Here is a 57,425-nt window from a genome sequence, read left to right as displayed (position 1 = left end):
CCGGAGGCGATCATGACCCACAAGCTCATCCTTGGGTTCGACGTGTCGAAGGACTGGATCGACGTCGGTCGCCACGGCGCGGCGGCGGTGACGCGGCTTGCGAACGAAGCGGACGCGATCGCCGCCTTCCTGAAGGCCTGAAGGCCGAGGGCCCGATCGGGCTCGCGGCGTTCGAGCCCACCGGCGGCTACGAGCGGGCCCTGCGCCGGGCGCTGGTGGAGGCCGGGGTTCCGTTTGCGCGCGTCCATCCGAACGAGGTGGCGGCGTTCCGGGCCCGGCGCGGCGTGAAGGCCAAGACCGACCGGATCGACGCCCGGCTGATCGCCGACTTCGCCGCGCTCGAGCTCGACGGACGCGGGCTGAAGCCGCTCGTCGAGGGCGACGGGGTCTTGCGCGAACTCGTCGCCCGCCGCCGCCAGCTGGTCGACGCGCTCCACGCCGAACGCTGCCGTGCGGCGCTGGCCGAGAGCCGCCCGGTGCGCGACAGCCTCGCGGCGGTCATGGCGGCGCTCGAGGCCGCGCTCGCCGGGCTCGAGACCGAGATCGCGGCCCGCATCGCGGCCGATCCCGACCTCGCCGCCATGGCGCGCCGTCTCGCCAGCCTCAAGGGCGTCGGCCCCGTCACGATCATGACGCTGATCGGCGCGCTGCCGGAGCTCGGCCGCCTCACCGGCAAGGAGATCGCGAGCCTGGTCGGGCTCGCGCCCCGGACCCGCGACAGCGGCAGGACCGGGGCCGGGCCGCCACAGGCCACGGCCGCCCGGACGTGCGCCGCGTGCTGTTCAACGCCGCACGCTGCGCCATCCGCCACAATCTCACGATAAAGGCGTTCTACGACCGCCTCGTCACACAGAACCGCAGGCCCGGAAAGGTCGCCCTCACCGCCGTCATGCGCAAAATGCTCGTCACCCTCAACGCCATCGCGCGAGACCGACAAAACTGGAAACACGCACCTCACGCTTGATCGCAAACACGGAAGATGCCCGAGACAAGCTCGGGCATGACGGCAGTGCGAACTTCCAAACAGGCGCTCAACGCTCCCGGCGCAGCAGGGCCACGAAGAACAGGCCGCCCACGACGCCGGTGACGACGCCGATCGGCATGTCATCGGGCGCGATCACCGTGCGCGCCGCCATGTCGGCCAGCACCAGCGCCAGCGCGCCGAGGAGCGCGCTCGCCGGCAGGACCAGCCGGTTGTCTCCGCCGAGCAGCATGCGCGCGGCGTGGGGCGTCATCAGCCCCACGAAGCCGATCATCCCCGAAACCGACACCAGCACCCCGGTGACGAAGGCGCCGACCACCATATGCGCGAGCCGCGCGCGCTCCACCGGAACGCCCAGCGTGGCGGCGGTCTCGTCGCCCATGGACAGCGCGTTCAGGTCCCGCGCCTTCATCAGGAACCACGTTCCGCCGAGCGCCAGCGCCAGCGCCGGAACCGGGATGGTCGACCAGTCGGAGGCGCCGAAGCCGCCCAGCGTCCAGAACACCACATTCGCCGCCGAGCGCTGATCGGCGAACAGGATCAGCATGTTGGCGCAGGCCGTCACCACGAAGGCCACCGCGACGCCGGTGAGGATCAGCCGGTCGGCGGTCCCAGGCCCCGTGACGCGCGCCACCGCCAGCACCGCGAGCGTGGCGCCCAGCGCGCCCAAGAAAGCGAACAGCGGCGTGGTGGCGGGGCCGAAGGCGTCGCCCACATGCAGGATCGCGAGGTTGGCGCCGAAGGCTGCGCCGGCGGCGACGCCGAGCAGATGGGGATCGGCGAGCGGGTTGCGGGTCGCGGACTGCATCGCCGCCCCCACCATGCCGAGCCCCGCGCCGACGATGGCGGCGAGCACCGTGCGCGGCGCGCGCAGCTCCCACACGATCGCCGCGCGGCCCGGCGCCACGCCGGACGCGGCGCCAAGCCCGAGCTTCTCCATCGCCACCGCCCAGATCTCCTGCGCCGGAAGGCGCGCCGGGCCGATCAGCAGCGAGAGCGCCATGGCGGCGACGAGCAGCAGCATCGTCGCGGCGCCGAGCCCGACGAAACGCGCCCGGGGCGACGCGGCCATGGGGCGGCGGTCAGCGGTCGCCATGCAGGAACTCCGCGATCTTCTCCAGCGCGATCAGGTTGCGGGGTCCGGGCGTCAGCTCGTCGTAGCTGAGCGCCAGCACCTTTCCGGCCTTCAGCGCCCGGAGGTCCTTCAGGCCCGGCCGCGACTGCGCGTAGCGCAGCTTGCGCGCGGCCCCGCCGGCGCCGTGATCCAGAATGACGATGGCGTCCGGGTCGCGCTCGATCACGCTTTCCCAGCTCATGCGCGTCCAGTTGCCGGGAACGTCGTCGGCGATGTTGCGCCCGCCCGCCGCCTCGATCAGCGCGGTGGGCATGGCGTAGGCGCCGCCGGTGCCGGCCACCCGGCCCTCGCTGTCGTAGAGGAACACCTTCGGCCGCATGGGCGCGCCGGCCACCCTGGCCCGCACCGCCGCCTCCCGCGCGCGATAGCCGGCGACCAGCGCCTCGGCGCGGCCCTCCACGCCGAAGATGCGGCCGAGATTGAGCAGATCGCGGTAGAGGAAGTCGAGCGTCGGCTTCTCCCGCCGGCCGATGCGGATGCAGCTTTCGGTGAGCTCGTAGACCGGAATGCCGAGCCGGCCGAGCGTGTCCGGCGTCACCTCGCCGCCGGCGCGCATGCCATAGCTCCAGCCGGCGAAATAGAAGTCGACCCCCGCCTCCAGCAACGTCTCGCGGGTGGGATACTGTCGCTGGAGCTGGCGCAGGGCGGCCGCCTTGGGAAACAGGTCCACAGCCGCCGACACCCGCGCCTGCGAGCCGATGTAGCCCACCATGCGGTCGGTGAGATCGAGCGCCAGCATCATCTCGGTGAGGTTGGAATCGTAGGACACAGCCCGCTGCGGCGGCCGGTCGTAGGTGGCGAGCCGGTCGCAGCTCCGCACCGTGACCGGATGGGCGGAGGCGGGCGCGGCGCAGAGCGCGAGCAGCAGCGCGGCAAGAAGACGTCTCCGCGTCCGTCCAGGACCCCGCTTACCCGTCATGCCCGAGCGTGTCTCGGGCATCCACGACTTGAACGCTGAAGCCATCGCGCTGGAATAAATCGTGGATGCCCGCCTTCGGCGGGCATGACGGCGGCCGGAGGGACGCGCCTCGACACGGACGGGACAGGCTCTCACGCCCCCTCCTCCGGCAGCCGGTAGGCGAAGCGCAGCGTGCCGCGCCAGGGCGTCACCTCCGCCTCGACGCCGAAGCTCCGACGGATCAGCGCCGGCGCCAGCGTCTCCCGCGCGGGGCCGAAGGCGACGGGGCGGCCGCCTTCCAGCGCCAGCACGTGGTCGGCCATGTCGGCGGCGAAATCCAGATCGTGCAGGGTGGCGACGATGGTGAGGTCGAGCCCCTTCAGCAGCTCGATCGCCTCCAGCCGGTGGCGGATGTCGAGGTGGTTGGTGGGCTCGTCCAGCACCAGCAGGCCCGGCTGCTGCGCCAGCGCGCGGGCGATGAGGGCGCGCTGCTTTTCGCCGCCGGAGAGCGTGGCGAAGCGGCGGGCGGCGAAGGCTGAAATCTCCATGCGCGCCATGGCGTCCTCCACCACCGCCGCGCCGCCGGGATCGCCGAAGGCGCCCGCGTGCGGCGTGCGCCCCGCCTCCACCATCTCCCGCACGGTGAAGGCGAAGTCCGGCGGCGTCTCCTGAAGCACGGCGGCCACCCGCCGCGCGGCCTGGCGCGCGGGCAGCGCCCAGAGATCGTCGCCGTCGAGACGCAGCCTCCCCGCGGTCGGCCGGTTCACCCGGTAGAGGCAGCGCAGCAGCGTGGACTTTCCGGCGCCGTTGGGGCCGACCACCGCGAGCCGCGCGCCGGGCGCGAGCGCGAAGCTCACGCCCGAGAGCACCGGCGGGCGCCCCGGAGGGCCCCACGCCAGATCCTCGACCTCCAGACGGACGGGCGCGGCCACGGGCGTCAGAACTTCAGGTGCAGAGCGAGCTCCGCGGTGCGCGGCGCGCCGAAGTACCACTGGGAGTCGCCGCCCGTGTAGGCGTAGGTCTTGTCGAACAGGTTCTTCACCCGGAGGTCGAGCGTGGCGTAGGCCGTCGGCTTCCACTGCAGCCCGGCGTTGACCAGCGCATAGGCCGGCCGTTTGTGGTCATTGCTGGCCGAGGTGTAGGTCTTGCCGACGTATTGCAGGCCGGCCTGCGCCTTCCAGTCCTCCGCGAAGCGCCAGGTCGCCCAGACATTGGCGAGCGTTTCCGGCACGGCGTTCGGCGTGTTGCCCTTGTAGTCCACGTTGCCCGAACCGAAGAATTCGTCGTAGCGCGCATCCAGAATCGTGGCGTTGGCGTCGACCCGCCAACCGTGCCCGAGCTCCACGCCGACGGAGGCCTCCACGCCGCGGGAAGACTGCTTGCCGATCTGCTCGGAGGGTGAGCCGGGCTTGTTCGGGTTGGGCGCGAGCAGGTCCTTCTTCTCGATGTAGAAGGCCGAGAGCGTCCACTCGAAGCGGTCGTCCCACAGGCTCTGCTTCACGCCGGCCTCGACCTGCCGACCCTTGGAGAGCTTGTAGCCGGACGATCCCGGCGGCAGCGACAGGATCGACGTGACGGGATCGGCGGCCTCCGAATACTGCGCGTAGACCGCGAGGTTCTTCACCGGCTCGTAGACCGCGCCCACGCGCCACGACAACGAATCCAGGACCGTTTTCGAGCGCGGCAACGCGCCGTTGACCAACCGATATCCACGGAAATCCACTTCCGGATGGTCGTAGCGCAGGCCTGCGACCAGCGAGATCTGGTCGGTGAGCTTCAGGCGGTCGTCGATGAAGAAGGAATACTGCGTGGTGATCGCCTTGTAGTCCTTGCCGTAGGAGCTCGCGCTGCCGTACTCGCCCGGATCGAAGCCCTTCGGCGGCAGCGACGGGTTGAGGTCCGGGGCACGGTAGCCGCCATTGTTCAGACGCCGGAAATCGAAGCGGTTGACGTCGAAGCCGACCACCGCCTCGTTCGCCATGCCGAACAGCTCGGTGCGGATGGTGGCGTCGGCGCGCGCACCGATCTGCTCCTGCTCCTGCTTGATGGCGATGAAGCTTGAACGGTCGACCCGTTCGGTCCCCTCATTCCATTTGTAGCCCTCAGCGTTGCGCCACAAGCGGTTGGCCGTGACGTAATAGCCCACCGCCCGCAGCGTCACGGTCTCGTTCGGCGTCCATTCCGCCTTGAGCTGGGTGATGTTGTCGTTGAAGCGGATCACGCCGTCGCGGACGTTGTAGTTCTCGCCGATCCAGTCCTTCTCCACATTGCCGGAGCCCTTCAGCGGCGTGCCGAAGTAGCGGCTCGGCTGGTTGTGGCCGCCGTCATGGGTCAGGGTGACGGAGAGCTCGTCGGTCGGGCGCCAGTTCAGCGCGCCGGAGAAGGCGAGGTTCTTGTAGTCGCCCCGGTCCATCCAGCCGTCGCCGCGGCTGGCGGCCACGTCGAAGCTGTAGGCGAATTTCTCGTTGATCGGCCCGGCGCTGCCGGCGGCGAGGCCCACCTGCCCGTCCGTGCCCACCACGGCGCGCGCCTCGTTGCGGCGCTCCTCGTAAAGCGGCTTCTTCGGGATGATGTTGATGGCGCCGCCGATGGCGCCCTCGCCGTAGAGCACCGAGGCCGGGCCGCGCAGCACCTCGATCCGGTCCACCGTCCAGGTGTCGAACGGGAAGGTGACGGTGCCGTTGCCCGGATAGAGCCGCACGCCGTCATAGAGCGTCGTGACCGAGCTCACGCCGGTGAAGCCGCGCGACGAATAGGCCCCGAAGCCGTTGCCGGGCGTGCCGATGAAGCTGAAGCCGGCCGCGTTCTGCGTCACCGCCTCGGCGATGGAGGCCTGACCGCGGTCGCGAACCACGTCGCCGGAGACCACGTCCACGCTCGCGGGCGTCTCCAGCGGCGTCAGGCCGAGCCGGCTGCCGGCGCCGGTCTTCACGGACAGGTTCGGGCCGGACGACGGCTTGCCGCCCTTGCCGCTGACGGTGATCTCGTCAAGCTCCACCGGGCTTTCGGGCGACTGGGCGCGCGAAGGAGAGGCCAGCGCCGCGGCGCAGCAGGCGCCGAGCAGCGCGACGCGGAGAGACCGGGGCGTGGAGCGCCGGAGGCGAGAGGCGGAGACGGAACCGGACATCGAGACCCCGAGCGGGACGTGTTGCGCCGTCACCGCGAACAGGAAGTCTCCCCGATCGAACCAGACATGCGTCCGCCCGATGGTTCGCCCACCATCGGTGCACCCCGCCCGACGCGTTCGCGTGTGACCACACGGCTGACGGCAGGTCTCCTGGCTCGCGGGTCAATGCGCCGTTCGCCGCCTTCCCGGACCTAGAGAGGTCCAGTGGCCGATGACGAAGCGCTCGCCGCTCACAGTTGCGGGGGCAGCCACGGCTTCGGGCCGAAGCCCGCACCGCGTTCCCTTTTGATCCCCGAAGGGAACCGTCCCCGCCCGATTACGGCGCTGCGGCGCCGAAGGCAAGGCGGTTTCGGGTCACACCTTTGCGCCATTCGTCATGGGCGAGGCGGTCGTCGGTCGATGAGCCCGGTCCTCGCGGCCGGGCTCCCTCGCGTCGTCAGTACTTCACGACCAGCGGGGCCTCGGCCTTGGCCGGCGTCCACAGCGGGAAGCTGAGGTTGGTCCAGAGGATCGTGTCCTTGAAGCCGCGATTCTTGGAATAGACGTCGCGGGTCAGCTTCACGTTCAGGTTCGCGCCGCCGAAGTCGTAGCCGATCAGGCCGCCGATCGCGAACTGGGACTGCTTGCCGTACCAGGAGATCGGCTTGCTGACGTCGGCCTCGAAATGGGCCACCGGCCCGATCTCGAACTTGCCGAACTTCTTGGTCGCGGTCAGATCGGCGATCACGTAGTTCGGCGCGAGGTCGAGCTTCTTGTCGCCCACCGGCGTGCCGAACATGAAGTTGCCGGTGAGGTTCCAGCCGTCTCCGAGATAGCTTGCGCCGACGCGGTGCTCGATGGTGCCGTAGTCGAGCGAGAGCTTTTCGTCCTGCGGGATGTAGCCGCCGAGGCGGTAGCCCACATAGAGGTCGTCGCCGAGGTCCCAGCTCAGCTGGGCGGCGAAGTAGGTGTTGAACAGGCCGAAATCGCTGCCCGCGCCCTCGATGGAGACGTCGGCGATGGTCGGCGCAGCGATGAGGCCGATGTCGGCCCCCAGAAACTTGGCCCCCGTCTGCCAGAAGAAGAAGAAGGTGTTGTAGTTCGAGCGGATGTCGACGCCGCCCACCTCCCGGAAGCCGGAATAGGTCTGGTTGAGGTAGTAGAGTCCCTCCGGCGCCACGGCCCAGACCGGGATGCCGGTGGTGTAGCCCGGCGCCGTGGTGCCGGCGGCGCCGGCCGGCGTTGCGGCGAAGGCCAGCCCGATTGCGGCGCCGGCGGCGACGCCCTTCATGGTCATGCTGATGGTCATCGCGTCATTCTCCCCGAATGCGCCCGCCATGGCGGGCCGTTGGGCGCGCGAGCTTCCTTCCGCCGGAACGAGGTTCCGGCGGCCGCACCGCTCTTGCGCTGGATGACGGCGCCGGATCGCTTCCGGCGCCGGATGCGTCAGGCCGCGGCCTCGGGCGGCGCGGCGAAGGCCAGCCGGCCCTTCTCCATGTGAAGGACCCGGTCGGCCAGATCGGTCATGAACTTGAGGTTCTGCTCCACCAGCAGGATCGAGAGCCCGAGCTCCCGCCTGAGCGTCAGCAGCGTCTCCACGATCTCGTCGCGGATCGAGGGCTGGATGCCCTCGGTCGGCTCGTCCAGCAGGATCAGCGACGGCTTCGCGCAGAGGCAGCGCGCCAGCGCCAGGATCTGCTGCTCGCCGCCCGACAGCACCCCGCCCGCCCGGTCCACGATCGGCTGCAGCCGGGGAAAGCGGGCGATCATCTCGTCGACGATCACAAGCGGCGCGCCGGACGCGCGGGCGGCGAAGGCCATGTTCTCCCGCACGGTGAGGCCCGGAAAGATCTGGCGCCCTTGCGGCACGTAGCCGAGCCCGCGCCTTGCGCGGCGGTGGGGCGGCTCCTGGGCGATGTCGGCGCCGGCGAACAGGATCGCGCCCGCGCTCGGGAGGATGGCGCCGCTCAGCGCCTTGAGCAGAGTGCTTTTCCCCATGCCGTTGTGGCCGAGGATTCCGAGGATCTCCCCCTGCGCGATGTCGAACCCCACGTCGCGCAGCACGCCGATGGCGCCGTAGCCGGCGGCGAGGTTGGAAACGGCGAGGATGCTCATGCCGCGTCCTTTCCGAGATAGACGTCGCGCACGCGGGCGTCGGCCATCACCTCCGCCGCCGGGCCTTCCGCCAGCACCTGGCCCCGGTTGAACACGGTGACGGTGCGGGCGATGCGGCGGATGAAGGCCATGTCGTGCTCCACCACGATCACCGAGCTGGACCGGGCCAGCTCCACGATCAGATCGCCAAGCCGGTCGACCTCGACGCCGGTCATGCCGGCTGCGGGCTCGTCCAGCAGGATCAGGTCCGGCGCCTGCGCCACCACCATGGCGAGCTCCACCAGCTGGCGCTGGCCGTGGGCGAGCAGCCCCACCGTCGCGCCGGCGAGATGGGGGATGCGCATGCGCTCCAGCGCCTCGTCCGCACGGCGGCGGGCGAGCTGGGGCGGCAGAAGCGCGTCGGTGGCGATCCGCACGCTCTCCATCACCGTCAGCCCGTCGAACACGCTCGGCGTCTGGGTCTTCACGCCGACCCCGAGCCTCGCGATGCGCGACGCCGGCAGGCCGACGATGCTGCGGCCGCGCAAGGCGACCGCGCCGGAGGTGGGGCGGAGCTGGCCGGACAGCATCTTGAAGAAGGTGCTCTTGCCGGCGCCGTTGGGGCCGATGAGGCAGCGCAGCTCGCCCTCCCCCACCGTCATGCTGACGCCGCCCACCGCCGTCACGTCGCCGAAGCGCATGACGAGGTCGCGGGCTTCGAGCAGCGGAGCCGCGGCGGTCATGGCCGGTCCTCCGCCGCGCGCGGCTCGCCGAGCTTGGGCGCGCCCATGCGCTCCCTCGCCACGGCGAACAGGCGCTCGCCGAGCCCGAGCGCGGTGGGCAGCAGGCCCTTGCGCAGCGCCACCACGCAGAACGTCAGCACGACGCCCATCACGAGGTTCGGGTCGGTCCAGCCGCCGCCGTCGAGCGAGCCGAGCCAGGTGGAGAGCGACAGCATGGCGAAGCAGCCGATCACCGGTCCCGCCAGCGTGCCGAGCCCGCCGACGATGACCCAGATGATGACCTGCCCGTTGGTCTGCAGGTTGAACATGGTGGGACTCACGAACACCGAGTTCGCGAAGGCTACGCCGCCCACGCCCGCGATCGCGCCGCCGAGCGTGAAGATCCCGAGCTTGTAGAACCGTGTGTCGTAGCCGAGCAGTTCGGCGCGGACCGGGTTCTCCCGGATCGCCACCACGGCGCGGCCGAAGCGGGTCGCGATCACGAGGCGGCAGATCAGATAGCAGACGACCAGCGCGCCCACCGACAGCGCATAGATCTGCTCCGGCATGAGCGTTTCGTCCGGCTTGCCGAGCGCCGTCATGATGGGCGTCGAGGGGATGCCGTTGAAGCCGCCCAGCGGGGCCGCGCCGATGGTCCATTCCTCGCCCGCCGTCTGGTTGATGAAGCGGTAGAGGATCAGCGAGACGGTCAGCGTGATGACGCCCAGATAGACGTCCGACACCCGGCCCCAGAACATGAAGTAGCCGAGCAGGGCCGCGAAGGCCGCGGCGCTCGCAACCGCGATCAGGGCCGCCAGCGCCGTGTCGCCGAGGTTGAGCCCGGCGACCGCGTAGACATAGCCGGCGAGGCCGAAGAAGGCCGCCTGCCCGAAGGACAGCACGCCGCCGTAGCCCCAGATCAGCGCCAGCGACAGCGCCAGAATGGCGTAGCTGGCGTAGATCGAGCCGTTGATCATGGTGGTGAGATCGCCGCCCTGGGGCACGACCACGAGCGCGTAGAAGGCGGCGGCGGCGATCGCCGCGAAGCCGAGCGCGGAGCGGAGCGAGACGGTCACAGCGACCTCCGGAAGAAGCGGCCGGTGACGCCCTGGGGCAGCAGGCGCAGCAGCAGGACGGCGCAGGCGAGCAGCGCGACCTCCCCCAGCACCGGGCCGGTGAGGAAGGAGAAGGCGGCGTTGACCGCGCCGAGCAGGCCGGCGGCGCTGAGCGTGCCGGCGAGGATGGCGGCCCCGCCCGAGATGACGGTGATGAAGGTCTTGGCGATGTAGGCGGCGCCGATGGTGGGCGCGACCCCCGCGATCGGCGCGATCAGCGCCCCGGCGAGGCCGGAGATCGCGGCCCCGGTGACGAAGGTCGCGGCGTAGACCCTGGCCGGATCGACGCCGAGCGCCGCCGCCATGTCGCGGTTCTGCATCGCCGCGCGGGCGATCAGCCCGACGGGAGTGCGGGCGAGAACCCACCAGCCGGCCGCGAACAGCAACGCGGAGACCCCGGCCACCAGCAGCTCGTAGCGCCCGATGGCGTAGGCGCCGATCTCGAGGCTTCCGAGCGGCGGCGAGACGCCGGCCACCGTGTTGCCGAAGATCACGGTGATGAGCCCGACCAGCGCCAGGCTGACGCCCCAGGTGGCGAGCATGGTGTCGATCATCCGGCCATAAAGCCTGCGGATGACCAGCCGCTCGATCACGGCGCCGACCAGCCCCACCACCAGCGGCGCGACCACGAAGATCGACAGCCACAGGTTCAGCCCGGCCTGGTGCGAGACCAGCGCGGCGTAGCCGCCCAGCATCAGGAACTCGCCATGGGCCATGTTGATGATGCGCATCATGCCGAAGATCACGGCGAGCCCGGCGCTGATGAGCGCGAGGTTCGCGATCGTGACCACGACCTGAAGCAGCACGATGATCGCGTAATCCATGCCGGTCTCCTGACCTGCGAACTGACAAAGGGGCGGGCGCGCGAGGGGACGGCGCGCCCGCCCGGCCGTCGCCGACGTCAGACTTTGACGTCGATGACGAACTGCTTGGTCTCGTTCGGGTTCTTGGTCAGGTCGCAGACCGCCGCCGTGTCCGCCGGCGTCTGCTGCGGGAAGCTCTCCAGCACGTGGTAGGCCCCGCCCTTCACCTCGGCGATGTAGACGTCGAGCGTGTCGTGATGGGTCGCGGCGTCGATGGTGGTCTTGCCCGCCGGTCCGGTGAAGGACAGCCCGGTTTCGAGCGCCGCGATCACCTTGTCGCGCTCGACGGAGCCCGCCTTCTTCGCCGCTTCCGCCCAGAGGTTCACGGCGTGGTAGGTCATGGCCGCGCCCTCGGTCACCGCGTCCGCCTTGGCGCCGAACCGGGCCTTGTAGCGCGTGATGAAGTCGAGGTTCTCCGGCGTCTGGATGCCGTCGAAATAGGCGTAAGAGACGATGATGCCGTCGTGTTCCTCCGGCGAGGTCAGCGCCTGCTCGTTGCCGATGCCGAAGGTGGTGGAGGCCATGGGGATCTTGTCCTTCATGCCGGACGCGACCCACTGGCGGTAGAACGAGTTGTGGGCGGCGCCCACCAGCACCGACATGATCATGTCGGGCTTCGCCGCCTGGATCTTGCGGATGGTCGGGCCGAAGTCGTTCACGTCGAGCGGGAAGAAGTCCGCCTGCGCCACGTCGCCGCCGTTCTCGGTGGCGAACTTCTTGATCCACTTGGCGGTGATCTGGCCGTAATTGTAGTCCGCCGCCAGAACATAGATCGTCTTGGCGTTAAAGCGCTTCATCGCGAAGGGCGTGAACTTCTGAAGCGTCTGGGCCGGCGTCGAGCCCATGCAGAACACGTTGCGGTCGCAGACGCCGCCTTCGTAGAGCAGGCTGTAGAAATAGGGGACGCGGTAGCGGCGCAGCGCGGGCCGCATGGCCTCGCGCGACGCCGAGATGACGCCGCCGAACGCCACGGCCGCCTTCTGCTTGGTGGCGGCCTCGGTGGCGTACTGGGTGTAGAGCTGCATGTTCGACTGCGGGTCGTAGTTCTTGAGCGCGATCTCGCGCCCCAGCACCCCGCCCCTGGCGTTGAGCTCCTCCACCGCCAGCGTCAGGCAGTTGATCATCGGCCGGCCGTAGATGTCGATGCCGCCGGAGGCGTCGTGGATGCCGGCGATCTGGATGGCGTCCGCGGCGCTTGCGCCCCGAATGTAGGCGGGCGCGAGCCCCAGCGCCGCGCCGGCGGCGGCGGTCTTGAGAAGCGTGCGGCGGTTGAAGGCGGTCATGTCGATCCCCGAAACGTCGTCGGATGGGTGGCGTCCTTCGCCGGGTGCGGCCGGCGGCCGTATCGATGCGCCTTGCGTTTCCTCAAGAGGACGATGGCCCGGCGGTCTTGGGCGCCGCCGTCGCCTGTGGCGCGGGCGCGCGGCCGGGAAGAGCCCTCCCCGGCCGCCGCCCGGCCTGCGCTCAGGCGACCTTGAGCGAGACGCTCGCCTCGGAGCCCGGCTTCAGCCGCCTGCTCCAGTAGGGCGCGGCGCGGCGCTTCAGCATCGCGCGGAACTGCGCGGTGGTTTTGGGCAGCAGCGCCCCCGAGCCCCAGTTCACGATCACGCCGTACTGGCGGATGAGGTCGAGCATGGAGAGCTCGCCCGCCCGGTACTTCGCGGCGATCGCCTCGGGGTCCTCGTCGAGCCATTTGGCGCGGTTGGCGCGGATGTAGGCGCGCTTGGCCAAGGTGGCTTCGCGGTCGACCTCGTATTCGGCGAGGTCGGCGTCGATCTCCTTCACCACCACGCCGTAATCGAGGGCGGCGCGGGCGATGGAGACGTAGCCGTCCGCCACGTCCTCGCAGACGAGCTGCGGGTCGCGCTCCAGCGGATCGCCGAGGCCGCCGCCGCCGGCGGAGGGGCGGGTCACATGGTCGCCGGCCGCAAGCGGCTCGTTGGAGAACATGGAGCCCAGGTAGCGCTCGTTCTCCAGCCCCTCGTTCACCCACACGCCGTGCGGGATCGACGGCAGGCCGCCCCACAGACCCCAGGTGATGGAGCGCTCGCGGTCGCAGCAGTAGGAGACGACGGTGCGGTCGACCTCGGTGAGGATCACGCCCTTGTCGACGCCCATGCCGCCGCGGGACTCGCCGGGGCCGCCGGAATCCACCCGAAGCTCGTGGGCGGTGGTGAGCACCGGCGCCAGCCGCTCCTGCCCCTCGAAGGGCTGGGTGCCGAGCTGGACGCCGAACACCGGGCCGGTGGCGCCCCAGCCGTCGCGGCCGTTGCGGGCGCCCCAGCCGCCGACCATCCAGTCGTACCACATGAAGTGCTTCTGGCCGGTCCCGCCCTCGCGGTTGTCGCGGCCGCCGATCAGCAGGTAGTCGAGGTTGAAGGTGCAGGCCATGGCCCGCTCCGGCATCACTTCGGCCCACAATTCGAAGATCGAGTTCATGATCTTCTCGAACGGACCGGAGCAGAAGCCGGCGACCGGCGTCGGCCACGCGGCGTTGACCACCGAGCCTTCCGGTCCGAGATCGACGGTCACGACGCGGTAGAAGCCGGAGTTCAGCGGGATTTCCGGGAACTGCATCTTGGTGCCGGCGACGATGGCGGCGAAGGAGCCGCCGAAACAGGCGTTCAGGAAGCAGCGGATGCTGGTCGGATGGGATTTCGACAGGTCGTAATGGACCGTGTCGCCCTTGATGGTCATGCGCACCCGGATCGGGATCAGGCCCTCGCCCACGCCCGGATCGAGGTCGATGTAGTCCTCGGTCTCCCACACGCCGTCCGGCAGCGCCGCGACGCGCTGGCGGGTCAGCACCTCGACGTAATCCTGCACCGCGGTGAAGGAGGTCTTGATGACGTCGAGGCCGTATTTCTCGATCAGGCGGCAGACCTCGGTCTCGGCCACCTTGGTGGCTTCGGCCTGGGCCTCCATGTCGCCGATGATGTCGGCGGGGGCGCGGGTGTTGGAGGCGATGAGGTTGCAGACGTCCTTGAGCTGCTCGCCCTTGCTCCAGACGCGCACCGGGGTGATGCGCAGGCCCTCGGCCATGTGGTCGAGCGCGTTGACGTTGAACGAGCCCGGCGTCGCGCCGCCCACGTCCGCCCAGTGGCCGTTGGCCTGGGCGAAGCCGAGCAGCTCGCCCTTGTAGAACATCGGCCGCACGATGCGGGTGTCGTTGAAGTGGGTGCCGCCCTGGTAGACGTCGTTCACCACGAACACGTCGCCGGGATGGATGTCGCCCTTGAAGGCGTTGATCACCGCCTTCGCCGTGTAATGCAGCGTGCCCACATGGGCGGCGATGTCGCCCGAGCCCTGCATGATGGTGTCGCCGTTCACGTCGCAGAGCGCGGACGAGAAGTCCCGGGACCAGATCACGAAGGAATAGCAGGTGCGGAAGATCTGCTCCGCCATCTGGTCGACGATGTTGACGTAGGCGTTCTTGAGGACCTCGAAGGTGACCGGATCGAGGCCGTTGTCCATGGTCTTGGAGGACATGGGGTGCTCCTGTTGCTGGGGCGCGGACCGGTCAGGCCAGCGGGATGCGCATGACGAGGGTGAGCGAGCGGTCGACCTCGGCCGTGACGCCGGGCGGCACGATCACGGTGGAGTCGAGCTGGTCGATGACGGCGGGGCCTTCGACCGTCATGCCGGCCTTGAGCGCGTCGCGGAGGTAGACGGGCGTGTCGACCGCGGCAGGCAGTTCGTCGAACCGCACCATGCGGGAGCCGGAGGCGGCCGGCTTCTCGTCCACCGGATCGAAATCGGCGAACTTCGCCTTCGGCGTCACGCCGGTCGCGGTGACCGAGACGCGGTAGATCTCCACCGGCGCGCCCGGACGCGAGTAGTTGTGCTCGCGGCCATGCTCCTCGTGGAAGTGGGCGATCGCCTCCTCGAGCGACGTCACCGGCGAGGCGATGTTGATGGCGAGCGCGCGCCACTGGCCGTGGTAGCGCATGTCGATCTTGCGCTGGAACACCATGTTCTCGGGGGCCACGCCCTCGGACTTCAGGCGTTCGGCGCCTTCCACCTCCAGCTCCCGGAAGGTGGTCTCCAGGTCCATGACGTTCACGTCGTCGGCCTTGGAGAGGTACATGCGCGTGATGTCGTGCTGGATGTCCACCAGCAGGCAGCCGAGGGCGGAGGTGACGCCGGGGTTCGGCGGCACCAGCACCACCGGGATCGCCAGATCCTTGGCGAGCGCCGCGCCGTGGAGCGGGCCGGCGCCGCCGAAGGCGACCAGCGCGAAGTCGCGGGGGTCGTAGCCGCGCCGGATGGAGAGCAGGCGCACCGCGTCCGACATGTTGGCGTTGGCGACCTTGATGATCGCGATCGCCGCGTCCTCCACCGACATGCCGAGCGGCTCGGCGACGCCCTTGCGGATGGCTTCGGTGGCGAGCGCCTTGTCGAGCCCGACCTTGCCGCCGGCGAGCCGGTCCGACAGGCGCCCCAGCACCACGTTGGCGTCGCAGTTGGTGGGGTTCTCGCCGCCGCGGCCGTAGCAGGCCGGTCCGGGCGTGGAGCCGGCCGACTGCGGGCCGTTGCGCAGCGAGTTCGCGGCGTCGAGCCAGGCGAGCGAGCCGCCGCCGGCGCCGATGGTCAGCACCTCGATCGAGGGGAAGCAGATCGGGTAGCCGTATTCGACGAACCACTCCTTGGTGACGTTGATCTCGCCGTTGTCGCAGAGCGACACGTCGGTGGAGGTGCCGCCCATGTCGAGGCCGATGGAGTTCCTGAACCCGGCCTGCTCGGCGACGAAGCGGCTGGCGATGGCGCCCGCGGCGATGCCGGAGGCCGAGAGCCGCGCGGCGTAGCGCTCCGCCATCTTGGCGGTCATGACGCCGCCGCCAGAATGCAGCAGCATCACGTCTTCCTTGTAGCCGCCTTCCTTCATGCGGCTTTCCAAACGGCTGGCGTAATTGCCCACCACCGGCGCCAGCACCGCGTTCGCGACCGTGGTCGAGAAACGCTCATGCTCGAAGATCTCCGGCATGATGTCGCTGGAGATGGAGATCACCGCCTCGGGCACGGCCTCGGCGAGGATGTCGCGCATGCGCTGCTCGTTCGCTGGGTTGATGAAGGCGTTGGCGAAGCAGATGGCGATGGTCTTCACGCCGCGCTTCTTGATGACGCGGGCGAGCTCCAGAGCCTCCGCCTCGTCGAGCGGCGTCACGACCTTGCCGGAATAGTCCGTGCGCTCGGAGACCACGAGACGGTCGCGGCGCCGGATGTAGGGCTTCGCCATCTCCTTGTAGGTGTCCCAGAGGTCGTCGCGGTTGCCGCGACGGATCTCGATGGTGTCGCGGAAGCCCTTGGTGGTGACCATCACCGCCGGGGGAAAGCGGCGGGTGATCAGCGCGTTGGTGGCGAGCGTGGTGCCGTGCTTGAACAGCAGCAGGTCGTTCAGGTTCACCCCGCCCGCCTCGATGCCGGCCAGCACGCCGTCGATCGGGTCGGGGGTGGTGGGCACCTTGGCCACGTGCATGCGGCCCGTGGCCTCGCTCAGCACGCAGATGTCGGTGAACGTGCCGCCCACATCGCAGGCGACGCGGACCTTGCGATCCTCCGTCCCGGTTCCTTGAGTCATTTTCGGCTCCTTGGGTCTGGCCTGAGCCGCCGCGCGGCATGCAGGCCGGAAAAACAAAAAGCCGCCGCCAGCGGTGAAGCTGGCGACGGCTCTCTTAGCCATGACCCGGTGGCGGCGACCTTTGGCGCTCCCGGATCGATATGGAGACGGATCAGACGCGCACGGCGGAAACCGCCGGGGTCAGAGTCCGATGAATTCGTCAGCGTCTATGATGGTCGCGCACACGACATCCATAGACACGCGCGCCGACATTGCGCGCATACGGATCGTATCGTAAGCCTCCTGCTCAGAAAAACCCTTGCGCGATATCAATATCGCCTTGGCTTTTTCCATGCGCCTGAAGCCTTCTAACTTTGACTCAAGCTTCCTCGCCCTGTCAATAAGGTTTTTTTCTTTTGCGGAAATTGTCCGCGAAAGAACCAGGCTGGTGAGCAGACCGAAGGCGCGGATGGGCTTGGTGACGATCGACACCGCGCCGGCGCGGGCCACCGCCTCGATCACCGCCGGGCTCTCGAACTCGACGATGGCGATCAGCGAGGCCTGGGAGCCGCTCTCCGCCAGCGCCTTCAGCAGCACATGGGTGAAGCCGTCCTGCCGGAACAGCATGAACACCACGTCCGCGTCCTGGCGCAGCTTCTCGGGCGGCGGCCACACCGCCTCGACCTCGCAGCCGATGCGGCGGATCTGCGCCACCAGTTCGTCCCGCTCCCGGTCCTTCGGGTGGTAGATCACGACGCGGAGGGTCCGGATGTCGCGGAGCGCCTTCAGCATGGGCTCACAGTCCCGACGCGAGCGGCAGGACCTCGGGCGGCGTGGCGCCGTCCCAGTCCTCGAGGGTGTGGTTGATGAGATAGGGGTCCGGCTTCACCGGGGCGGCGGCCTCGGCGATGATCTGGAACTGGCCGTCCGCCTGCACCCTGCCGATGCGCGGCCAGAGGTAGAGATGGCTGTTCTCGGGATCGAGCCGGATCTCGCCTTGCGGCGCGCGGAACGTCATGTCCGCCAGTTCCCGCCGCACCGCCTCGGGCGCCGCCGAGCCCGCCCGCGCCACGGCGGCCAGCGTCAGATGGGTGACGGCGTAGGCGGTCTCCGCCATGGCGTTCAGGCGCTCGCGCACCCCGAACCGCGCCTGATAGGCCCGGACGAAGCGCCGGTTCTCCGGCGTGTCCACCGACTGGAAATAGGTGGCGGCGGTGAGATGCCCCTCCGCGAGCCGCGGCGGCATGGCCGCCACCTCCGCCTCCGTGATGGTGAGGCTGGCGAAGGTGGTGTCGGCGGTCAGCCCCGCCTCGGCGCAGAGCTCGTAGAAAGCGGAGGCCGCGCGGCCGACCACGGTGCAGAACACCACATCCGGCTTCTTGCGCCGGATGTCCTGCACGATCTGGTCCAGCTCCCGGCGCGTCACGTCCAGCGGCACGTAGCGCTCGGCCAGCGCGTGGCCCTTGCGCTCGGCGATGAGCGTCAGCAGCACCCGGTGGGATTCGATCGGGAAGGTGTAGCGCGTGCCCACCAGATAGAAGCGCTTGCCCGGCTCGTTCATGAGATGGCGGGCCAGCATCAGGATGTGCTGGTTCGGCACCGCGCCGCCGTAGATCACGTTGGGCGAATATTCGAAGCCCTCGTAGCAGGCGGCGTAAGCCAGCAGCGCGCCGCGGCGCTCCGCCACCGGCACCACCGCCTGCCGGGTGTTGGTCATGTAGCAGCCGATCAGCAGGTCGGCGCGCTCCTCGTCGAGCAGGGCCTCGGCGAGGCTCGCGAAGCGGGCCGGGTCGGACTGGGCGTCGTGGGAGACCAGCACGACCTCCCGCCCGTCGACGCCGCCGCTCGCGTTGATCTCCTCGATCGCGAGCCGGGTCGCGTTGAGCTGGGTGCGCTCCACGAAGGCGGTGGCGCCGGTTTCGGAATAGAGCGCGCCCACCACGAGGGGCCGGCGCGTCGCAGCACGTAAGGTCATCGCTCGCCACAAACAAAAAGGGAGCCTCGCAGGACCGTGGACCGGTCCGGCGAGAGCTCCCTTGCTCCTGACGCAAAGGTTAGGGACGAACGCCCGCGCCCGTCAAGCGCCTTTGTCGCGCCGCAGCATATGGTATGGCGGAGGGGCTGTGCGGCGGGCCGAGCGCGAGCGCGCCCCTCACCCGGAGGGCTGACGCCCTCCGACCTCTCCCCGCCGGGGAGAGGTGACGCGCGCGGCGCCGTCGCCTCTCATCCAGCATCCGTTGGGCGTCAGGGCCGGTCCAAACGCGTCAACCGCGCGCCGATCGCACACCGTCATGCCCGAGCTTGACTCGGCATCCACGACTTCAGGCCGCTCGCGGGTACAGGAAGTCGTGGATACCCGCCTTCGGCGGGCATGACGAAGAGGGCGAAAGCGCGGGCATGACGGCGAGGTAGGCCTCCCGCCCCGCACGTCGCCCCGCCCGGCGGCCGGCTCAGAGGCCCTTGAGGCGGCGCGCCACCGTCGGCGCGAAGTAGGTCAGCACGCCGTCGGCGCCGGCGCGCTTGAACGCCAGCAGGCTTTCCAGCATGGCGGCCTCGCCGTCGATCCAGCCGTTCTGGGCGGCGGCCTGGATCATCGCGTATTCGCCGGACACCTGATAGGCGAAGGTCGGCAGGCGGAAGCGCTCCTTCAGCCGCCACACCACGTCGAGATAGGGCAGGCCCGGCTTCACCATCAGCATGTCGGCGCCCTCGATCACGTCGAGCTCCGCCTCGCGCAGCGCCTCGTCGCCGTTGGCGGGATCCATCTGATAGGTGCGCTTGTCGCCCACCAGCGTCTTTTTGGTGCCGATGGCGTCGCGGAACGGGCCGTAGAAAGCGGAGGCGTATTTGGCGGCGTAGGACATGATCTGCACGTCGGAGCGGCCGGCGGCGTCCAGCGCCTGGCGGATCGCCCCCACCCGTCCGTCCATCATGTCGGAGGGCGCGATCACGTCGGCGCCCGCCTCGGCCTGGGTCAGCGCCTGCCGCGCCAGCACGGCGACGGTAGCGTCGTTCAGCACCCGCTCGCCGTCCAGCAGCCCGTCATGGCCGTGGCTGGTGTAGGGGTCGAGCGCCACGTCGGTGACGAGACCGATGGTCGGGACCGCGCGCTTGATGGCCCGCAGCGCCCGGCAGGTGAGGTTCTCGGGGTTGAGCGCCTCGGAGCCGAGCGGATCGCGCAGGCCCGGCTCGGTGTAGGGGAACAGCGCCAGCGCCGGGATGCCGAGCGCCGCCGCCTCCTCCGCCGCCCGCACCGCCTCGTCCACCGACAGGCGCTCCACCCCCGGCATGGCCGCCACCGGCTCGCGCCGGTTCTCGCCCTCGATCAGGAAGATCGGCCAGATCAGATCGTCGACCGTGACCGCGTTCTCTCGGGTCAGCCGGCGCGACCAGTCGGCGGCGCGGCCACGCCGGGGACGGCGGGTCAGCGCCAGAGCGTTGTCCTCGAGCCGCACGTCCAGCCCGCGCTCGCGCAGTTTTCCGATCGTCTCGCGCATGTCCGGCGCCTTTGTCCTGTGTCGCCCGTCGCCTGGCGCGGGCCTCCGCTCGTCCGGCCGCCCCTATAGCACCTCCGCCGGGCGCCCGAGAGAGCCGAGAGGCATGTCAGGGACATGAATTCGTCATGGACGCCTCCGTTTGCGCTTCGGACGCGAACGGGCGACAAGCGGGCGGCCCGCCCGACAGGAACGCCCCCATGACCGCACGGATGACCGCCGCACGGACGCCCGCCGCCCTCAGCTCCCGGACCCGCACGGCGTGAGCAACCCGGACGATCTCGCCCCGATCGCGCTGCGGGACAACCGCCTGCGCGGCGACCGCTACGCCCGCCCGTGGACGTGGCGCCTGACGCTGCTGCTGCGCGCGCTCGCGGTGCTGGAGCTGGCGAAGGGGCTCTACCACTGGGCGCTGCTGCTCGGCCTCGGCCCGACCCCGTTCCCGGACGGGCCGCTGGTGCAGCGCATCGGCGCGGTGTTCTTCGCGGTGGCCGATCCGGTGGCCGCGGTCGGCCTGTGGCTCGCGGCCGCCTGGGGCGTGGTGATCTGGCTGTGCGCCGCCTCGGCGCAGCTGATGTTCTCGGCCCTCGTCCCCTCCGGCGCTCTCAACCTCCTCGTGACGCCGGTCTGGGCGCTCGCCATGGCGGTCTATCTGGCGCTGTCGCTGAAGGCCAAGCGCGAGGAGGACTGAGCAGCCCGGCGGGCGCTTACAGTCGTTTAACGATGAACACGGCGTGAATTCGGATTTCGTCAGGACAAATGAAAATCGATTTACGCAAACCTGCGTAACCACTTGTTGACGAAGCCCAGCAACGTTTCATTGAGCTTGAAAACTAAATAGAATTTTCAGCACGTCACTTAAACGCATTTTCATCTCCCCCGACCTATTTTCAGATCAAGGAACGCGGGACAGGACGACGTTCCAAGATCAAATGGCATACGGGAAGGCGTCAGACATGAAGAACGTTGCGCGCAGCACGGAAAAGCCCGCCGCCGATCCTCGCCAGGTCGAGGTCCGCCCGCTTTATCTCGAAGCTCTCACGCTGGTGGAGCGCCTGCACCGCCGCCTGCTCGACGTCATCAAGGACGAGTTCGACCGTCGCGGCCGTTCCGACATCAACAGCGTCCAGGCGCTTCTGCTGTACAACATCGGCGACAGCGAACTGACCGCCGGCGAGCTGCGCACCCGCGGCTACTATCTCGGCTCCAACGTCTCGTACAACCTGAAGAAGCTGGTGGAGATGGGCTTCCTGCACCACCAGCGCTCCCGCATGGACCGCCGCTCGGTGCGCATCAGCCTGACCGAGCAGGGCCGCGAGATCCACAACATCGTGGAGGAGCTCTACGCCAAGCACATCCGCACCATCGAGCAGGTGGGCGGCGTGAACGCGGAGGACTTCCGCACCCTGAACGTGGCGCTGGTCCGCCTCGAGCGCTTCTGGACCGACCAGATCCGCTTCCGGCTCTGACCGCCGGCCAAGACTCAAAAACTTCTCATCCTGTCGAAACAGACGAAGGGCGCGACCTCCATGGCCGCGCCCTTCGTCGTTTCAGAATGTGTCCGGGACGCTCAACCGACCGTCATGCCCGCGCAACGCGCGGGCATGACGGGAGCATCTGGAGCGCGCTTCGGCGACATCTCCGAGGTTTCATCACCCGCGGGAGCGGCGCCGGAAGCCCGCGTTCACTCGAATTCGAGGATCACTGCGTCCACCGCCAGGCTGTCGCCGGGCTTGGCGTTGATCTTGGAGACCACGCCGTCGCGCTCGGCGCGCAGCACGTTCTCCATCTTCATGGCCTCCACCACGGCCAGGGTCTCGCCGGCCTTGACCTCCTGGCCCTCCGTCACCGCGATCGACACCACAAGGCCCGGCATCGGGCACAGCAGCTGCTTGGAGGTGTCGGCCACCGCCCGCTCGGGCATCATGGCGAGCAGTTCGGCGATGCGCGCGCCATGGATGCGGGCGAGCACCGAGACGCCGCGATGGGCGAGGTCCCAGCCCGCCGGCGGGTGCTTGCGCACCTGAACCGAGACCGGCCGGCCGTCGATCTCGCCGCGCCACACCGGCTCGCCCGGCTTCCAGTCGGTCTTCACCCTGAGCGTGGCGGCCTCGGAGCCGTCCTCCGCCAGCACGCGCACGGCGACCGCGCCGCCGTCGGCGCGGGTCTCGGCGCGGGTCGGCTCGCCGTCCAGCAGGATGGTGCGCAGCAGCTCCTTGGTGGCCGCGCCCCGACGCAGCTGATGCGAGATGGCGCGGCGGCGCTCCATGGTCAGCCAGTCGATCTGGGCCGCGACCGCCACCAGCGTGCGCGCCACCTCGCCGTCGGGCTTGCGCGGCGCGAAGCCGTCCGGGAACTCCTCGGCGATGAAGCCGGTGGAGAGGCGGCCCTCCTGCCAGCGCGGATGCTCCATCAGCGCGGTGAGGAACGGGATGTTGTGCTGGATGCCGTCGATGGCGAAGGCGTCCAGCGCCTCGCCCTGGGCCCGGATGGCGGCGAGCCGGTCCGGCGCGTGGGTGATGAGCTTCGCGATCATCGGATCGTAGTGCAGCGAGATTTCGCCGCCCTCGGTCACGCCGGTGTCGTTGCGCACCGTGACGCCGCCTTCCGTCCGCTCCACCGGCGGACGATAGGTCTGCAGCCGGCCGATGGACGGCAGGAAGTTGCGATAGGGGTCCTCGGCGTAGATGCGGCTCTCCACCGCCCAGCCGGTGAGCTTCACGTCGGCTTGCGTGATGGACAGCTTCTCGCCGGCCGCGACCCGGATCATCTGCTCCACCAGATCGATGCCGGTGACGAGCTCGGTGACGGGATGCTCCACCTGCAGGCGGGTGTTCATCTCGAGGAAGTAGAACGACTTGTCCTGCCCGGCGACGAACTCCACCGTACCGGCGGAATCGTAGCCCACGGCCTTGGCGAGCGCGACCGACTGCTCGCCCATGGCGCGGCGGGTGGCCTCGTCCAGCAGCGGCGACGGGGCCTCTTCGACCACCTTCTGGTTGCGGCGCTGGATGGAGCACTCGCGCTCGCCCAGATAGATGACGTTGCCGTGCTTGTCGCCGAGGAGCTGGATCTCGACGTGGCGCGGATTGACGATGAACTTCTCGATGAAGACGCGGTCGTCGCCGAAGGAGGACTTGGCCTCGGACTTGGACGCGCGGAAGCCTTCCGCCACGTCCTCGGCCGAATAGGCGATGCGCATGCCCTTGCCGCCGCCGCCGGCGGAGGCCTTGATCATCACGGGGAAGCCGATCTCCTCGGCCACCTTCACCGCGTCTTCCGGGGTCTCGATCACGTCGAGGTTGCCCGGAACGGTGGAGACCTTGGCCAGCGCCGCCGCCTTCTTGGATTCGATCTTGTCGCCCATGGCCTCGATGGCCTTGGGGTTCGGACCGATGAAGACGATGCCCGCCGCCGCCAGCGCTTCGGCGAAGGCCGCGCGCTCCGAGAGGAAGCCGTAGCCCGGATGCACCGCCTCGGCGCCGGTCTGCTTGCAGGCGGCGACGATCTTCTCGATCACCAGATAGGACTGGGAGGCCGAAGGCGGCCCGATGTGGACCGCCTCGTCGGCCATCTCCACATGCAGCGCGTCCTTGTCGGCGTCGGAATAGACGGCGACCGTCGCGATCCCCATCCGCCGGGCGGTCTTGATCACGCGGCAGGCGATCTCGCCGCGGTTGGCGATGAGAATTTTCTTGAACATCGAGGGAGGGCTCCCGGAACCGCAGGGGCGTGAACTCACGAACGCTTTTAGGCGCCGCAGCGCAGCGCGTCCATTAAACCGAAGGACGACGACGACGGCGAGAGCCCATGCCGGCATCGTCGTCTGAAGATCAGGCGGAGGCGCCGCCCTCGCCCCTCCGGCCCGCGACCTGCACCGCCGAGAGGATGGCGGCCCGCGCCTCCGGCAGCCGCGCCATCGCCTTCTCCCGCAGCGCCGCATCGGTCTGCTTCAGCTTGCGGACCGCGCGGGCGTTGTTGGCTTTCGCGAAGTCCACCGTCTCCGCGACGATGTCCGCGGCCTCCTTCGCCTCCACCGCCCCGCCGCCCAGGGCGCGGCGCGCGATGATGGCCTTCAGCCCGTTCTCGAGCGTCCGGTACAGGCTTAGCGCCAGATCCCGGTCGCGAGCGGCGTTCAGCGCCTCCAACGCTCGGGCCGCCACCAGCGTCAGAAGCGCAGCGCCGACGGCCACCGCCGCCTCAACCACATGGGGCCTCAGGCCGGCCCAGATCTCGATCAGCAGGTCCATACGCGAGCTCCTTGGGCGCTTCCCTTGCGCTGATTTCAGACGGAATGGCGACAACCGGATCAGGCCGGATAGCGGGCCCAGGGCAGCTGGAAGTGGGGGCCGTCTTTGAAACTTGACCAGTCGCCGCCCCATTCGAGCGGCACGTCTTCGTCCTGCGCCGCCTGTTTCATGGCGGCGGCGAGGCGCTCGTAGAGCGGCCAGTCCCAGCGGATCGCGCCGCCCACCTTGGCCGCGAGATCGACCGCATGGGCGAGATTGAGGCCGCCGCCCGGAATGTGCCGGGAGCGCAGCGTCTGGCTGGCGCCGGACGCCACCAGCCGCTTCTGGCGCGCGAGCGTCCGGGCGCCTTCCGTCACGGTGAAGGCGACGCCCGCGATGGCCGCGGCGCGATGGACGACCCTGACCAGATCCGGATGCACGCCGGCGAGGTTGCGCTCCGAACGCGCATCCAGACGGACTTTGGAGGCGGAAGCCGGGGCGTCGGCCGCCTCCAGCGCCGCGCGGGTGTTCGGCCCTGCGACGCCGTCGACACTGAGTCCGCGCGCGGTCTGAAACAGACGGATCGCGGACTCGGTGCGCGGGCCGGAGCGGCCGTCGAGCGGCCCCGGATCAAACCCGAGCGCCTGCAGCCGGCGCTGGATTTCGAGCGTCGTCATCGCTGTCTCCCTGACGCCCCCGGAGCCAAGCGGCGCCGGGCCTCTCTCTTGTTGAGAACAAAAAGAGAATATCAGGGCATCCCCGCCCCATCAAGGATTAAATTCCTTAATGAGGACGCATGGGAAAGAACGGCGAGGAGCGATGCGCAAAAAGGGGGCGTGAACGACGACGGGCCGGCCCTCGAAAGGACCGGCCCGTCGTCGTTCGCGCCCTGATGGGACGCTGTATCTCTGTGGTGATCCGCGGCCGCCTCAGGCGACCTTAGCGGATCACGCCTCCTTCGGCGTCAGGATCTGGCGGCCGCGGTACATGCCGGTCTTCAGATCCACATGGTGCGGGCGGCGCAGCTCGCCGGAGTCCTTGTCCTCGACATAGGTCGGGGCCTTGAGCGCGTCGGCCGAACGGCGGTGGCCGCGCTTCATCGGGGAGGTCTTTCGCTTCGGAACGGCCATGTCAAAAACTCCGTCGGATCGGGCCGCAGCGCTCACGCGCGCGCAAAAGGATTTGGGAGAACGTCGCCGCCCTCCGTCAAGCGTGGGCTTATAGAGGCATCGACCCGAAAAATCCAGCGCAATTCGGTTCAGCGCGTCACGGCCCCAGACAGCCCGTCAAAACCGCGGCCCCGCGCATGCGCCGCAGGATCACGCCCGCATGGGCCGCCGCCCTCCGTCCGGGCTTGCGGGCGTCCCGGGTCACCGGATTCGGCAGCGCCGCCGCCATGATGGCCGACTCGCGCGCCGACAGCGCCCCGGCGCCCTTGCGGAAGGCCCGGCGCGCGCCCGCCTCGGCGCCGAACACGCCGTCCGGCCCCCATTCCGCGATGTTGAGATAGACCTCCATGATCCGCCGCTTGGACCAGACCAGTTCGATCCAGTGGGCGAGCGCGATCTCCAGCGGTTTGCGCAGATACGGCGCGCCCTGCCAGAGAAAGAGATTCTTCGCCACCTGCATGGTGATGGTGGAGGCGCCGCGCGACGGCCCCCCCTCCCCGCCCTGATCCAGCACCAGCCGGACCGCGCCCCAGTCCACGCCGTGGTGGCGGCAGAACTGCGCGTCCTCGGACACCACCACCGCGCGGGGCAGGTGCGGCGACATGCGGTCGAGCGGAACCCATGTGCGGCTGACAGGCTGCAGCGTCAGCCAGCGCCCGATCATCAAGGTGGAGGGCGGCGGGATCACGGCGTAGACGAGGGTCAGCGCCAGCGGCGCGGCGACCATCGCCGCAAGGACCCACAGCGCGAGACGCGCTAAGCCGAAACGGCCCGTGCGCGACGACGGCCCGCCGAAGGAAGACGACATGGGCGCGTCCGCTGTCTCGGTCACGGCCGGCACCTTAGCAGAGGCCGCGCGCAGGACGCCACGCGGGGCGGCTCCCGATGACGCCGACTTGACGGGCGCGACCGCCTCGGGCACGGCCAGAGGGCCCCGTCAGGAGACCCGAGCATGGACGCGCCCACCCTCGAAGCCCGGCTGTCGGCCGTGGCCGCCGCGGTCGAGACCGCGCTCGACGGCGTGCTTAGCGGCGAACCCGGCCCCGGCGAAATCGCCCGCCCGGCGCGCCTGCTGGACGCCATGCGCTACGCCATGCTCGGCGGCGGCAAGCGGCTTCGGCCGGCGCTCGCGGTGATGACCGGGGCGCTGCTGGCGGTCGATCCGGTGCGGTCGCTGCGCGCCGGCCTCGCGGTGGAGTGCGTGCACGGCTACAGCCTGATCCACGACGATCTGCCTTCCATGGACGACGACGCGCTGCGCCGCGGGCGGCCGACCCTGCACCGCGCCTATGACGAGGCCACCGCCATTCTCGCCGGCGATGCGCTGCTGACGCTCGCCTTCGACCTGCTGGCCGACCCCGCCACCCATCCGGACGCCGGCGTGCGCATCGCTCTGGTGACGGCTCTCGCGCGCGCCGCCGGTCTCGGCGGCATGGTGGGCGGACAGATGCTCGACCTCGCCGCGGAAGGCCGGTTCTCGGACGGCGTGGCGCACGCCCAGGACGAGACCGCGGTGCTGCGGATGCAGTCCATGAAGACCGGAGCTCTGATCGCGGCGCCCATCGCCATGGCGGCGGAGCTCGCCGGCGCCGCCGCTGACGAGCGCGCGGCGCTCAGCGCCTATGCGTCGGCGCTCGGCGCGGCGTTCCAGGTGGCGGACGACCTGCTCGACGCGGAAGGCTCGGAGGCCGCGGTCGGCAAGGCCACCGGCAAGGACGCCGAGGCCGGAAAGGCGACGCTGGTCGGCCTGCTGGGGCCGGAGGGCGCGCGGGCGCGGCTCGCGGCCCTCGTCGACGCCGCCGTGGAGGCGCTGACGCCATTCGGGCTGCGCGCGGCGGAGTTGCAGGCGACCGCGCGCTTCGTCGCCGAACGGAGCCGCTGACGGAAACGCGGCGTCGCGACGGCCTCAAGACATTGAAATCGTTATAATTACGATCTGCTCGGCCACCCTTGACGCCGGCCTGCCTTATGGCCGAAGCCACGAGGCGAGCGGCGGGCGTCGCCGCCCACGCATCGCCTCCGGAGAAGCGCCGTGAACAGACTGGTCGCCGAAGCCGAATTCGAACTGGCCGATCCCGTGGCCGTGCTCGACCCGCTGTGCGAACATCTGATCGAGCACGGCGCGGACGTGCGCCGCGAGTCCGACGCCTGGGACGTGACGCTGCCGATCGGCGTGGTCCGTCTGCGCCGCGCCGGCCGCGCGACGGTGGCGCGGATCGAGACCGACAGCCTCGAACACCTGTATCTCCTGAAGCTGAGCGCCGCGTCGCATCTCGAGGAGTTCGCCGAAGGCGAGAAGGTCGACATCGTCTGGCGCGGCGACGGCGCGGACGTCACCACCCCGCCGAACTACCGCCGCCTGACCGTGGCCTCCGCCGTGGAGATCACGCCCCATATGCGCCGGCTGACGCTGACGGGGCCGGACATCGGCCGCTTCATGACGGACCAGTCGTTCCACGTCCGTCTGGTGATCCCGCAGGCCGATGGACTGCCTACGCCGCGGGTGGGGCCGGACGGCAAGATCGCCTGGCCCGAGAACGAGCCGAAGCCGGCGCTGCGGGTCTACACCATCCGCCGCTACGACCGGGACGCCGGCACGATTGACGTGGACGCGGTGATCCACGCCGACCCCGGTCCGGGCGCGGCCTGGGCGGCGGCCGCGAAGGCCGGCGATCTGATCGGCATGGTGGGCCCTGGCGGCGGCGGCATGCCGCCCGAAAGCGACTGGCTCCTGTTCGCGGGCGACGAGACCGCCCTGCCCGCCATCGGCCGCATGCTGGAGACTCTGCCGGCCGACGCGCGCGGCGAAGCCCTGCTGGAGATCGAGGACGACGGCGAGCGCCAGACGCTGACGGCGCCGGCGGAGGTCTCGATCCGCTGGCTCAGCCGCGCCGCCGGCGCGCCGACGCTGGCGGAGGCCGTCCGCGCCGCGGCGATTCCCGAGAACGCGGCCAGCCCTTACGTCTGGGCCGCGTCCGAGTCCGCCGCGGCCCAGTCCATGCGCGAGCACCTGCGCGGCGAGCGGGGGCTGCCGAAGGACCGGCAGCACGTGGTGGCCTACTGGCGCAAGGGCCGCGCCGACTGAGGCGCGGCCTTCGCCTCACACCGCGATGACCTCCGCCTCGCGCGCCCCCTCGCCCGCCTGCCGCTCGAACAGGCGGCGATAGGCCCCGCCTTCGCGCGCCACCAGATCGTCGTGCGCGCCCTGCTCGATGATGCGGCCGCGGTCGAACACCAGGATGCGGTCCATAGCGCGCACGGTGGACAGGCGATGCGCCACCACGATGGTTGTGCGGCCCACCATCAGCCGCTCGATCGCCTGCTGGATCGCGGCCTCCGATTCCGAATCAAGGCTTGAGGTCGCCTCGTCCAGAATGAGGATGGGCGCATCCGCGAGGAAGGCGCGGGCGATGGCGACCCGCTGGCGTTCGCCGCCGGAGAGCTTCACGCCGCGCTCGCCCACCAGCGTGGCGTAGCCCTTCGGCAGCGCCACGATGAAGTCGTGGGCGTTGGCGAGCCGCGCCGCCCGCTCGATCTCCGCCATGGAGGCGTCTGGCCGGGCGTAGGAAATGTTCTCGGCCAGCGAGCGGTGAAACAGCGTCGGCTCCTGCGGCACGATGGCGATGTTCGCCCGCAAGCTCGCCTGCGCCGCCCCGCTCACGTCCTGCCCGTCGATGGCGACCCGGCCGCCGGTGGCGTCGTAGAGCCGCTGGACCAGCTTGATGAAGGTGGTCTTGCCGGAGCCCGAGCGTCCGACGAGTCCGACGCGCTCGCCCGCCGCGATGATCACCGACAGGTCGCGATAGAGCGGCGTGGCGTGGCCGGCGTAGTGGAACGTCACGGTCTCGAACGCGATCCGCCCCTCCGTCACCGCGAGCGGCCGCGCGTCCGGACGATCCTCGACGCCGATCGGCACGTCGTTCAGCTCCACCAGCTCCTGCAGGTCGTTCACCGCGCGCTGCAGGTCGGCGACATGCATGCCCACATCCCGGAGATAGCCGTGGATGACGGCGAACATGGTGAGCACGAAGGCGGTGTCGCCGGCGGTCGCCCGGCCTTCCCACCACAGCCACACCCCGACGCCGAGCGTCGCCGCGCGCAGCAGCATCAGCACCAGATTCTGGATGACGCCGTTCCAGGTCCCCCGTTTCCACATGCGGGTGGTGCGCCGGCTCCATTTGCCGAGCGTCCAGCCGAGCCGGCGATCCTCCCGCGTCTCGGCGCCGAAGGCCTTGACCACGGCGTTGCAGGTCACCGCGTCGGCCATGACGCCGCCGAGCCGCGTGTCCCAGGCGTTGGAGAGCTGCGCCGCGGGCGCGACCCAGAACAGCGAGATGCTCACGGTGAGCGCGATGTAAAGCGCCGAGCCTACGAAGGTGACGAGCCCCATGATCGGCCAGTGCGCGCCGAGCACGGCGGTCGCCCCCACCAGCACCAGCAGCGACGGCATCAGCGCGATCAGCGCCAGATCGTCGAACTGGTCGATGGCCCACATGCCGCGCGAGATCTTGCGCACGGTGGAGCCGGCGAAGCTGTTGGCGTGCCAGTCGGTGGACAGCCGCTGCACCCGCGCGAAGGCCTCCGCAGAGGCCTCGCGCATGATGATCTGCGTCATCGGGATCACGGTCATGAAGGCGACGCCGCGAAACAGGGCGATCGCCCCCGACAGCGCCACGATGACGGCGAAGGCCCAGAGCGCGGCGTCAAGGGCTGCGGCGCGCTCCGTGACGGCGAGCGCGTCGATCAGCCGGCCGGCGAACAGCGGAATGGCGAGGTCGGCCACGGTGGCGAGGGCGATCGCGCCCGCCACCGTCGCGACGCGGGCCGGCTGACGGGCCCAGTGCGACAGGACGAAGCGGACGACTTTCGCGAACGGCGCGTCGCGGAACGAAACGGAGCGGAAGGACATGTCGGTCTCCGGCCGCGCCGCGGCGGTCCGGCCCCAAAGAATGGTCAGAAAAGGCGCGACGGCGCAAAGCCGCAGTCCGCCGCGGGAGGCGGCGCGCGCATGGACATCAGGGAGATCACGGCTGTCGCGCGGCGGTCCGCGCGAAAAGCGGGCCTAGCGGCGCGCGGGACCGGAGGGCGTGGTCGCGACGGTCAGCGTCATGCGTGTCCCTCCATGTCTTTGGGGTGAGCCGGGAGATACGTAATTAAACGGATGACGCCGTCCAGGCAAGCGCGGGACCGCGCTTTCGCAGGCGTCGAGATCAAAAAGACACATTCAAAATAGAACGCCGCCGACCTTGAAGGCCGACGGCGCAAGATCGCCCTCAAAGAGGATCGGTCGTCCGATCAGTGCACGGTGTGGCCGGGCTTGGCCAGGCGCACGATCTCATCCTTGATTTGCAATTTCTTGCGCTTGAGCGACGTCAGCTTGACATCGTCGGTGTTGGCGTGCGCGAGCTCCAGCTCGATCTCACGCTCGATCGCTTTATGCTTCTTCTCCAGCTCCACAAGATGCGACTCGATGGACATGATGCACGTCTCCTCGTTCGTTCTTGACGTCATGAGCATGTCACGAGACGCACGCCCTGTCGAATGGTCTTGAGCGTCATTTTTGGATCACAGTGGCGCGAGTCGGGCCGCCCCTTGCCCGCGCGGCGGGCGGCGGCGATACTCCCCGCGCTTTGAGCTACGGGTGGCGTTGGACGGGCGGGCATGGCGATACAGGACAATGACGCGCGAACCGACGAACGGGAGGCGCAGGAAGAACTCGCCCGGCTGAAGGAAGAGCACCGCGACCTCGACACCGCGATCGAAGCGCTGGAGCGGGTGGGCGCCGGCGACCGGCTGCAGATCCAGCGGCTGAAGAAACGCAAGCTCGGCCTCAAGGACCGCATGTCCTACCTGGAAGACCAGCTCACCCCCGACATCATCGCCTGACCGAAGAACGCCGCCATTTACGCGCTCTTGCGCCGACGCCTACACTGCGGCGACGACGGGGGGCTTGAGGGGGCGTCCGTGAACTGGTTCGCGAGGCTGCGCGAGCGCTTCGGCGCGAGGATCCTCGCGACCGGACGGCTGAACGATACAGTGACGCTGCATGTGCTTTCGTCCGACAACCGAGGCCTCCGGCTGAAGGCCCGGATTGCGGAGGGCCGCGTCACGGACCCGACGGCGCGGCTGTGGCGACGGGCGCAGGCGACCCTGACCCCGGCGCTCAGCCTCGACGTGGGCGCCAACTACGGCGAGATATCGCTGCCCGCGCCTTACGCCCCGGACCAGCGCCTCATCCTGATCGAAGCCAATCCCGACCTCGTCCGGGCGCTTGAGGCCAGCGTCGCGACTCACGCGAGCGGCGACCGCATCACGATCGTGAGCTGCTTCGCCGGCGAGGAGCCGGGCGATGTGGATTTTCATGTGGACCTGAAATGGTCCGGCACCTCCTCCGCCTTCTTCCGCAGCCCCGACGCCGGCTACAAGGGCGCGGGGCGCCAGCGCCACCGCACGCTCCGCCTGCCCGTCCGGACCATCGACGACGTGGTCGGCGCCGCGGGCGCCGCCGGCGCGGAGCGCGTGCTGATGAAGCTCGACGTGGAGGGCGCGGAGCTCGCCGCCCTGCGGGGCGCGGAAGCCACCATCGTCGGCGCCGAGCTCTCCCTGCTGATCGTGGAGTGCAACGCGCGCGTGATCGCCCGCACGGGCGGGACGCTGGAGGACTGGCTGGCGGAGCTCGGACGCTATGGCGAGATCTTCCGCATCCGCCGCCGCAACCTCACGCCGCTCGACGCGGACGGCGCGGCGGAGCTTGGCTCCGGCAAGCACGATCTGGCGGTGATCCGGGACGCCTCGCCGGACGGCGCCCGTCTCGGGCGGATGCGCGCGCTGCGGTTCTGACGGCGCGCCTCGGCGCATGCGACCGAGGATGCAGTGCGCATCGGCTTGCGCCGGCGGGCCCCGGCGCCTATCGTTCGGCCTCTTTTTCAACCCCCGCTTGACGCAGGAGACACGATGGTCGCGGAACGCCGCGCCGAGCCGGCGCCCGTCGCCATCGTCATGGGCAGCCAGTCGGACTGGAGCACCATGACGCACGCCGCAGAGACGCTGACCAGGCTCGGCGTCGCCCATGAGGCGCGCATCGTCTCGGCCCACCGCACTCCGGACCGGCTGGTCGCCTTCGCCAAGGCGGCGCGGGACGACGGCTTCAAGGTGGTGATCGCCGGCGCCGGCGGCGCCGCCCACCTGCCGGGCATGGTGGCCGCCATGACGCCGCTGCCGGTGTTCGGCGTGCCGGTGCAGTCCCACGCCCTGTCCGGGCTCGACAGCCTGCTGTCCATCGTGCAGATGCCGGCCGGCGTGCCGGTGGGCACGCTCGCCATCGGCCGCGCCGGGGCGGTGAACGCGGCCCTGCTCGCGGCCTCGGTCCTGGCGCTGAACGACCCGGCGCTCGCCGAACGGCTCGACGCCTGGCGCGCGGCCCAGACCGATTCCGTGGCCGAGGCCCCTTCAGGAGACCTGTGACGATGACGACGCCCCTCGCCCCCGGCGCCACCATCGGCATTCTCGGCGGCGGCCAGCTCGGCCGCATGATCGCCCTCGCCGCGGCGCCGCTCGGCCTGCGCGCCCATGTCTACGCGCCGGACGCCGACAGCCCCGCCTTCGACGTGGCGGCGGAACGCACCCTCGCGGCCTATGACGACGAAGCGGCGCTGGCGCTGTTCGCCGAGCAGGTGGACGTGGTGACCTACGAGTTCGAGAACGTGCCGGCCGCGACCGCCCGGCTGATCTCCGCCCATCGCCCGCTGTTCCCGGACGCGCGCGCGCTGTCGGTGACGCAGGACCGGCTGACCGAAAAGGCGTTCGTGCGCGACCTTGGCCTGCCGACGCCGGCCTTCGCCCCGGTGGACGATCGCGCCAGCATGGCGGCGGCCGTGGGCGCCATCGGCCGCCCCTCGGTGCTGAAGACCCGCCGCTTCGGCTACGACGGCAAGGGGCAGGTTCTGGTGCGCGAAGGGCTCGGGCTCGATCAGGCGCTCGCCATGATGAACGGCCAGCCCGCGATTCTCGAAGCCTTCGTGCCGTTCCGGGCCGAGGTGTCGGTGGTGGCCGCCCGCGGCCGCGACGGCGCCTTCGCGGCCTATGACGTGGTGGAGAATCGCCACGAGAATCACATCCTGCGCTCGTCCCACGTTCCCGCCGCCATCAGGCCGGAGACGGCCGCCTCGGCGGTGGCCATCGCCCGCAAGATCGCCGACGCCTTCCAGTATGTGGGCGTGTTTGCGGTGGAAATGTTCCTGGTCGCCGGCCCCACCGGCGAGAAGGTGGTGGTCAACGAGATCGCGCCGCGGGTGCACAACTCCGGCCACTGGACCATCGAGGGCGCGGAGACGAGCCAGTTCGAGCAGCATGTGCGCGCCATCGCCGGCTGGCCCCTGGGCTCCACCCGGACCCGCGGCCAGGTGGAGATGACCAACCTGCTGGGCGCCGAGGCGAACCGCTGGCGCGAGCTGCTGGCGGAGCCCGGCGCCGCCGTCCACCTCTACGGCAAGGGCGAGCCCAAGCCGGGCCGCAAGATGGGCCACGTCACCCGCGTGCGCTGATCCCCACGGTCGGCGCAGGCCTTATCCGCCGGCCGCCCGTGGACAAGGGCCGCGCGCTCTGGTAAACGCTGCGCCACGATGGCGGCGCGCGCAGTCCAGCGGGCGACCACCTTTTTTATTTTTCAGCCGCCGCCTGATGGCGACGGTCCGCCCAGAGACAAACGCAAATCGAGGCGTTCACGTGCAGGTTCTCGTTCGCGACAACAATGTCGACCAGGCCCTCAAGGCTCTCAAGAAGAAGATGCAGCGCGAAGGCATCTTCCGCGAAATGAAGCTCCGGGGGCATTACGAGAAGCCGTCCGAGAAGAAGGCGCGCGAGAAGGCCGAGGCCGTCCGCCGCGCCCGCAAGCTGGCCCGCAAGCGCGCTCAGCGCGAGGGCCTGCTGCCCATGAAGAAGAAGTGATTCGCCGCTAAGGCGACGTTTCCTTCGCGGCGCGCCGAGCGCGCCGCGAGCGCAGGCTGATGCGAGGCGCCCGCAGGGACACACCGGCGGGCGTTTTTGCGTGTCGGGGCGCGGCGGACGGCTTCAAGCCGTTCCCACGGCGCCCTCACCGCAATCTCGCCGCAATCCGCCTGTGTCTGACAACCTTTCGGCTGGCGGCGGCAGGATGGTGGGACCCATGCGGAAATCGGTTGTGCAGACTCGCGTCTCGCTCGGAGCGCTCGCGGCGGTGGTCGCGCTGGCGCTCGCCGGCTGCGAGTCGGTCAACCCGTCCGCCGCCTCGCTGGAGCCCGAGGCCTACGCCGCGCGCCAGACCGACCTCGGCTCGCTGACCCAGGTGGTCGAGGCCAATCCGGGCGACGCCGAGGCGTGGAACATGCGCGGCTCGGCCTACGCCCGCCTCGGCCAGTACGACAAGGCGGTGGGCGACTTCAGCCAGGCGGTCCGCATCAACGCCGGCATGGCCAAGGCCTACGCCAACCGGGCGCTCGCCTACCGCTCCATGAACCGCACCGGCGAGGCGCTGGCGGACTACAACCGCGCCATCGAGGTCGACCCGTCCTACAGTCAGGCCTTCGTGGGCCGCGGCAACCTCTACCGCGGCTCCGGTCAGGTGGATCTGGCGCTCGCCGACTTCGACCGCGCCATCCAGCTCGACCGCAACAACGCGCAGGCCTGGCACAACCGCGGCCTGATCCATCAGGCGCAGGGGCGGCATGACGAGGCCATCGACGACTTCACCAAGTCGACCGCGATCGCCGTCACCGCGCCGGAGCCCTATGTGGGCCGGGGCATGAGCTATCTCGCCCAGAACGATCCGGAAGCGGCGCTGGACGACTTCGACACCGCCCGCACGCTGAACCCGAAATACATCGACGCCTGGATCGGCCGCGGCCTCGTGTTCGAGCGCAAGAACGACCTGATGAAGGCCCGCGCTTCCTTCGCCCAGGCCATGCAGATCAACCGCAACGACCCCCGCGCCAGCGACGGGTTCAAGCGGGTCGGCGGCAAGCCCGGCGCGGTCTACAGCGAAGGCTGACCGCCCCGCTCAACCGGGTCTCGGACATCTGCGTTTCGAGTGCGAAAACGTCTGGCGCGCCGAACGTCATGGATACCCGCGCGAAGGCGCGGGCATGACGTGGAGGGCGACGCGCCCAAGCCGTTACTGAGCAGGCTTGAAGCGTCAGCGTGAAGACCGCCTCAACCGTCATGCCCGAGCTTGTCTCGGGCGTCCACGACTTGAACTTCGACGTTTGCGTTGAAGGGAAGTCATGGATGCCCGCGCGAAGGCGCGGGCAGGACGGAAACTCAAGCCTTGCGTCCCCGCGACGCCGGACAGGCCCCGGGCGCCGCCCGTCAGTCCTCGTCCGGCCCGGCTTCGGTCTCCCGGCGGGTCTCGCCGCGGAAGCCGGTCGCCAGCACGTAGAGCTCCGACGAATCCTTGCGGCTCGCCGGCGGCTTGACGTGGATCACCTTGGCGAAGTCGCGCTTGAGCTGCGTCAGCAGCTCGCCCTCGGTGCCGCCCTGGAACACCTTGGCGAGGAACGCCCCGCCCGGCGCCAGCACCTCCGCCGCGAACAGCGCCGCCGCCTCCACCAGCGCGATGATGCGCAGATGATCCGTCTTGTGGTGGCCGATGGTGTTGGCCGCCATGTCGGACAGCACCAGATCGGCTTTGCCGCCGAGCTTGGCCTTCAGCAGGTCCGGCGCCTCGTCGGCGAGGAAGTCCAGCACCATGAAGTCGACGCCGGGGACCGGCTCCATCTCCAGGAGGTCGATGGCGACGATGCGTCCGCGGCCGTCCTCTGCGCCGATCTTCCTGGCGGCGATCTGGCTCCAGCCGCCGGGGGCGGCGCCCAGATCCACCACCTTCTGTCCCGGCTTCAACAGCCGGTGGCGGTCGTCGATCTCGATCAGCTTGAACGCCGCGCGGGAGCGGTAGCCCTCGCGCTTGGCGGCCTGCACGTAAGGATCGTTGAGCTGGCGCTCCAGCCACAGGGTCGAGGCGTGGCTGCGCTTGCGCGCGGTGTGCACCCGCACGCCCAGACTGCGGGCGCCGCGGCCGGACGAGCCCTTTGCCCCTCCCCCGCCGCCTTTGCCGGGCCCCTTGGACCCGCCGCCGCCTGCGCTCACGAGCGCCGCCCCCCGCGCCGGCGGGAGCCGCGGCCCCGCCGCCAGGCGCCGTCTTCGCGCATCATCTCCACCAGAATGCCCTCGCGCAGTCCCCGATCCGCGACCCTGAGCCGCGCCACGGGGAAGGCGCGCCGGATGGCCTCCAGAACAGCGCAGCCGGCCAGCACGAGATCCGCGCGGTCCGGCCCGATGCACGGGTTCTGGCAGCGCTGGTCGTAGGACATTTCCTTCAGCGACTCCACCACGCGGGTGACGTCGGTGGTGGCCATCCACTGCCCGTCCACCAGCCGGCGCTCGTAGCGCGGCAGGCCGAGATGCACGCCCGCGATGGTGGTGACGGTGCCCGAGGTGCCGAGCAGGTGCACGTCCGACAGCGAGGCCGCCAGCGTCTCCCGCTCGGGGAACGCCTCCAGCATCGCCTCCACCTCCCGCACCATGTCCTCGAACGACTGGGTGGTGACCTTGCGCCCGCCATAGCGCTCCGCCAGCGTCACCACGCCCACGGGGAGCGACACCCAGGCCCGCATGGCGAGCGCGCCGGGACCGCCGCCGCCCTTGCGCTCCAGCCACACCACCTCGGACGACCCGCCGCCGATGTCGAACAGGATGACGCCGCCGGCGGAGGGGTCCGCCAGCGAGGCGCAGCCGGCGGCCGCGAGCCGCGCCTCGGTGGCGCGGTCGATGACCTCGAGATCGAGCCCGGTCTCGTCCCGCACGCGGGCGAGGAAGTCGCCGCCGTTCTCCGCCTGCCGGCAGGCCTCGGTGGCGATCAGCCGGGCGCGGGTGACGCCCCGCGCCGCCATCTTGTCCCGGCACACCGCGAGCGCGGAGACCGCGCGCGTGATGGCGCCTTCGCCGAGCCGCCCGGTGTGGGCCAGCCCCTCGCCGAGGCGCACGATGCGGGAAAACGAATCCACCACCCGGAAGCCGCCGTCCCGGTCGGGCCGGGCCACCAGCAGGCGGCAGTTGTTGGTGCCGAGATCGAGCGCGGCGTAGACCGGAGGAGCCGGGCGCGGCGCCTCAGCGGGCGCGACGGCGCGCTCTTCGGCGCCGTCGGCCGGAGCAAGCGCGCGAGAGGTGGCCGGGCGTTCCGCGATGTCCATGACCCGACGAATGTAACAGCCGGACGCGCCCCCGCAAGAAGCGCGCCGCGTGTGATATCTTTCCGCCCCCTCCTTGTACCTCTCGGCGGCGTGAGGTCATCATCGGATCATCCGTGCAACAGCCGGCCGCCTCAGAGCCGGCGTCGGGAGGATGCAAGCGATATGATGTGGTCCCAGGTCTACGACCCGTTCGGCAACGCCGTCTTGTCCACACTGGTGGCGGCGATTCCCATCGTGGTGCTGCTCGCCGGAATCGGCGTGTTCCATATGAAGGCGCACACCGCCGCCATCGCCGGCCTCGTGGCCGCGCTGCTGATCGCGGTGCTCGCCCACGGAATGCCCGTGGACAAGGCCGGCATGACCGCGATCTACGGCGCGGCCTACGGCCTGCTGCCCATCGGCTGGATCATCCTCAACATCATCTTCCTGTACCAGCTCACCAACGAGAAGGGGTACTTCAAGATCCTGCAGGACTCGATCGCGGGAATCACCGGCGACCGGCGCCTGCAGCTTCTGCTGATCGCTTTCTCCTTCGGCGCCTTTTTCGAGGGCGCGGCCGGGTTCGGCACCCCGGTCGCGGTGACGGGCGCGATTCTCATCGGGCTGGGCTTCTCGCCGCTCGCGGCCTCCGGCCTGTCGCTGATCGCCAACACCGCCCCGGTCGCCTATGGCGCGCTCGGCACGCCGGTGATCGCGCTCGCCGCCGTCACCGGCCTGCCGCTGCTCGACCTCTCGGCGATGATCGGGAGGCAGTTGCCGTTCTTCTCCATTCTGGTGCCGTTCTGGCTGATCGCCGCCTTCGCCGGTTTCCGCGGCATGGCGCAGATCTGGCCGGCGATTCTGGTGGCGGGCGTCGCCTTCGCCGTGCCCCAGTTCCTCGTCTCCAATTACCACGGCCCCTGGCTGGTGGACGTGGTGGCGGCCATCGCCTCCATCGTCTGCCTGACGCTGTTCCTGCGGGTGTGGAGTCCGAAGCTCGCCTGGACCTCCGCCGACGGCTCCGCCCCCACCGGGGCCGCCGCGGCCGCGACGGAGCCCGCCTTCCAGCAGCACCCCACGGGGCTGGTGGTGCGGGCCTGGATCCCCTGGCTGATCCTGTCGGTGGTGGTGTTCTGCTGGGGTATCCCTCAGGTGAAGGCGGCCCTCGACGGCGTCTCCATGCTCGCCTTCGAGGTGCCGACCGTCCACAATCTGATCGAGCGCGTGCCGCCGGTGGTGGCCGCCGCCAAGGCCGAGGCCGCCGTCTACAAGCTGAACTGGCTGTCGGCCACGGGCTCGGGCATCTTCCTGTCGGCGGTGATCGCCGGCTTCGTCATGGGCTTTTCGCCGCTCGCCATGCTGAAGACCTACTGGCGCACGCTGGTGCTGGTGCGGTTCTCGCTGCTCACCATCGCCGCCATGCTGGCGCTCGGCTTCGTCACCCGCTACTCGGGCGTGGACGCCACGCTCGGCCTCGCCTTCGCCAAGACCGGCTGGCTCTACCCGTTCTTCGGGGCCATGCTCGGCTGGCTCGGCGTGGCGCTGACAGGCTCGGACACCTCGTCCAACGTGCTGTTCGGCTCGCTGCAGCGCATCTCCGCCGAGCAGCTCGGCCTGTCGCCGACGCTCATGGCCGCCGCCAACTCCTCCGGCGGCGTGATGGGCAAGATGATCGACGCCCAGTCCATCGTGGTCGCCTCCACCGCCACCCGCTGGTACGGCCACGAAGGCGACATCCTGCGCTACGTGTTCTTCCACTCGCTGGCGCTGGCCGCGCTGATGGGCCTGCTGGTGATGGCGCAGGCCTACATCCCGCCCTTCACCCACATGGTGATCGGCGCGCCCTGACCCCTGCGCGAAGGGGCGCGGCCGACGCCGCGCCCCTTTGTTTCCCAAGACCTGAGAGGCGGGAGCCGGATGGCCGGCCCCGCCTCTCCTTCAGATCACGCCAAGCGCGTTCATCGCCTCGGCCACGCGCACGAAGCCGGCGACGTTGGCCCCGAGCACGTAGTCGCCCGGGGCGCCATACTCTTCCGCCGTGCCGGCGCACTGGTCATGGATGTCGCTCATGATCCGGGCGAGCCGGCGCTCCGTCTGCTCGAAGGTCCAGCTGTCGCGGGAGGCGTTCTGCTGCATCTCCAGCGCCGAGGTGGCGACGCCGCCGGCGTTGGCGGCCTTGCCCGGCGCGAACAGCACGCCGGCCTCCTGGAACAGCCGCACCGCATCCGGCGTGGACGGCATGTTGGCGCCCTCGCCCACCGCGATGACGCCGTTCTTGATCAGCGTGCGGGCGTCCTTTCCGGTGAGTTCGTTCTGGGTCGCCGAGGGCATCGCCACGTCCGCCGGCGTGTCCCAGACGCAACCGCCGGGGATGTAGTGGCTGCCCGCGCCCTTCAGCCGCGCGTATTCCGAGATGCGCTCGCGGCGGACCTCCTTGATCTCCTTCACCAGGTCAAGATCGACGCCGCTCTCGTCGACGACGTAGCCGTTCGAGTCCGAGCAGGCGACGACCACGCCGCCGAACTGGATCACCTTCTCCATGGTGTAGATGGCGACGTTTCCTGAGCCGGAGACGATGACTTTCTTGCCCGCGAATCCGTCGCCGCGGGTCTCCAGCATGCGCTGGACGAAATAGGTGGCGCCGTAGCCCGTCGCCTCCCGACGGGCGCGCGAGCCGCCGTAGAACAGCGCCTTGCCCGTCAGCACGCCGGCCTCGTAGCGGTTGGTCAGCCGCTTGTATTGGCCGAACATGTAGCCGATCTCGCGGCCGCCCACGCCGATGTCGCCGGCGGGAACGTCGGTGTACTCCCCGATGTGCCGGTGCAGCTCCGTCATGAACGACTGGCAGAACCGCATGATCTCGCCGTCCGAGCAGCCGCGGGGATTGAAGTCGGACCCGCCCTTGCCGCCGCCGATGGGCATGCCCGTCAGCGCGTTCTTGAAGGTCTGCTCGAACCCAAGGAACTTGATGATGCCGGCGTTGACCGACGGGTGGAAGCGGATGCCGCCCTTGTAGGGCCCGAGCGCGGAGTTGAACTGAACCCGGAAGCCCCGGTTGATGCGCACCTGGCCGCGATCGTCCGTCCACGGCACGCGGAAGATGATCTGCCGCTCCGGCTCGCAGATGCGCTCGATCAGGGCGTTGTCGGCGTAGGACGGATGTTTGGCGACCACACGTCCCAGGCTTTCCAGAACCTCCCGCACGGCCTGATGGAACTCCACCTCGCCCGCGTTTCGCCGGATGACCTCGTCAAGTATAGGCTGAAGTTTCTCGTCGATTTTCATTTTCTTGAGCCTGAATTTACGAACGGCTCATCGCCATTCGTCACCGCGACAACGAGGAGCGTACGCTGCTTCCCCGACACATCCCGCCACGGCATGGTCTGGTTCGGGCGAAGCCCCAACAGCGCAATGCCCACAGGCGACAGAATGGAGACATCGCCCGCGTCGATGTTTGCGTTCGCGGGATAGACGAGCCGGATCGTTTTGCTTTCTCCGTCTTCGATCCTGTAGGTGACGCTCGAGCCGGGGCGCACGGCGTCAGCCGGAACCGCCGCGTCCTCGACGACCGCCGCGCGGATCAGTTCGTCGCTCAGGAAACGCGCGCTTTCCGGATGCGACCGCTCAAGCGTCTCCGAAAAATTGAGCAGGATGTCGTGATCCGTCCTCGACAGGACGATCCGCGGCTTGCGCGGAGATGCAGGCTTCGACACGTCAGTGGGCTCCTGGAGGCGATCGGACTCGTGGCCGACGCCCCGGCGCAGCGCAAAATGAAATGAATCAGCTTTGAAAGCAGGTCGCCGCGCGGAAGCGCGCGTTCATGGTTCAGAACAGACTAGCCGGGAACCATGCGTCGCAATGGGGATCCGCCGCGAAGGGCGCTCCTGAAAAGGGACTCGCAAACCTAGCGCTTCACATAGGTCGAGCGGACGACGTTCGTCAAATCGATACGACCATGCTTTGAAAAATCGCTCCGAAGGACGCGGCGCTGCGGCACAGGCGCGACGGCGAACGGCCTCTGTTCGCCCGAGCGTGAGAGACGGCGACGCGTCCTCGCGCCGCCGTCTCGTTTCATCTCACTTGATCGCGGCGCAGGCGATGCGGGCGCCGGCGTTGCCGATGGGCTGGGACATGTGGTCGTCCTTCTCGGCGTGGATGATCAGCGCCCCGCCGTCGGCGTCCTTGAGCTGGTCGAGCTTGATCAGGCCTGTGAACAGCGCCGCCTGCGCCGAGCCGTCCGAGAGCACGATCAGGTTCGGGAGGTCGCCGGGCTCCGGCCCGTTGGGGTTGAGCAGGCCGTGCTTGCCCTCGCCGTGGCCCGCATGGGAGCCGGCCTTCTTGTACTCGCCCACGTCCGAACAGTCGGCCTTCTCGTGCAGGTGCAGGCCGCGCTTGCCCGGCGGCAGCGAACCGCGCTCCACCACGATGTCGATCAGCACGCCATGGGGGGATGCGGCGAGCGCGACTTCGCCAATCTTCTTGCCCTCCTTTCCGACGATCTCGTAGGTCTCGGTCGGCGTCTGCGCCGTTTCAGCCTTGGCGGCCTCCTGGGCCACCAGCGTCTTGGCGGTGGGTTCGGCGAAGGCGGCGGGCGCGGCGAGGACGCCTGCGGCGATCAGGCCGGCGGCGGCGAAAGGAAGGTTCATGAGGCGTCTCCATGGTGGGCGCGGCCGGCGTCCGTCCGGTCCTGTCGCAGGGTCAATGGTCCGCCGGCCGCCTTTGTTCCCGCAGGAGGAGGTCGCATGCCCGTGATCGACCTGAGCCTCCCACGCGTCGAAGCGACGCTCGGCGGCGCGTTCGAGGCCTCAGGGATCGGGCTGCACACCGGCCGGGTGTCCCGCCTGAAAGCCTTGCCCGCGCCGGAAGGGCACGGGGTGCGCTTTGTCCGCGCCACGAAGCGTGGGCCGGCGGAGGTTCCGGCGCTGTGGCCGAACCGGCGCTCGCGGCCGCTCTGCACCGCGCTGCAGGTGGGCGACGGGCCTCTGGTGCGCACGGTGGAGCATCTGCTGGCGGCCCTGTCGGCGCTCGCCATCGACAACGCCCGCATCGAGCTCGACGGCGAGGAAGTGCCGATCCTCGACGGCAGCGCCGCGCCCTGGTGCGACCGCATCCTCGCCGTGGGCCGCGCGGAGCAGGCGGCGCCGCGGCGCTACCTGAAGGTGCGCAAGCGGGTCGCCTATGCGGAGAAGGCGCACCGGCTGCGGATCGACCCGGCCGAGCGGTTCGAGCTGGAGGTGGCGATCACCCTGTCCCATTTCGGCCAGCTCAAATGGATCGGCCGCCCGACGCCGGACGCGTTTCCGCGGGAGCTCGCGCCGTCGCGCAGCTTCGGCCGCCTGAAATGGGCGCTGCCGGCCAAGATCCTCGGCGTCTTCCTGCGCTTCGGCGAGCCGGTGCTGAGGGGCGCGAGCCCCGAGAACGTGGTGGCGCTTTACGGCGCCGGCGCGATCGGCGGCCTGCGCATGCCCGACGAGCCGGTGCGCCACCGGGCGCTCGATCTGGTGGGCGATCTGGCGCTCGCCGGTCATCCGCTGCTCGGCCGCGTGTTCGCCTCCCGGCCCGGCCACGACCCGAACTTCGGGCTGCTTTCGGCGCTGATGCGCGACCCGGAGGCGACCGAGCTGGCGACGGTCGGCGAGGACGGCGCGCTGCGCCGGGCCTGAGCGCGGCGTCAGTCCCGGTCGCGGGCGTCGGTCACCGGGTCGGGCGAGGGCAGGCGGTGGCCCGAGACCTCCATGCCGTCGGACGGCGTCAGCCGCGCGAACAGCAGGATGGCGGCCGCCGAGATCACGCCGATGGCCACGAAGGCGAGCGGGAAGTCGCCCGCGGTCAGCGTCTCGGCCCCGCTCCACGCCAGCTGCGCCTCCAGCAGGCTCGCGGCGACGGTGACGCCGAGCGCCAGCGACACCTGCTGCGCCACGCTGGCGAGGCTGGTGGCGCGGCTCATGTGGGCGCTGTCCACGTCGGCGTAGCCGAGCGCGTTGATGGCGGTGAACTGCAGCGAGCGGAAGAAGCCGCCGATCAGCAGGGCTGCGAGGATCAGGCTTGCCGGCGTCTCGGCCGAGAACCACGCCGGCAGCGTCATGAAGCCCGCGGCGAGCGCCGCGTTGCCCACCAGCACCGCGCGGAAGCCGAACAGCCGCAGGATGGGCTTGGCCGCGAACTTCATGGCGAGCGCGCCCAGCGCCGACGCAAAGGTGAGCATGCCGGACTGGAACGCGCTGAGGCCGAAGCCGACCTGGAACAGCAGCGGCAGCAGGAACGGCGCCGCCCCGACCCCGATCCGGAACAGCGAGCCGCCCAGAACCGAGACCCGGAAGGTGCGGCTGCGGAACAGGCCGAGGTCGAGGATCGGATGCGCCATCCGCCGCGCGTGGGCCACGTAGAATCCGAAGGCCGTCGCGCCGCCCGCCAGCAGGCCGACCGACCAGAGCTTCGGGATCATGTCGATGCCGAGCGTGGCGGAGCCCGCCACCAGCGCCGCGAGCCCGACCCCCGACAGCAGGAAGCCGAGGCCGTCGAACGGCGTGCGCTCCTCCGCCCGGACGTCGGGAATGTAGAGCGTGGCGAGCACGAGCCCGAGCGCCGCGATCGGCAGGTTGATCCAGAAGATCCAGCGCCAAGAGAACCAGGTGGTGATGAAGCCGCCCACCGGCGGGCCGAGCACCGGGCCGATCAGCGCCGGGATGGTGAGCCAGGCGAGCGAGCCCACCAGCTCCGACTTCGGCACCAGCCGCAGGATCACCAGTCGGCCGACCGGGGCCATCATAGCGCCGCCGATCCCCTGCACGATGCGGGCGGCGACGATCTCGCCCATGCTGGACGACAGCCCCGCCAGCAGGGAGCCGAAGGCGAACAGCACGATCGCGCCCCGGAACACCAGCCGCGCGCCCAGCCGGTCCGCCATCCAGCCGGAGACGGGGATGAACACCGCGAGGCTGAGCAGGTAGGAGGTGAGCGCGAGCTTCAGGTCGATGGGGCTGACGCCCATGTCCGCCGCGATCGCCGGCAGCGAGGTGGCGAGCACGGTGGAATCCAGATGCTCCATGAACAGCGCGCAGGCGACGATCAGCGGCACGAGAATGCGGCTGGGGACGGAGGCGGGCGCGCGGCTCGGCATGATGTCCTTTGGGCTGTGGGCGTGGGCTGCAAGGCAGGTAATGAGCGGGGGACCATTTATGCGCGCGGGGGCTTGGAGGCGAGAGGCGTTCCCGCACGGCCGCTCTGCCGGCTGGGCAAGGCGCGGCGGCGGAGACGCCGGCGACGCCCGCGCCCGTGGTTTTTCGCCGTTTTGCGTGGGAACGGATTGCGCGCCTCATCCAAAAGCCTAATCATTCACGAATGACGGCGCATCCGGCCGCGAGAGCCGGGACGCGGACGAACCAGCGGGAGAACGGCGGTGGGCGCCTATCGCAGCGACGTGGGCGGCGAACGTTATGTGTTCGCCGATCTGAAGGAGCTTCTGGCCAAGGCCTCGCCGCGCCGCTCCGGCGACGAGCTGGCCGGGCTTGCGGCCGAGACCGACGCCGAGCGGGTCGCGGCCCGCTACGCGCTGGCGGACCTGCCGCTGAAGACCTTCCTGTCCGAAGCGCTCGTGCCTTACGAGGAGGACGAGGTCACCCGTCTCATCGTCGACGGCCATGACGCGGAGGCGTTCGCGCCCGTCGCCCATCTCACCGTGGGCGGCTTCCGGGACTGGCTGCTGAGCCACGAGGCGGACGCCGCGGCGCTGGCGACGCTGTCGCCGGGCCTGACCCCCGAGATGGTGGCGGCCGTCTCCAAGCTGATGCGCAATCAGGACCTGATCGCGGTGGCGAAGAAGCGGCAGGTGGTCACCGCCTTCCGCACCACGCTGGGCCTCCCCGGCCGGCTCGGCTCGCGGCTGCAGCCGAACCACCCCACCGACGACCTGCGCGGCATCGCGGTGTCGGTGCTGGACGGCCTGCTCTACGGCGTCGGCGACGCGGTGATCGGCATCAACCCGGCCACCGACAACGTGCCCAACGCCATCGCGCTGATGGAGATGCTGGACGCGCTGCGCCAGTCCTACGACATCCCGGCTCAGACCTGCGTGCTGACCCATGTGACAAACGCCATCGAGATCATGAACCGCCGCGCGCCGGTGGACCTGGTGTTCCAGTCGGTGGCGGGCTCCGAGGCCGCGAACCGCGGCTTCGGCGTGGATCTCGCCGTGCTGAAGGAGGCGCATGAGGCGGCGCTGGCGCTGAAGCGCGGCACGGTCGGCCAGAACGTGATGTATTTCGAGACCGGACAGGGCGCCGCGCTCTCCGCCGACGCCCATCACGGCGTCGACCAGCAGACCATGGAGGCGCGGGCCTACGCGGTGGCGCGCGCTTACGATCCCATGATCGTCAACACCGTGGTCGGCTTCATCGGGCCGGAATATCTTTACGACGGCAAGCAGATCATCCGCGCGGGGCTGGAGGATCATTTCTGCGGCAAGCTGCTCGGCCTGCCGATGGGCTGCGACGTCTGCTACACCAACCACGCCGAGGCCGACCAGGACGACATGGACGGCCTGATGACGCTGCTCACCGTCGCCGGCGTCACCTTCCTGATCGCGGTGCCGGGCGCGGACGACGTGATGCTGAACTACCAGAGCCTGTCGTTCCACGACATGCTCTACCTGCGCTCCACGCTCGGCGTGAAGGCCGCGCCGGAGTTCGAGGCCTGGCTGGAGCGCATGGGCATGGTCGGCCCGGGCGGCCGCATCAACGAGCTCACGCTCTCCGATCCGCGCATGTCGCGGCTGCTCGACCAGACGCGCCGCGTCGCGTGAGGGAGCGCGCCATGACCGACGACGCCGAAAGCCCGGCCGCAGGCCCCAGGGTGGCCGATCTCTGGACCCCGTTGCGCGCCGCCACCAGCGCGAGGGTCGGCCTCGGCCGCAGCGGCGACACGCTGCCGCTCGGCGCGGTGCTGGAGTTCCAGCACGCCCACGCCAAGGCCCGCGACGCGGTGCACACGCCCCTCGACGCCGAGGCGCTGGTCGAGGGCCTGAAGCCGCTTGCCGTGATCGAGGTGGCGAGCCAGGCCGCGGACCGCTCCTGCTATCTGCGCCGCCCCGATCTCGGCCGCAGGCTCGACCCCGCCTCGAAGCCCGCGCTCGAAGCTGCGGGCGACGGCTTCGACATCGCGTTCGTGATCGCCGACGGCCTGTCCGCGACGGCCGTGCAGATGCACGGCGCCGCCATGGCCCATGCGGCGGCGGAGCGGCTGGCGGGCTTCGCCATCGCGCCGGTGGTGGTGGCGCGGCAGGGGCGGGTCGCGCTCGGCGACGAGATCGGCGAGGCGCTGGGCGCGAAGCTGTGCGTGATGCTGATCGGCGAGCGGCCGGGGCTTTCGGTGGCCGAGAGCCTCGGCGTCTACCTCACCTACGAGCCGCGCAAGGGCCGGCGCGACAGCGAGCGCAACTGCATCTCCAACATCCACGGCAAGGGCGGCCTCACTTACGCGCTCGCCGCCGACAAGCTGGCCTGGCTCGCCCGCGAGGCGCTGCGCCGGCAGGTGACGGGCGTGAAGCTGAAGGACGACATGGCGCTCGCCGCCCCGGACGCCGCCAGCCTGATCGAAGACGTGGGCTGAGGGGTCAGGGAGACGCGCGAACGGAACCCCGGCCTCGACGAGCGCCCGGCGCAAGGCCCGCCCGGCGCCGCCGGAGGGCTCGAACGCGAGCGCGATCAGCCCCTCGGCCTTCGGAAACGCGGGCCACCGCCCGCGCCTCGCCGGACCGGCTGTCAGGCGGCGCGGATGCCGGCGAGGAAGCGGTCGACCTCCTGCCCGAGCCGCGCGGACTGCCGGGCGAGGTCCGCCGCGGCCTGCTGCACCTGGGAGGCGCTGAGGCCGGCGTGATCGGCGGCCGAGCGCACCTGCCCCATGTCTTCGCTCACCCGCTGGGCGCCCTGAGCGGCCCCGGCGACGTTGCGGGCGATCTCCTGGGTGGCGGCCTGCTGCTCCTCCACCGCCGCCGCGACGCTGGTCGCGATGTGGCTGAGGTCGCCGATCGTGCCGCCGATGTCCTCGATGGAGCGCACCGTGTCCCGGGTCGCCGCCTGGATGGCGTTGATCTGGGCGGTGATCTCCTCCGTCGCCCGTCCGGTCTGGCCGGCGAGCTGCTTCACCTCGGAGGCGACGATGGCGAACCCGCGGCCGGCTTCGCCCGCGCGGGCGGCCTCGATGGTGGCGTTCAGCGCCAGCAGGTTGGTCTGTTCGGCGATGCCCTGAATGAGCGCCGCGAACTCGCCGATCTTGATGGAGCCGGCGGCGAGCTGCTGCACCCGGCCGCGCGCCTGCGCCACATGCTCCACGGCGTCGCTCGCGGCGTTGGAGGTGCGCGTCACCTGCGCGCCGATCTCGGCGGCGGTGGCGGCGAACTCTTCCGCCGAGGCCGCGACGGCATTGACGTTCGCCGCCGCGTCGCTCGCCACCGCCAGCACCGTCGAGGACTGGGCGTTGGTCTGCGCCGCATTGGCCGCGAGCGAGCGCGAGGTCGCCTCAAGCTCCTGCGCGGCCGCGGCGAGAGCCTGGATCAGTTCGCCGACGCTGTCCTGGAACGCGTCCGCCATCGTCTCCCGCTCCCGTCGTCGCGACAGGGACGCGGCCTTCTCGCTGTCGGCCTGCAGGGCGCGCAACTCGTCGCCCTCCCTCAGCGCCTTGGAGAGAACCTCGACGTCGGCGGTGATCTCGCCGATCTCGTCGTTGGTGCGCCGGCGGGCCGACAGGGCGTAGTCGCGCGCCGCGAGACGACGGATGTCGGCGGCGACCTCCTGCAGCGGTCGCGCGATCTGGCGCTGGGCGATCACCGCGGCGATGGCGAACGCCAGGATCGAGCCGCCGAAAGCGAGGATGAGCAGAAGGCGCAGCCGCTCGGCGTAGAGCGCCTCGGAGGCGAGGCGGCGCTCGTTCGCCTCCTGTGCGACGCCGGCGGTGACGTCCTCGATCTTTTTCTGCAGCTCCGCCCGGTTGCGGCGGTTGGCGTCGGTCGCGCCCTGCGCCGCAGCCGCCTGCGGCGAAACCTCCACCGCAAGCCGGGCCGTTTCGCGGCGGAAGCCGTCGAACGCAACGAGTTCGGCGGTCATGGCGTCGAAGATGGACCGCTTGTCCTCGGGTACGAGGGGACGCCATTTTTCGATGACGGACTTGATCTCGTCCAGACCGCTCAGCAGGGCCGGGGCGAACTTCTTCGCCTCCGCGACGTCGTCCGCGGCGTAGATGCCGCGCGACTCCATGACCACCGTGGTGATGAGCCGGTTCACATGCTCGCTGAAATAGACGCGGTCGGCCTCGCGGTTCAGCCCGCGCACGGTCTCGTCATAGGCCGACATGGTCGACAGGCCGACGCCGGCGACGGCGAACGACACCAGGCTGAGCCCCCCGACGAGGGCGATAATCTTTGTCCGAATGCGCACGACCGTCTCCTGCAGGCCTCAGGCCTCGCCACGTCCCGGAAACAGTGCCGTTCCCATGGTTGATGAACCTTGAAGCCTCGGAGCCGCGCACGAGATTTCGCCGCCCCCTTTCGGTCCGCGCGCGAACCGCCTATATTCGTCGTCGCCGGGGCGACCCGGCTATGGCGATAAACGTTTGCCGCAATAAACCCTTCGGACCCGGGGGCAGCACCCGGCGCCTCCACCGAAGCCCGTCCGAGCGGCGGGTTTCGGCGGGGGCGAAACAGGATCGACGGGGGCGTAAAGGGCGTGCTTTCGCTCGGCATGGTTCCGCCGTCATCGGGCCTTTTTATAGTTGCCAACGACAACTATGCTCCGGTTGCTCAGGCCGCGTGAGCGGTTTGAAAGACCAAATTAAAGTCCTAGAGGGTTAGCTCTTTTAGGCGGGGTTCGGAGGTACCTGGCAACAGAAACCTCCACTTCATTCCCTTGCCGGTCTGCGCGGCGTCCTGTCGCGAGCGTTGAAAATCCTGTCGCGCCGCAGTGTTCCTGCGGGCGAATCCGCTTTATGTAGTTCGCCATGACGACGACCGAGCCGCCCACCCCGCCCGCCGAAGACTTCATGCGCTACGACCTTCTGACGCAGAAGGCCTTACGCGGCGTCGTGCGGGACGTGCTGACGCGGGTCGCGCGCGAAGGCGCGCCGGGCGAGCACCACTTCTACATCTCCTTCCGCACCACCGACCCGGACGTGAAGCTGTCCACGCGCCTGCGCGAGCGCTATCCGGCCGAAATGACGATCGTGCTGCAGCACCAGTTCTGGGACCTGATCGTCTCCGACGTCGGGTTCGAGGTCGGGCTGTCCTTCGGCGGCGTGCCGGAGAAACTGGTGGTGCCGTTCGATTCGGTGACGGGCTTCTTCGATCCGTCGGTCCAGTTCGGCCTGAAGTTCGACAATCCCGACGAGATCGAGGCGGTCGAGGACGACGCCGAACCGGAGATCGCCGACGAGGCCCTCGCCACGGCGAACGCCGCCGACGAGGCGCCCTCCGAGGGCGGCGCCCAGGTGGTGAGCCTGGACAAGTTCCGCAAGAGATAAGCGCCTTTGGTCGGGGGCGACGCCCGTCGCGTGGCGGGCGGCATGCGCGCGTGCTAAGCAGCGCGCCGGATGGAAACCGCTTCCAAGCCGGAGAGCGCCCGATGACCACGACCCGCACCGAAACCGATTCCTTCGGCCCGCTCGAGGTGCCGTCCGACAGGTACTGGGGCGCGCAGACCCAGCGCTCGCTCCAGAACTTCAAGATCGGCGGCGAGACCATGCCCAAGCCGCTGATCCGCGCGCTCGGCGTGGTGAAGCGCTCGGCCGCGCTCGCCAACCGCGAGCTCGGCGTGCTCAAGCCCGAGCTCGCCGACGCCATCGCGAGCGCCGCGCAGGAGGTGATCGACGGCCGCTTCGACGACCACTTCCCGCTGGTGGTGTGGCAGACCGGGTCCGGCACCCAGTCCAACATGAACGCCAACGAGGTGATCTCGAACCGGGCGATCGAGCTGCTGGGCGGAGAACTAGGCTCCAAAAAGCCGGTTCATCCCAACGACCACGTCAACATGAGCCAGTCGTCGAACGACACGTTCCCGACCGCCATGCACATCGCCGCCGCCGAGCAGATCGTCCGCTCGCTGATCCCCGCGCTCGAACATCTGGAAGAGGCGCTCGACGCCAAGGCCAAGGCCTTCGCGCACATCATCAAGATCGGCCGCACCCACACCCAGGACGCCACCCCGCTGACGCTCGGCCAAGAGTTCTCCGGCTACGTGGCGCAGGTGCGGTTCGGCGTCGCCCGCGTGAAGGAGGGCCTGCAGCACCTCTATCCGCTGGCGCAGGGCGGCACCGCGGTCGGCACCGGCATCAACGCCAAGATCGGCTTCGCGGAAAAATTCGCGGAGAAGGCCGCGGAGATCACCGGCCTGCCCTTCGTCACCGCGCCGAACAAGTTCGAGGCGCTGGCCTCCCACGACGCCTATGTCTACGCCCATGGCGCGCTGAACGCCGTCGCCGCCGGCCTGTTCAAGATCGCGAACGACATCCGCTTCCTCGGCTCCGGCCCGCGCTCGGGGCTCGGCGAGCTGATGCTGCCGGAGAACGAACCCGGCTCGTCCATCATGCCGGGCAAGGTCAACCCGACCCAGTGCGAGGCTCTGACCATGGTCTGCGCCCAGGTGTTCGGCAACAACGCGGCGGTGACCTTCTCCGGCAGCCAGGGCCATTTCGAGCTGAACGTGTTCAAGCCGGTGCTGGCCTACAACATGCTGCAGTCGATCCGCCTGCTGGCGGACGCCAGCGTCAGCTTCGCCGACAACTGCGTCGCCGGCATCGAGGCGGACGAGAAGCGCATCGCCGACCTGATGGGCCGCTCGCTGATGCTGGTGACGGCGCTCGCGCCGACCATCGGCTACGACAACGCCACCAAGGTCGCCAAGACCGCGCACAAGAACGGCACCACGCTGAAGGAGGAGGCCGTGCGCCTCGGCTTCGTCACCGCGGAGGAGTTCGACGCCGCAGTGCGCCCCGAGACCATGATACGCCCGAGCTGACGCCTCCCGCGGACGCGGTCCCGACCTGTTCCCATGGGCCTCGCCGAACCCTCGGCGGGGCCTATGTCGTCTCCGACCCGCCGCGTCCCCGCGAATTGACATGGGCGGCGCAAAGCGCACATTTCGCATGTGCAACATGGAACGTCGTGGAGAGCAGCGCCGATGACGAGCCGCATCGTGGCCGTGGACCCGTTCGATCTCGTCGTGTTCGGCGGCACCGGGGATCTGGCGCACCGCAAGCTGTTTCCGGCCCTGTTCCGCCGCGACCACGACGGCCAGCTCACCGACCCCACCCGCATCATCGGCGTCTCGCGCAAGGAGCTGGACCGCGACGCCTTCCGCGCGGAGGTGCGCGAGGCGCTCACCATCTTCGTGCCGAAGAGCGAGCTTGAGGACGCGGCGCTGGAGCGGTTCCTCGACCGGCTCGACTACGTCACCATCGACGCCGTGGGCGACGCCGGCTGGGACGACCTGAAGACGCTGCTGGCCGAGGGGCTGGACCGGGTGCGGGCGTTCTACCTCGCCACCTCGCCGGAGCTGTTCGACGCCATCGCCCACAATCTGAAAAAGCACGACCTGATCAGCGGCCGCACCCGCGTGGTGCTGGAGAAGCCGCTCGGCAAGGATCTCGCCTCGGCGCAGGAGATCAACGCCGCGGTGGGCGACGTGCTGGACGAAAGCCAGATCTACCGCATCGACCACTATCTCGGGAAAGAGACGGTCCAGAACCTGCTGGCGCTGCGCTTCGCCAACGTGCTGTTCGAGCCGGTGTGGGATTCCGCCCATGTGGACCATGTGCAGATCACGGTGGCGGAGAAGATCGGCGTCGGCTCCCGCGGCGGCTATTACGACACCTCGGGCGCGCTGCGGGACATGGTGCAGAACCACATCCTGCAGCTGCTGTGCCTCGTCGCCATGGAGCCGCCGGGAGAGCTGAACGCGGACTCGCTGCGCGACGAGAAGCTGAAGGTGCTGCGCGCCCTGAAGCCCATCGACGACGCGACCGTGCGCACGCTCACCGTCCGCGGGCAGTACCGCTCGGGCGCCGTCGACGGCCAGTCCGTGCCCGGCTATCTGGAGGAGCTGGGCGACGGCGCGGAAAGCGCGACCGAGACCTATGTGGCGCTGAAGGCCGAAGTGCGCACCTGGCGCTGGGCCGGCGTGCCGTTCTATCTCCGCACCGGCAAGCGCCTGCCGTCGCAGGTGTCGGAGATCGTGATCCAGTTCCGGGAGACGCCGCTGTCGATCTTCGGCGCGGCGGGCGGCTTCCTGGCGCCGAACCGGCTCGTCATCCGCCTGCAGCCGGACGAGGGCGTGAAGCTCTACCTGATGATCAAGGATCCCGGCCCCGGCGGCCTGCGATTCCGCGAGGTGCCGCTGAACCTCTCCTTCGCCGACACGTTCAAGGTGCGTAACCCCGACGCCTATGAACGGCTGCTGATGGACGTGATCCGGGGCAACCAGACCCTGTTCATGCGGCGCGACGAGGTGGAGGCGGCCTGGGTCTGGGCCGATCCGATCCTCGAGGCGTGGTCGCGGCTCGGCCAGCCGCCCGCGGCCTACACCGCCGGCACCTGGGGCCCATCCGCCGCCGTGGCGCTGATCGAGCGCGACGGCCGCACCTGGCATGAGGAGGCGTCGTGACGCCGGAACGCCGCATCGATCTGACCGCTTACGACAGCCGCGACGCGCTGGCTGCGGCCCTGGCCCAGCGCACCGCCGACGCGCTGCGCTCCGAGATCGCGGACGGCGGCGCGGCGACGCTCGCGGTGTCCGGCGGCTCCACGCCCAAGCTCTATTTCCAGAAGCTGTCCCGCGCCGATCTGGACTGGAGCGCCGTGACCGTGACGCTGGTGGACGAGCGCTGGGTGCCGGACACCGAGCCGCGCTCCAACGCCAAGCTCGTCAAGGACAACCTGCTGCAGAACGCGGCCGCCGCCGCGAGCTTCGTGCCGCTCGTCACCGACGCCGCCTCGCCCGAAGGCGGGCTTCCCGAAGTGACGGAGCGGGCTGCGGACCTGCCGGCGCCGCTCACCGTCGCCATTCTCGGCATGGGCGGCGACGGGCACACCGCCTCGTTCTTCCCAGGCGGCGACCGGCTGGAGGACGCCATCGACCCCACCGGCCGGGCGCTCGTCATCCCCATGCGCGCCGCGGCCGCGATCGAGCCCCGCATCACCTTCACTTTGCCGGCGCTCATTTCCGCCAAGCTGCTCGTCCTCCACATCGAGGGCGAGGACAAGAAGCGCGTGCTGGACGAGGCGCTGGTGGGCACCGACCCGCTCGCCATGCCGATCCGCGCCGTGATCGACCACGCCCCCCGGCCGCTCGACGTGGTGTGGGCGGCCTGAGACGGGACCAGACGAAGAGGAGCGCAGTGGCATGACCCTCGACGCCCGCATCGCCGACGTCACCGACGCGATCGTGACGCGCTCCCGCGACAGCCGCGCGCGCTATCTGGACGGCGTCGCCGAACAGGCCGCCGCCGGTCCCTACCGGGCGGCGCTGTCCTGCGGCAACCTCGCCCATGGCTTCGCCGGCTGCGGCGCGACCGACAAGGAAGCGCTCAAGGGTCAGGCGGTCCCGAACATCGGCGTCGTCACCGCCTACAACGACATGCTGTCGGCCCACCAGCCCTACGAGCGATTCCCGGAGCTGATCCGGGCGACGGCGCGCAGGGCCGGCGCCGTGGCGCAGGTGGCGGGCGGCGTGCCGGCCATGTGCGACGGCGTCACCCAGGGCCGCCTCGGCATGGAGCTGTCGCTGTTCTCCCGCGACGTCATCGCCATGTCGACCGCGGTGGCGCTCAGCCACGACATGTTCGACGCCGCGCTCTATCTCGGCATCTGCGACAAGATCGTGCCGGGCCTCGTCATCGGCGCGCTCGCCTTCGGGCATCTGCCGGCGGTGTTCGTGCCCTCGGGGCCGATGCCCTCCGGCATGTCCAACGACGAGAAGGGCCGCATCCGCGGGCTCTACGCCGAACGCAAGATCGGCCGTGCGGAGCTGCTGGAGGCGGAGAGCGCGAGCTACCACTCCCCCGGCACCTGCACCTTCTACGGCACGGCCAACTCCAACCAGATGCTGATGGAGATCATGGGCCTTCACCTGCCGGGCGCGAGCTTCGTGCCGCCGAACACGCCGCTGCGGGACGCGCTCACCCGCGCGGCGGTGACTCAGGCGCTCGCCATCACCCGCTCGGGCAACGGCTACGCTCCCATCAGCCAGATTCTTGACGAGAAGGCGTTCGTGAACGGCATCGTGGGGCTGAACGCCACCGGCGGCTCCACCAACCACGCCATCCATCTGGTGGCCATGGCCAAGGCGGCCGGCATCCAGCTCACCTGGGACGACTTCGACCGGCTCTCCGCCGCCACCCCCCTGCTCTGCCGCATCTACCCCAACGGCTCGGCGGACGTGAACCACTTCCACGCCGCCGGCGGCATGGGCTACCTGATCCGCGAGCTGCGCGGGGCGGGCCTGCTGCACGACGACGTGCTCACCGTGATGGGCTCGGGGCTCGCGGATTACGAGAAGGAGCCGGCGCTCGTCGGCGACGAGGTGGTGTGGACCGACGGCGCGCCCACGAGCGGCGACGCCACCGTGCTGCGCCCGGCGTCCGAGCCGTTCCAGGCCGACGGCGGGCTCCGGGTGCTGACCGGGAACCTCGGCCGCTCCGTGATCAAGGTGTCCGCGGTCGACCGCGACCGCTGGGTGGTGGAGGCGCCGGCCCGGGTCTTCACCAGCCAGGACGATCTGGAAGCCGCCTTCCGCGCCGGCGAACTGGACCGGGACGTGGTGGTGGTGGTGCGGTTTCAGGGGCCGAAGGCCAACGGCATGCCGGAGCTGCACCGGCTGACGCCTTCGCTCGCGGTGCTGCAGAAGCGCGGCCACAAGGTGGCGCTCGTCACCGACGGCCGCATGTCGGGCGCCTCGGGCAAGGTGCCGGCGGCGATCCATGTGACGCCCGAAGCCGCCCATGGCGGCCCGATCGCGCGTCTGCGCGACGGCGACGTGGTGCGGCTCGACGCCGAGGCGGGGACGCTCGCCGTGCTCACGCCGGCGGAGGAGTTCGACGCCCGCGAGGCGGAGACGCGGGCGACCGAGCCGCAGTTCGGCATGGGCCGCAACCTGTTCGCCGCGTTCCGCGCCCGGGTGGATTCCGCCGAACAAGGCGCGACTCCGTTCTGACGTCCCAGCCGCGCCGTCCCATTTTGACGCATAAGCCGAGAGTCGCCGCTCGCGCCGCGCCCGAAACGCCCTATCTTGCCCGCGATTCTGACGCTCCCGCGCCGCCCGTCCTGACGACGTCCCTCCCCCGGAGACTTCGATGACCACGACCACCGCAGTGTTCGACCGACTCGCGGAGCATCGCCGGTCGCTGGAAGGCGCGTCGCTGCGCGCGCTGTTCGAGGCCGATCCGGAGCGGTTCGAGCGGTTTTCGGTCACGCTGGACGACCTGCTGTTCGACTACTCCAAGACCCAGGTGACGCCGGAGACCCTGGCGCTGCTGGTGGAGCTCGCCCGCGCGGCCGGCGTCGAGGCGCTGCGCGACGCCATGTTCCGGGGCGAGAAGATCAACCTGACCGAAGACCGCGCGGTGCTGCACACGGCGCTGCGCGCGGCGCCGGACGCCCGCGTGTCGGTGGACGGCCATGACGTGATCCCGGAGATCCAGCGCGAGCGCGCCAAGGCCTACCGCTTCGCCAACGGCGTCAGGAACGGCGCGCTGCTGAGCGCCACCGGCGAGACCTTCACCGACGTGGTGAACATCGGCATCGGCGGCTCGGATCTCGGTCCCGCCATGGCGGCGCTGGCGCTGTCGCCTTACGTGCAGAAGGGGCTGAAGGGCCATTTCGTCTCCAACGTGGACGGGGCCCATCTCGCCGACACTCTGAAGGATCTGGAGCCGACACGCACCCTGTTCCTCGTCGCCTCCAAGACCTTCACCACCCAGGAGACCATGGCCAACGCCCGCGCCGCCCGGCGCTGGCTGGCGGGCGCCCTGGGCGAAAGCGCCGTCGGCGCCCATTTCGCGGCGATCTCCACCAATGTGGAGGCGGTGGAGGCCTTCGGCGTCAGCGAGGAGCGCATGTTCCGGTTCTGGGACTGGGTCGGCGGGCGCTACTCGATCTGGTCGGCCATCGGCCTGTCGCTCGCCATCCTGATCGGGCCGAAGAACTTCGACGCCTTTCTCGCCGGCGCGCGCGAGATCGACGACCATTTCCGCGAGGCGCCGCTGGAGGCGAACATCCCGGTCCTCATGGGCCTGATCGGCGTCTGGCACCGCAACGTCTGCGGCTACGCCGCCCACGCCGTGCTGCCCTACGACCAGCGCCTCGCCCGCTTCCCGGCCTATCTGCAGCAACTCGACATGGAGTCGAACGGCAAGTCGGTCACGCGCCACGGCCATGCGGTCGCCTCCGCCACCGGGCCGCTGGTCTGGGGCGAGCCCGGCACCAACGGCCAGCACGCCTTCTACCAGCTGCTGCACCAGGGGACGAACGTGATCCCCGCCGACATCCTGATGGCGGCGACGCCCCATGAGAGCGTTGGCGACCAGCACGCCATGCTGCTCGCCAACGCGCTGGCGCAGGGGCAGGCCTTCATGCGCGGCCGCACCGAGGGCGAGGCGCTGGAGCAGCTTCTCGCCGCAGGCATGGACGCCGAGCCGGCGAAAGCGCTCGCGCCGCACAAGACCTTTCCCGGCGACCGGCCGACCTGCGCCCTCGCCTACCGCACGCTCGACCCGCGCACCCTCGGGCGCCTGATCGCGCTCTACGAGCACAAGGTGTTCACGCAAGGGTCGATCTGGAACATCAACTCGTTCGACCAGTGGGGCGTGGAGCTGGGCAAGGAGC

Annotated in this window: 48 protein-coding genes, 1 other RNA gene, 3 pseudogenes and 1 riboswitch (1 of these 53 cut by a window edge); of the genes and pseudogenes, 22 read left to right on the top strand and 30 right to left on the bottom strand. The window is 70.0% G+C overall.

Annotated elements, in window-relative coordinates; translation table 11 throughout:
- Positions 1-215 precede the first annotated feature (215 nt).
- On the top strand, positions 216-824 hold the full coding sequence (locus PKE85_RS12815; protein ID WP_271205148.1) for an IS110 family transposase: 609 nt from the start codon (positions 216-218) through the stop codon (positions 822-824).
- 207 nt (positions 825-1,031) lie between these two features.
- Here the strand turns inward: PKE85_RS12815 and PKE85_RS12810 are convergent, their stop codons facing one another.
- The 15 genes from PKE85_RS12810 to hemB form a co-directional block, all read right to left on the bottom strand.
- Positions 1,032-2,078 carry a FecCD family ABC transporter permease gene (locus PKE85_RS12810; RefSeq protein ID WP_271205147.1) on the bottom strand — a complete coding sequence of 349 codons (1,047 nt, stop codon included), beginning with the start codon at positions 2,076-2,078 and terminating at the stop codon, positions 1,032-1,034.
- Positions 2,065-3,036, bottom strand: a complete 972-nt coding sequence (locus PKE85_RS12805) for an ABC transporter substrate-binding protein (RefSeq protein ID WP_271205146.1) — start codon at positions 3,034-3,036, stop codon at positions 2,065-2,067. Before PKE85_RS12805 ends, PKE85_RS12810 begins: the two co-directional genes overlap by 14 nt.
- A 131-nt stretch (positions 3,037-3,167) precedes the next feature.
- Complete coding sequence (locus PKE85_RS12800; RefSeq protein WP_271205145.1) at positions 3,168-3,947, bottom strand: ABC transporter ATP-binding protein; 780 nt, start codon at positions 3,945-3,947, stop codon at positions 3,168-3,170.
- Positions 3,948-3,952: 5 nt separating this feature from the next.
- Positions 3,953-6,142: a TonB-dependent receptor gene (locus PKE85_RS12795; protein WP_271205144.1), complete on the bottom strand. Its 2,190-nt coding sequence runs from the start codon at positions 6,140-6,142 to the stop codon at positions 3,953-3,955.
- Positions 6,143-6,265: 123 nt separating this feature from the next.
- Positions 6,266-6,463, bottom strand: a riboswitch (cobalamin riboswitch).
- 115 nt (positions 6,464-6,578) lie between these two features.
- Positions 6,579-7,430 carry a transporter family protein gene (locus tag PKE85_RS12790; RefSeq protein ID WP_271205143.1) on the bottom strand — a complete coding sequence of 284 codons (852 nt, stop codon included), beginning with the start codon at positions 7,428-7,430 and terminating at the stop codon, positions 6,579-6,581.
- Positions 7,431-7,567: 137 nt separating this feature from the next.
- Positions 7,568-8,236: an ABC transporter ATP-binding protein gene (locus tag PKE85_RS12785; RefSeq protein WP_271205142.1), complete on the bottom strand. Its 669-nt coding sequence runs from the start codon at positions 8,234-8,236 to the stop codon at positions 7,568-7,570.
- Entirely contained in the window at positions 8,233-8,958 is a 726-nt protein-coding gene (locus tag PKE85_RS12780; RefSeq protein WP_271205141.1) for an ABC transporter ATP-binding protein, read from the bottom strand. Before PKE85_RS12780 ends, PKE85_RS12785 begins: the two co-directional genes overlap by 4 nt.
- Positions 8,955-10,013, bottom strand: coding sequence for a branched-chain amino acid ABC transporter permease (locus tag PKE85_RS12775; protein WP_271205140.1), 1,059 nt, complete (start codon positions 10,011-10,013; stop codon positions 8,955-8,957). The genes PKE85_RS12780 and PKE85_RS12775 overlap by 4 nt, the downstream gene beginning before the upstream one ends.
- Positions 10,010-10,876 carry a branched-chain amino acid ABC transporter permease gene (locus PKE85_RS12770; protein WP_271205139.1) on the bottom strand — a complete coding sequence of 289 codons (867 nt, stop codon included), beginning with the start codon at positions 10,874-10,876 and terminating at the stop codon, positions 10,010-10,012. Before PKE85_RS12770 ends, PKE85_RS12775 begins: the two co-directional genes overlap by 4 nt.
- 77 nt (positions 10,877-10,953) lie before the next feature.
- Positions 10,954-12,198 (bottom strand): urea ABC transporter substrate-binding protein, encoded by a 1,245-nt coding sequence (locus tag PKE85_RS12765; protein ID WP_271205138.1) that lies wholly within the window; start codon positions 12,196-12,198, stop codon positions 10,954-10,956.
- A gap of 181 nt (positions 12,199-12,379) precedes the next feature.
- Complete coding sequence (locus PKE85_RS12760) at positions 12,380-14,404, bottom strand: hydantoinase B/oxoprolinase family protein (RefSeq protein ID WP_271205137.1); 2,025 nt, start codon at positions 14,402-14,404, stop codon at positions 12,380-12,382.
- Between the two features lie 31 nt (positions 14,405-14,435).
- A complete protein-coding gene (locus PKE85_RS12755; RefSeq protein ID WP_271205136.1) occupies positions 14,436-16,493 on the bottom strand; it encodes a hydantoinase/oxoprolinase family protein in 2,058 nt (685 codons plus the stop codon).
- Between the two features lie 180 nt (positions 16,494-16,673).
- Positions 16,674-17,264, bottom strand: coding sequence for an ANTAR domain-containing response regulator (locus PKE85_RS12750; protein WP_271205135.1), 591 nt, complete (start codon positions 17,262-17,264; stop codon positions 16,674-16,676).
- A 4-nt stretch (positions 17,265-17,268) separates the two neighbouring features.
- Positions 17,269-18,447: a transporter substrate-binding domain-containing protein gene (locus PKE85_RS12745; protein ID WP_271205134.1), complete on the bottom strand. Its 1,179-nt coding sequence runs from the start codon at positions 18,445-18,447 to the stop codon at positions 17,269-17,271.
- A 475-nt stretch (positions 18,448-18,922) separates the two neighbouring features.
- On the bottom strand, positions 18,923-19,969 hold the full coding sequence (gene hemB, locus PKE85_RS12740; RefSeq protein WP_271205133.1) for a porphobilinogen synthase: 1,047 nt from the start codon (positions 19,967-19,969) through the stop codon (positions 18,923-18,925).
- A 259-nt stretch (positions 19,970-20,228) separates the two neighbouring features.
- On the opposite strand from hemB, the gene PKE85_RS12735 reads away from it, so the two are divergent.
- A complete protein-coding gene (locus PKE85_RS12735) occupies positions 20,229-20,657 on the top strand; it encodes a DUF6163 family protein (protein ID WP_271205132.1) in 429 nt (142 codons plus the stop codon).
- A 265-nt stretch (positions 20,658-20,922) separates the two neighbouring features.
- Complete coding sequence (gene ldtR / locus PKE85_RS12730; RefSeq protein WP_271205131.1) at positions 20,923-21,435, top strand: transcriptional regulator LdtR; 513 nt, start codon at positions 20,923-20,925, stop codon at positions 21,433-21,435.
- A gap of 215 nt (positions 21,436-21,650) precedes the next feature.
- On the opposite strand, the pseudogene PKE85_RS17705 reads toward ldtR, so the two are convergent.
- From PKE85_RS17705 to mtgA, 6 genes and pseudogenes are all read right to left on the bottom strand, one after another.
- Positions 21,651-21,869 (bottom strand): annotated as a pseudogene (locus PKE85_RS17705) (acyl-CoA carboxylase biotin carboxyl carrier protein subunit); the annotation flags it as partial.
- A 65-nt stretch (positions 21,870-21,934) separates the two neighbouring features.
- Positions 21,935-23,669 (bottom strand): annotated as a pseudogene (locus tag PKE85_RS12725) (acetyl-CoA carboxylase biotin carboxylase subunit); the annotation flags it as partial.
- 130 nt (positions 23,670-23,799) lie between these two features.
- The gene (locus PKE85_RS12720; protein WP_271205129.1) at positions 23,800-24,216 is read right to left on the bottom strand and encodes a hypothetical protein; all 417 of its coding nucleotides are present in this window, start codon (positions 24,214-24,216) and stop codon (positions 23,800-23,802) included.
- Positions 24,217-24,275: 59 nt separating this feature from the next.
- Entirely contained in the window at positions 24,276-24,872 is a 597-nt protein-coding gene (locus tag PKE85_RS12715) for a peptidoglycan-binding protein (protein ID WP_271205128.1), read from the bottom strand.
- 270 nt (positions 24,873-25,142) lie between these two features.
- Positions 25,143-25,325 (bottom strand): 50S ribosomal protein L32, encoded by a 183-nt coding sequence (gene rpmF, locus PKE85_RS12710; RefSeq protein ID WP_020186752.1) that lies wholly within the window; start codon positions 25,323-25,325, stop codon positions 25,143-25,145.
- A 136-nt stretch (positions 25,326-25,461) separates the two neighbouring features.
- Complete coding sequence (mtgA, locus tag PKE85_RS12705; RefSeq protein ID WP_428981353.1) at positions 25,462-26,172, bottom strand: monofunctional biosynthetic peptidoglycan transglycosylase; 711 nt, start codon at positions 26,170-26,172, stop codon at positions 25,462-25,464.
- A gap of 144 nt (positions 26,173-26,316) precedes the next feature.
- Between mtgA and PKE85_RS12700 the strand changes: the two genes are divergently transcribed.
- A complete protein-coding gene (locus tag PKE85_RS12700; RefSeq protein WP_271205127.1) occupies positions 26,317-27,246 on the top strand; it encodes a polyprenyl synthetase family protein in 930 nt (309 codons plus the stop codon).
- A 150-nt stretch (positions 27,247-27,396) separates the two neighbouring features.
- On the top strand, positions 27,397-28,449 hold the full coding sequence (locus PKE85_RS12695) for a siderophore-interacting protein (RefSeq protein ID WP_271205126.1): 1,053 nt from the start codon (positions 27,397-27,399) through the stop codon (positions 28,447-28,449).
- A gap of 15 nt (positions 28,450-28,464) precedes the next feature.
- On the opposite strand, the gene PKE85_RS12690 is transcribed toward PKE85_RS12695, so the two are convergent.
- On the bottom strand, positions 28,465-30,273 hold the full coding sequence (locus PKE85_RS12690; RefSeq protein WP_271205125.1) for an ABC transporter ATP-binding protein: 1,809 nt from the start codon (positions 30,271-30,273) through the stop codon (positions 28,465-28,467).
- A gap of 386 nt (positions 30,274-30,659) precedes the next feature.
- Positions 30,660-30,842: a YdcH family protein gene (locus tag PKE85_RS12685; protein WP_271205124.1), complete on the bottom strand. Its 183-nt coding sequence runs from the start codon at positions 30,840-30,842 to the stop codon at positions 30,660-30,662.
- Positions 30,843-31,025: 183 nt separating this feature from the next.
- On the opposite strand from PKE85_RS12685, the gene PKE85_RS12680 reads away from it, so the two are divergent.
- From PKE85_RS12680 to PKE85_RS12655, 6 genes and pseudogenes are all read left to right on the top strand, one after another.
- Entirely contained in the window at positions 31,026-31,250 is a 225-nt protein-coding gene (locus tag PKE85_RS12680; RefSeq protein ID WP_271205123.1) for a YdcH family protein, read from the top strand.
- A 78-nt stretch (positions 31,251-31,328) separates the two neighbouring features.
- The gene (locus tag PKE85_RS12675; RefSeq protein WP_271205122.1) at positions 31,329-32,204 is read left to right on the top strand and encodes an FkbM family methyltransferase; all 876 of its coding nucleotides are present in this window, start codon (positions 31,329-31,331) and stop codon (positions 32,202-32,204) included.
- A 114-nt stretch (positions 32,205-32,318) separates the two neighbouring features.
- Positions 32,319-32,828: a 5-(carboxyamino)imidazole ribonucleotide mutase gene (purE, locus tag PKE85_RS12670; protein ID WP_271205121.1), complete on the top strand. Its 510-nt coding sequence runs from the start codon at positions 32,319-32,321 to the stop codon at positions 32,826-32,828.
- A gap of 2 nt (positions 32,829-32,830) precedes the next feature.
- Positions 32,831-33,907 (top strand): 5-(carboxyamino)imidazole ribonucleotide synthase, encoded by a 1,077-nt coding sequence (locus PKE85_RS12665; protein ID WP_271205120.1) that lies wholly within the window; start codon positions 32,831-32,833, stop codon positions 33,905-33,907.
- A 181-nt stretch (positions 33,908-34,088) separates the two neighbouring features.
- Positions 34,089-34,307 (top strand): annotated as a pseudogene (gene rpsU / locus PKE85_RS12660) (30S ribosomal protein S21); the annotation flags it as partial.
- 220 nt (positions 34,308-34,527) lie between these two features.
- Positions 34,528-35,388, top strand: coding sequence for a tetratricopeptide repeat protein (locus PKE85_RS12655; RefSeq protein ID WP_271205119.1), 861 nt, complete (start codon positions 34,528-34,530; stop codon positions 35,386-35,388).
- Positions 35,389-35,705: 317 nt separating this feature from the next.
- Here the strand turns inward: PKE85_RS12655 and PKE85_RS12650 are convergent, their stop codons facing one another.
- On the bottom strand, positions 35,706-36,482 hold the full coding sequence (locus PKE85_RS12650; RefSeq protein WP_428981352.1) for an RlmE family RNA methyltransferase: 777 nt from the start codon (positions 36,480-36,482) through the stop codon (positions 35,706-35,708).
- Complete coding sequence (locus PKE85_RS12645) at positions 36,479-37,585, bottom strand: Ppx/GppA phosphatase family protein (protein WP_271205118.1); 1,107 nt, start codon at positions 37,583-37,585, stop codon at positions 36,479-36,481. Before PKE85_RS12645 ends, PKE85_RS12650 begins: the two co-directional genes overlap by 4 nt.
- A 162-nt stretch (positions 37,586-37,747) precedes the next feature.
- Here PKE85_RS12645 and PKE85_RS12640 point away from each other — a divergent pair, with 162 nt between their 5' ends.
- Entirely contained in the window at positions 37,748-39,412 is a 1,665-nt protein-coding gene (locus PKE85_RS12640) for an L-lactate permease (RefSeq protein WP_271205117.1), read from the top strand.
- Positions 39,413-39,502: 90 nt separating this feature from the next.
- On the opposite strand, the gene gdhA is transcribed toward PKE85_RS12640, so the two are convergent.
- The 3 genes from gdhA to PKE85_RS12625 form a co-directional block, all read right to left on the bottom strand.
- Positions 39,503-40,849, bottom strand: a complete 1,347-nt coding sequence (gene gdhA, locus PKE85_RS12635; RefSeq protein ID WP_271205116.1) for an NADP-specific glutamate dehydrogenase — start codon at positions 40,847-40,849, stop codon at positions 39,503-39,505.
- Positions 40,846-41,277, bottom strand: coding sequence for a nucleoside diphosphate kinase regulator (gene rnk / locus PKE85_RS12630; protein WP_271205115.1), 432 nt, complete (start codon positions 41,275-41,277; stop codon positions 40,846-40,848). The genes gdhA and rnk overlap by 4 nt, the downstream gene beginning before the upstream one ends.
- A gap of 363 nt (positions 41,278-41,640) precedes the next feature.
- Positions 41,641-42,210, bottom strand: a complete 570-nt coding sequence (locus PKE85_RS12625) for a superoxide dismutase family protein (RefSeq protein ID WP_271205114.1) — start codon at positions 42,208-42,210, stop codon at positions 41,641-41,643.
- A 96-nt stretch (positions 42,211-42,306) separates the two neighbouring features.
- On the opposite strand from PKE85_RS12625, the gene PKE85_RS12620 reads away from it, so the two are divergent.
- Positions 42,307-43,227 (top strand): UDP-3-O-acyl-N-acetylglucosamine deacetylase, encoded by a 921-nt coding sequence (locus PKE85_RS12620; protein WP_271205113.1) that lies wholly within the window; start codon positions 42,307-42,309, stop codon positions 43,225-43,227.
- 8 nt (positions 43,228-43,235) lie between these two features.
- Here the strand turns inward: PKE85_RS12620 and PKE85_RS12615 are convergent, their stop codons facing one another.
- Positions 43,236-44,684 (bottom strand): MFS transporter, encoded by a 1,449-nt coding sequence (locus PKE85_RS12615; RefSeq protein WP_271205112.1) that lies wholly within the window; start codon positions 44,682-44,684, stop codon positions 43,236-43,238.
- Positions 44,685-44,963: 279 nt separating this feature from the next.
- Here PKE85_RS12615 and PKE85_RS12610 point away from each other — a divergent pair, with 279 nt between their 5' ends.
- Together PKE85_RS12610 and eutC are read left to right on the top strand one after the other, a co-directional pair.
- Entirely contained in the window at positions 44,964-46,364 is a 1,401-nt protein-coding gene (locus PKE85_RS12610; protein ID WP_271205111.1) for an ethanolamine ammonia-lyase subunit EutB, read from the top strand.
- A gap of 11 nt (positions 46,365-46,375) precedes the next feature.
- The gene (eutC, locus tag PKE85_RS12605; protein WP_271205110.1) at positions 46,376-47,170 is read left to right on the top strand and encodes an ethanolamine ammonia-lyase subunit EutC; all 795 of its coding nucleotides are present in this window, start codon (positions 46,376-46,378) and stop codon (positions 47,168-47,170) included.
- A gap of 152 nt (positions 47,171-47,322) precedes the next feature.
- Here the strand turns inward: eutC and PKE85_RS12600 are convergent, their stop codons facing one another.
- The gene (locus PKE85_RS12600; RefSeq protein ID WP_271205109.1) at positions 47,323-48,993 is read right to left on the bottom strand and encodes a methyl-accepting chemotaxis protein; all 1,671 of its coding nucleotides are present in this window, start codon (positions 48,991-48,993) and stop codon (positions 47,323-47,325) included.
- 104 nt (positions 48,994-49,097) lie between these two features.
- Here PKE85_RS12600 and ssrA point away from each other — a divergent pair.
- The 7 genes from ssrA to pgi form a co-directional block, all read left to right on the top strand.
- Positions 49,098-49,453: a transfer-messenger RNA gene (gene ssrA, locus PKE85_RS12595) on the top strand.
- A gap of 99 nt (positions 49,454-49,552) precedes the next feature.
- On the top strand, positions 49,553-50,071 hold the full coding sequence (locus tag PKE85_RS12590) for an SspB family protein (RefSeq protein WP_271205108.1): 519 nt from the start codon (positions 49,553-49,555) through the stop codon (positions 50,069-50,071).
- A 101-nt stretch (positions 50,072-50,172) separates the two neighbouring features.
- On the top strand, positions 50,173-51,564 hold the full coding sequence (fumC, locus tag PKE85_RS12585; RefSeq protein ID WP_271205107.1) for a class II fumarate hydratase: 1,392 nt from the start codon (positions 50,173-50,175) through the stop codon (positions 51,562-51,564).
- Positions 51,565-51,726: 162 nt separating this feature from the next.
- A complete protein-coding gene (zwf, locus tag PKE85_RS12580) occupies positions 51,727-53,208 on the top strand; it encodes a glucose-6-phosphate dehydrogenase (protein WP_271205106.1) in 1,482 nt (493 codons plus the stop codon).
- Positions 53,205-53,915, top strand: coding sequence for a 6-phosphogluconolactonase (gene pgl, locus PKE85_RS12575; RefSeq protein ID WP_271205105.1), 711 nt, complete (start codon positions 53,205-53,207; stop codon positions 53,913-53,915). The genes zwf and pgl overlap by 4 nt, the downstream gene beginning before the upstream one ends.
- 31 nt (positions 53,916-53,946) lie before the next feature.
- Complete coding sequence (gene edd, locus PKE85_RS12570) at positions 53,947-55,755, top strand: phosphogluconate dehydratase (protein ID WP_271205104.1); 1,809 nt, start codon at positions 53,947-53,949, stop codon at positions 55,753-55,755.
- A gap of 139 nt (positions 55,756-55,894) precedes the next feature.
- Positions 55,895-57,425, top strand: the 5' portion of a protein-coding gene (pgi, locus tag PKE85_RS12565) for a glucose-6-phosphate isomerase (RefSeq protein WP_271205103.1). 107 nt of this gene lie beyond the right edge of the window; only the first 1,531 of its 1,638 coding nucleotides appear in the window; it begins with the start codon at positions 55,895-55,897; its stop codon lies off the right edge, out of view.

This window comes from Methylopila jiangsuensis (assembly GCF_027922305.1).
GTDB classification, from domain to species: Bacteria; Pseudomonadota; Alphaproteobacteria; order Rhizobiales; family Methylopilaceae; genus Methylopila; species Methylopila jiangsuensis.
This window is presented reverse-complemented; position numbering and strand designations above follow the sequence as displayed.

Coding starts and splice junctions, on each gene's coding strand:
- PKE85_RS12810 (WP_271205147.1), bottom strand. CDS start 2,078: ATGGCGACCGCTGACCGCCGCCCCATGGCCGCGTCGCCCCGGGCGCGT.
- PKE85_RS12805 (WP_271205146.1), bottom strand. CDS start 3,036: ATGACGGGTAAGCGGGGTCCTGGACGGACGCGGAGACGTCTTCTTGCC.
- PKE85_RS12795 (WP_271205144.1), bottom strand. CDS start 6,142: ATGTCCGGTTCCGTCTCCGCCTCTCGCCTCCGGCGCTCCACGCCCCGG.
- PKE85_RS12790 (WP_271205143.1), bottom strand. CDS start 7,430: ATGACCATCAGCATGACCATGAAGGGCGTCGCCGCCGGCGCCGCAATC.
- PKE85_RS12785 (WP_271205142.1), bottom strand. CDS start 8,236: ATGAGCATCCTCGCCGTTTCCAACCTCGCCGCCGGCTACGGCGCCATC.
- PKE85_RS12780 (WP_271205141.1), bottom strand. CDS start 8,958: ATGACCGCCGCGGCTCCGCTGCTCGAAGCCCGCGACCTCGTCATGCGC.
- PKE85_RS12770 (WP_271205139.1), bottom strand. CDS start 10,876: ATGGATTACGCGATCATCGTGCTGCTTCAGGTCGTGGTCACGATCGCG.
- PKE85_RS12765 (WP_271205138.1), bottom strand. CDS start 12,198: ATGACCGCCTTCAACCGCCGCACGCTTCTCAAGACCGCCGCCGCCGGC.
- PKE85_RS12760 (WP_271205137.1), bottom strand. CDS start 14,404: ATGTCCTCCAAGACCATGGACAACGGCCTCGATCCGGTCACCTTCGAG.
- PKE85_RS12755 (WP_271205136.1), bottom strand. CDS start 16,493: ATGACTCAAGGAACCGGGACGGAGGATCGCAAGGTCCGCGTCGCCTGC.
- PKE85_RS12750 (WP_271205135.1), bottom strand. CDS start 17,264: ATGCTGAAGGCGCTCCGCGACATCCGGACCCTCCGCGTCGTGATCTAC.
- PKE85_RS12745 (WP_271205134.1), bottom strand. CDS start 18,447: ATGACCTTACGTGCTGCGACGCGCCGGCCCCTCGTGGTGGGCGCGCTC.
- hemB (WP_271205133.1), bottom strand. CDS start 19,969: ATGCGCGAGACGATCGGAAAACTGCGCGAGCGCGGGCTGGACGTGCGG.
- ldtR (WP_271205131.1), top strand. CDS start 20,923: ATGAAGAACGTTGCGCGCAGCACGGAAAAGCCCGCCGCCGATCCTCGC.
- PKE85_RS12720 (WP_271205129.1), bottom strand. CDS start 24,216: ATGGACCTGCTGATCGAGATCTGGGCCGGCCTGAGGCCCCATGTGGTT.
- PKE85_RS12715 (WP_271205128.1), bottom strand. CDS start 24,872: ATGACGACGCTCGAAATCCAGCGCCGGCTGCAGGCGCTCGGGTTTGAT.
- rpmF (WP_020186752.1), bottom strand. CDS start 25,325: ATGGCCGTTCCGAAGCGAAAGACCTCCCCGATGAAGCGCGGCCACCGC.
- mtgA (WP_428981353.1), bottom strand. CDS start 26,172: ATGTCGTCTTCCTTCGGCGGGCCGTCGTCGCGCACGGGCCGTTTCGGC.
- PKE85_RS12700 (WP_271205127.1), top strand. CDS start 26,317: ATGGACGCGCCCACCCTCGAAGCCCGGCTGTCGGCCGTGGCCGCCGCG.
- PKE85_RS12690 (WP_271205125.1), bottom strand. CDS start 30,273: ATGTCCTTCCGCTCCGTTTCGTTCCGCGACGCGCCGTTCGCGAAAGTC.
- PKE85_RS12685 (WP_271205124.1), bottom strand. CDS start 30,842: ATGTCCATCGAGTCGCATCTTGTGGAGCTGGAGAAGAAGCATAAAGCG.
- PKE85_RS12680 (WP_271205123.1), top strand. CDS start 31,026: ATGGCGATACAGGACAATGACGCGCGAACCGACGAACGGGAGGCGCAG.
- purE (WP_271205121.1), top strand. CDS start 32,319: ATGGTCGCGGAACGCCGCGCCGAGCCGGCGCCCGTCGCCATCGTCATG.
- PKE85_RS12665 (WP_271205120.1), top strand. CDS start 32,831: ATGACGACGCCCCTCGCCCCCGGCGCCACCATCGGCATTCTCGGCGGC.
- PKE85_RS12655 (WP_271205119.1), top strand. CDS start 34,528: ATGCGGAAATCGGTTGTGCAGACTCGCGTCTCGCTCGGAGCGCTCGCG.
- PKE85_RS12645 (WP_271205118.1), bottom strand. CDS start 37,585: ATGGACATCGCGGAACGCCCGGCCACCTCTCGCGCGCTTGCTCCGGCC.
- PKE85_RS12640 (WP_271205117.1), top strand. CDS start 37,748: ATGATGTGGTCCCAGGTCTACGACCCGTTCGGCAACGCCGTCTTGTCC.
- gdhA (WP_271205116.1), bottom strand. CDS start 40,849: ATGAAAATCGACGAGAAACTTCAGCCTATACTTGACGAGGTCATCCGG.
- PKE85_RS12625 (WP_271205114.1), bottom strand. CDS start 42,210: ATGAACCTTCCTTTCGCCGCCGCCGGCCTGATCGCCGCAGGCGTCCTC.
- PKE85_RS12620 (WP_271205113.1), top strand. CDS start 42,307: ATGCCCGTGATCGACCTGAGCCTCCCACGCGTCGAAGCGACGCTCGGC.
- PKE85_RS12615 (WP_271205112.1), bottom strand. CDS start 44,684: ATGCCGAGCCGCGCGCCCGCCTCCGTCCCCAGCCGCATTCTCGTGCCG.
- eutC (WP_271205110.1), top strand. CDS start 46,376: ATGACCGACGACGCCGAAAGCCCGGCCGCAGGCCCCAGGGTGGCCGAT.
- PKE85_RS12590 (WP_271205108.1), top strand. CDS start 49,553: ATGACGACGACCGAGCCGCCCACCCCGCCCGCCGAAGACTTCATGCGC.
- fumC (WP_271205107.1), top strand. CDS start 50,173: ATGACCACGACCCGCACCGAAACCGATTCCTTCGGCCCGCTCGAGGTG.
- zwf (WP_271205106.1), top strand. CDS start 51,727: ATGACGAGCCGCATCGTGGCCGTGGACCCGTTCGATCTCGTCGTGTTC.
- edd (WP_271205104.1), top strand. CDS start 53,947: ATGACCCTCGACGCCCGCATCGCCGACGTCACCGACGCGATCGTGACG.